The organism is Streptomyces sp. NBC_01471, from assembly GCF_041438865.1.
Lineage (GTDB): Bacteria > Actinomycetota > Actinomycetes > Streptomycetales > Streptomycetaceae > Streptomyces.
The window spans coordinates 6,732,092-6,788,457 of the sequence record NZ_CP109450.1 but is presented as its reverse complement, the minus strand read 5'-3'; the positions used below and the strand labels follow the sequence as shown (position 1 = coordinate 6,788,457).

Genomic DNA, 56,366 nt, shown 5'->3' with positions numbered 1-56,366 from the left:
GAACGGCCGCGACCCGGAGCACGTCCGGGCACCCGGCCGTCATGACCGGACCACCGGCCCTCGTCACTGGCGTCCGTCCGTGCCTTCGCCCGACAGCCGCTCCCGCACCTTCTCGACCACGTCCGCGTAGCGCGCCTCGGCGCCGTACCGGGTGGGCTCGTAGTAGCGCTTGCCCTGCACGGAGTCCGGGGCGTACTGCTGGGCGGCGATGGCGCCCGGGACATCGTGCGGATAGACGTAGCCCTGGGCGTGGCCGAGCTTGGCCGCGCCCTTGTAGTGCCCGTCGCGCAGATGCGCCGGGACCGGCCCGACCAGACCCGCGCGCACATCGGCTCGGGCGGCGGAGATCGCTGTCGTCGCGGCGTTCGACTTGGGGGCCAGCGCGAGCGCGATCGTGGCGTGGCTGAGGGTGAGCGCGGCCTCGGGGAAGCCGATCAGCGCGACCGCCTGGGCGGCGGCGACCGCGGTCGGCAGCGCGGTCGGATCGGCCAGACCGATGTCCTCGCTGGCGGAGATCATCAGCCGTCTGGCGATGAACCTCGGGTCCTCCCCCGCCTCGATCATGCGGGCCAGATAGTGCAGGGCCGCGTCCACGTCCGAGCCACGGATCGACTTGATGAGAGCGCTCGCCACATCGTAGTGCTGGTCGCCGTCGCGGTCGTACGCCACGGCGGCGCGGTCGACCGTCTCCTCCAGCGTCCCGAGCGTGATCTCCGGCTCGGACTTGGCCATCGCCGCGCCGGCCGCCGCTTCGAGTGCGGTGAGGGCACGGCGGGCGTCGCCGCCGGAGATCCGCAGCAGATGCGCCTCGGCCTCGGTCGCCAGCGTGACGGCGCCACCGAGCCCGCGCTCCTCGGTGAGGGCCCGGTGCAGCAGCGACCGCAGGTCGTCGTCGGTGAGTGATTCCAGCGTGAGCAGCAGGGACCTGGAGAGCAGCGGCGAGATGATCGAGAAGTACGGATTCTCGGTGGTCGCGGCGACCAGCGTGACCCAGCGGTTCTCCACCGCGGGGAGCAGTGAGTCCTGCTGGGCCTTGCTGAAGCGGTGGATCTCGTCGAGGAAGAGGACGGTCTCCTTGCCGTATCCCCCCGAGGCCCTGCGCGCGCCGTCGATGACGGCGCGTACTTCCTTGACGCCGGCCGTGATGGCGGAGAGCTCGACGAACCGCTTCTGGGTGGCCTGGCTCACGACGTAGGCGAGGGTCGTCTTGCCGATGCCCGGTGGCCCCCAGAGCAGCACGGACGAGGGACCGGCCGGGCCGCCGCCGGACTCACCGACGAGCCGTCGCAGCGGTGAGCCCTGCTTCAGCAGATGCTGCTGGCCCACCACTTCGTCCAGGGTGCGCGGACGCATCCGTACAGCCAGGGGGCTGCTGGACGGGTCCTTCTCCTGGCGCTCTTCGGCCGCGGCGGTGAACAGATCGGGTTCCACGCACAAAACCCTATGTCACCCCACTGACAACGCCGGCGGACCGCTGCCGCCGGCCGGCACCGGCCGGCCGGCGGCCGGGCTCCGCGGGGTCAGTGCGCCCCGGTCCAGAAGTCCCACCAGCGGGTGAGGATCAGCATGCCGATGATCCCGATGTGCACGACGGGCAGCACCCAGGTGAACTCGCCGAAGAAGCTCCGCAGCCAGCCGGGGGCGGGCAGCAGGCCGTGCCGGACGTTGTGCGAGGTGACGTACCAGAAGAGGGTGATGGTGCCCACCCAGGCCAGGGAGCACCACAGGCAGAGCGAGTTGATGTTGTACAGGGACTGGTACTGGAGCCAGGTGACGAAGCCGACACCGAAGAGGCAGCCCGCGTTGAACGTCAGCCAGTACCAGCGGCCGTAGCGCCCGCCCGCGATCAGGCTCATCCCGACGCCGATCACGACCGCGTAGGTGGCGAGGCCCAGCATCGGATTGGGGAAGCCGAAGACCGAGGCCTGCGCGCTCTTCATCACATTGCCGCAGGACACCACCGGGTTGAGGCTGCAGCCCGGCGTGAAGTTCGGGTTCTTCAGGAGCTTGAACTCGTCGAGGGTGATGACCCATGCCGCGAGTAGCCCGGCGGCGCCGGTGATCACCAGAAGCCAGCCGAAGGCACGGCTCGCGCCGGTCTTCCCGTCCTGCTGCGCGGACACGTCGTCAACCACTGTCGTCGTCATCATGCCGATCCATCGCTCCTGTGGCCTGTGGGCAGGCTCATTGTGCCGCACGGCACGGGGTCCGCACTGTTCGATGGAGATAAGGAGGTGCGGAGACCCGCGCCGGGCAGCCCGCCCCGCGGGAGGCGTCCCGGTCGGGTGGCGTGCACGGCCGATGGTCGCGGGCCGCGCCCGGGATACGTCGGGACAGCCCCGGCCGACCTACTGTGACCTGGGCATTCGGTGCGGGGGCGGCGGCGGGGACCACAGTGGCGGAGGGCCGCCGGAGGATGCACGGAGGCGGGTCCGCCGGGCCTGCGCCGCCGGGGCGTGACCGCAGCCTCCGGTCACGCGGCTCGTCCGGCCACCGTGAACCGTACCCGGCGATCATGTGTCGCAATTGCCCGGCAGGACGAACCGCCGACCGCCGGGTTGACGTTCTCCGTCCTTCTTGTCCCGAAGGAGGAGGATGTCGCACCGGTCTCGCACCTGTGGCCCGGACGGAGATTCTCCGTCCGGGCCACAGGTGCCGATTCAGCAGGGCGGCAGTTTCAGCCGAGCCGTGCACGGACCTCGTCGACGAGTCCGTCGAGCGGCACCGCGCTCTGCTCGCCGGACTCCATGTCCTTGAGCTGGACGACGCCCTCGGCGAGATCCCGCTCACCCGCGACCACGGTGAAGCGGGCCCCGCTGCGGTTGGCGCTCTTCATCGCGCCCTTGAGACCGCGACCGCCGAACGCGAAGTCCGTGGCGACGCCCGCCCTGCGCAGCTCGGTGACGACGCCGAAGAGCACCCGCCGGGCCTCCTCGCCGAGCGGCACCGCGAACACACTGGTCGTGGCGGGCAGTTCGAGGTCGACGCCCTCGGCCTCCAGCGCCAGCACCGTGCGGTCCACGCCGAGGGCCCAGCCCACCGACGGCAGCGCGGGACCGCCGATCATCTCGGAGAGCCCGTCGTAGCGGCCGCCGCCGCCCACCGCGGACTGCGAGCCGAGTCCGTCGTGGACGAACTCGAAGGTGGTACGGGTGTAGTAGTCGAGGCCGCGGACCAGCTTCACATCGTCCTCGTACGCGACACCCGCGGCGGTCAGCAGGGTGCGGACCTCCTCGTGGTACGCCTTGCACGCCTCGCACAGGTAGTCCCGCAGCATCGGCGCACCGGCCAGCTGCTTCTGCACGTCGGCCCGCTTGTCGTCGAGCACCCGCAGCGGGTTGATCTCGGCCCGCCGACGGGTCTCCTCGTCCAGGTCGAGCCCGCGCAGGAAGCCCTGGAGCGCGTCGCGGTACACCGGACGGCACTCCCGGTCCCCGAGTGAGTTGAGCAGGATGCGGAACTGCCGGAGGCCGAGCGAGCGGTAGGCCTGGTCGGCGAGGATGATCATCTCGGCGTCCAGAGCGGGATCCTCGGTGCCGATCGCTTCGGCGCCCACCTGCGAGAAGTGGCGGTAGCGGCCCTTCTGCGGGCGCTCGTAGCGGTAGTACGAGCCGGAGTACCAGAGCTTGACCGGCAGGTTCCCGGCCTTGTGGAGGTTGGCCTCCAGTGCGGCGCGCAGTACGGAGGCGGTGCCCTCGGGGCGCAGGGCGAGCTTGTCGCCGCCACGTGTCTCGAAGACGTACATCTCCTTGGAGACGATGTCGGTGGATTCGCCGACCCCGCGCGAGAAGAGCTCGACGTTCTCGAAGCCGGGCGTCTCGATGTACTCGTAGCCGGAGTTCCGCAGCGGGGCCGCGAGGGCCGCGCGCACCGCGAGGAACTTCGCGGACGAGGGCGGCAGAAGGTCGTACGTGCCCTTGGGGGCCTGGAAAGTACTCACGGAAAAGTCGTCACATTCCTCGTCGGGGAGCGGCCAGGTCCCGCAGATACGGGTTGGTGGCGCGCTCGCGGCCGATGGTCGTCTGCTCGTTGTGACCGGGCAGCACCACGGTCGAGTCGTCGAGCGGCAGGCACACGCGGGCCAGCGACTCAAGGATCTCGGCGTGGTCGCCACCGGGCATGTCGGTGCGGCCGATGGAGCCGGCGAAGAGCAGGTCGCCCGAGAAGAGGATCTGCGGAATGTCCGCGGCCTCGGGCATCCTGAACGTCACCGACCCCTTGGTATGGCCCGGCGCGTGCGAGACGGCGAACTCCAGACCGGCGAGGGTCAGCTCGCTGCCGTCGGCCAGTTCCTTGACGTCGTCCGGTTCACCGACGGTCAGTTCGCCCATCAGCGGCATACCGATGGAGCGGCCGATGCCCTTCTCCGGGTCGCTCATCATGAAGCGGTCGGCAGGGTGGATCCACGCCGGCACGTCGTGCGCTCCGCACACCGGGACGACCGATGCCACATGGTCGATGTGGCCATGGGTGAGAACGACCGCCACGGGCTTGAGCCGATGCTTCCTGAGCGCGTCCTCGACTCCCTGAGTGGCCTGGTGGCCCGGGTCGATGATCACGCACTCCTCACCGGCGGCGGGGGCGACCAGATAACAGTTGGTCCCCCAGGCCCCGGCGGGGAACCCGGCAATGAGCACGATCGTCCTTAAATGTCGGTCCAGCGGGAGAATGCAGCAGATCAGAGCCTACCGGCGCCGCTCATCCCACAGCGAACCCATATACGGTACGGCCTAGCCCGGACAGGTATACGACACGCGCGAATCACGCATGCATACGGACGAGGGAGAACACCCGGTGGTCAACAGCGATCAGCGGCGGCGACAGCTCGCCAGGGAAAAGTTCGAGCGGCAGCAGGAGCGCCGCATCACCGCCCGGCGCACCGCACGCCGCCGCAACGCGGTCATCGCGTCCGCGGTCGCCGTGGTGGTCGTGGCGGGCGGTATCGCCTGGGGAGCCGGAGCGTTCAAGGGCGACGACGGCAAGGCCTCCCCCGCCAAGGCCGCGGATCCGTCGCCGTCGGCGAGCAGCAGCGGTCCCCCCGAGCCCGCGATGAAGATCGACAAGAAGGCGAAGTACACCTTCGCACTCACGACGAGCCAGGGCCCGGTCTCCCTCGTCATGGACGCCGCGAAGACCCCGCACACCGTGAACTCCTTCAAGTCGCTCGCGGACAAGGGTTTCTTCGACAAGACCAAGTGCCACCGCCTCACCACCAAGGGCATTTACGTCCTCCAGTGCGGCGACCCCAAGGGCAACGGCTTGGGCGGGCCCGGCTACACCATCCCGGACGAGAACCTGACCGCGCTCGGCAAGGCCGGCAGCGACGGTACGGTGACCTACCCGGCAGGCACGGTGGCGATGGCCAACACCGGCCAGCCGCACACCGGGGGCAGCCAGTTCTTCCTCGTCTACAAGGACAGCAAACTGCCCCCGACCTACACCCCGTTCGGGACCATGGACGCGGCGGGACTGAAGACGGTGAAGGCGGTGGCCAAGGCCGGGGTGACCGGCGGGAGCCAGGACGGGGCGCCCAAGAAGGCCGTCACCATCTCGAAGGCCACCGTCACCAAGGACTGAACCGGGGCCCCTCGGCCCGGTCCGGTCGGGGATATGGGGATATTCGGATGGGCCGGATGCGGACAGCCGCCCCGCCGTTCGCCTATGTTGGCGGTGTGCGGGGCGCAAGCAGCCCGGCCGAAGAAACTGTGGACGATGTCCGGGGGCCCACAAGTCCCCGCAGGCATCATGTGGATGGAGGCGCTGTGAGCAGCGACCCGTGGGGCCGTGTCGACGAGACCGGCACCGTTTACGTGCGTACGGCCGACGGCGAGAAGGTCGTCGGTTCTTGGCAGGCAGGCTCTCCCGAGGAGGCCCTGGCCTACTTCGAGCGCAAGTACGAGGGCCTGGTCGTCGAGATCGGCCTCCTCGAACGCCGGGTGAAGACCACCGATCTGTCGGCCAAGGACGCCCAGATCGCCATCGACCATCTGCGGGGGCAGGTCGATGAGCACCACGCCGTCGGGGACCTCGACGCACTGCGGGTGCGCCTGGACGGGCTGGTCTCGACGGTCGAGGCGCGCCGCGAGGAGCGCAAGGTCCAGAAGGCCAGGCAGACCGACGAGGCGAAGCACGCCAAGGAAGCCCTGGTCGTGGAGGCCGAGGAGCTCGCGCAGAGCGACCAGTGGCGGTCCGCGGGTGAGCGGCTGCGGGCGCTGGTGGACACCTGGAAGGGCCTTCCCCGGCTCGACCGAAAGTCCGACGACGAGCTGTGGCACCGCTTTTCGCACGCCAGGTCGGCGTTCTCGAAGCGGCGCAAGGCGCACTTCGCGTCGCTGGACGCCCAGCGCGAGGACGCCCGCAAGGCCAAGGAGAAGCTGGTCGCCGAGGCGGAGTCGCTCTCCGGGTCGACCGACTGGGGTGCGACGGCGGCCCGTTACCGCGATCTGATGACGGAGTGGAAGGCCGCGGGCCGCGCCCAGCGCGAGTCCGAGGACGATCTGTGGAACCGCTTCCGCGGCGCCCAGGACGTCTTCTTCGCCGCCCGCGGCGAGGTCTTCGCCGAGCGGGACGCCGAGCAGTCCGAGAACCTCAAGCTGAAGGAGGAGCTCGCGGTCGAGGCCGAGAAGCTGCTCCCGGTCAGGGATCTCAAGTCGGCCAGGTCCGCGTTCCGGGCGCTGAACGAGCGCTGGGAGGCGATCGGCCACGTACCGCGTGACGCCCGGCCGAAGGTCGAGGGCCGGATGCACACCGTGGAGCGGGCCCTCCAGGAGGCCGAGGAGACCGAGTGGCGGCGCACCAACCCGGAGGCGCGTGCGCGTGCCGCGGGTCTGACGGGGCAGTTGCAGGACGCGGTCGACAAGCTGCGCAAGCAGATCGACACCGCGCGCGCGGCGGGCAACAACGCCAGGGCCGACAAGCTCGCCCGTGAGCTGGAGGGCCGGCAGGCGCTGCTGGACCAGGCGTTGAAGGGCCTGGAGGAGTTCGGCGGCTGAGACACACCAGCCGGACCCTGACATGGGTGAGGGCCCTCCGCCGGGCGGAGGGCCCTCACCCATGTCCGGATCCCCGTGTCAGGGTCTGCGGGCCGATGTCACCCGGTAGACGTCGTAGACGCCCTCCACTCCCCGTACCGCCTTCAGGACGTGTCCGAGGTGCTTCGGGTCGCCCATCTCGAAGGTGAAGCGTGAGGTGGCCACCCGGTCGCGGGAGGTCTGGACCGCCGCCGACAGGATGTTGACGTGCTGGTCGGAGAGGACCCGGGTGACGTCCGAGAGCAGCCGGGAGCGGTCCAGGGCCTCGACCTGGATGGCGACCAGGAAGACCGAGGACTGGGTGGGCGCCCACTCGACTTCGAGGATCCGTTCGGGCTGCTGGGACAGCGAGTCCACGTTGACGCAGTCCGCGCGGTGCACGGAGACCCCGCTCCCCCGGGTGACGAACCCGATGATGGGGTCGCCGGGCACGGGTGTGCAGCACCGGGCGAGCTTCACCCAGACGTCGTCCACGCCCTTGACGACCACACCGGGGTCCGCGTTGGCGCGCCGCTTGCTGCGGCCGTGCGACGGCGGTGTGCTCTCCGCGATGTCCTCGTTGGCCGCTTCCTCGCCGCCGAGCGCCTGCACCAGCTTCTGCACGACGCCCTGCGCGGCCACGTGGCCCTCGCCGATCGCCGCGTACAGCGAGGAGATGTCCGGGTAGCGCATCTCGTGCGCCAGCGTGACGAGCGAGTCCCCGGTGAGAATGCGCTGGATCGGCAGGTTCTGCTTGCGCATGGCCCGCGCGATGGCGTCCTTGCCCTGCTCGATCGCCTCGTCGCGGCGCTCCTTGGAGAACCAGGCGCGGATCTTGTTGCGTGCCCGGGGCGACTTGACGAAGCCCAGCCAGTCCCTGGAGGGTCCCGCTCCCGCGGCCTTGGAGGTGAAGACCTCGACCAGGTCACCGTTGTCGAGGGTGGATTCGAGCGGAACGAGCCGCCCGTTGACCCGTGCTCCTATCGTCCGGTGGCCGACCTCCGTGTGGACGGCGTACGCGAAGTCGACCGGGGTGGCACCCGCGGGCAGCGCGATGACGTCGCCCTTCGGGGTGAACACGAAGACCTCGTTGCGCGACAGGTCGAAGCGCAGCGACTCCAGGAACTCACTGGGGTCCTCCGTCTCCTTCTGCCAGTCGAGCAGCTGCCGCAGCCAGGCCATGTCGTTGACGGTGTCCTGGCGGGAGCCCTTGCCGGTGCTCTTCGGCGCGTCCGTGCGCACCTTGGAGGCGCCCGCGACGGCCTCCTGCTTGTACTTCCAGTGCGCCGCGATGCCGTACTCGGCCCGGCGGTGCATGTCGAACGTACGGATCTGGAGCTCGACGGGCTTGCCGCTGGGGCCGATCACCGTGGTGTGCAGCGACTGGTACATGTTGAACTTGGGCATCGCGATGTAGTCCTTGAACCGCCCCGGGACCGGGTTCCACCGGGCGTGGACGGTGCCGAGCGCCGCGTAGCAGTCGCGGACGGTGTCGACAAGGATGCGGATGCCCACCAGGTCGTAGATCTCCGCGAAGTCGCGGCCGCGCACGATCATCTTCTGGTAGACGCTGTAGTAGTGCTTGGGGCGCCCGGTGACGGTGGCCTTGATCCGGGCGGCGCGCAGATCGGACTGGACCTCGTCGGTCACTATGGCGAGGTACTCGTCGCGCTTGGGCGCCCGCTCGGCGACCAGTCGCACGATCTCGTCGTACATCTTGGGGTAGAGGATCGCGAAGGCGAGGTCCTCCAGCTCCCACTTGATGGTGTTCATGCCCAGGCGGTGGGCGAGCGGGGCGTAGATCTCCAGGGTCTCGCGGGCCTTCTTCTCCTGCTTCTCCCGCTTGAGATACCGCATGGTGCGCATGTTGTGCAGCCGGTCGGCGAGCTTGATGACCAGGACGCGCGGGTCCTTGGCCATCGCGACGACCATCTTGCGTACGGTCTCGGCCTGCGCGGCCTCGCCGAACTTGACCTTGTCGAGCTTGGTGACGCCGTCGACGAGGAGGGCGACCTGGTCGCCGAAGTCACGGCGCAGGGTGTCCAGGCCGTACTCGGTGTCCTCGACGGTGTCGTGCAGCAGCCCGGCCATCAGGGTGGCCGGGTCCATGCCCAGCTCGGCGAGGATCGTCGTGACCGCGAGCGGGTGCGTGATGTACGGGTCGCCGCTCTTGCGCTTCTGCCCGCGGTGCCAGCGCTCCGCCACCTGGTAGGCGCGCTCGATCTGCCGCAGCGTCGCGGACTCGATCTTCGGGTCGTTGCCGCGCACGGCCCGCAGCAGCGGTTCGAGCACCGGGTTGTACGGCGAGGAGCGCTGCACGCCCAGCCGGGCGAGCCTGGCCCTGACACGGTTCGACGAACCGCCCGAGCGCGCTGCGGGACTCTGCGGGGCCGGGCGCGCGGTGGCACCCTGCGCGGCCGGTTCGGGCGCCTGCGCGGCGGGCTTGGGCGTCGAGAGCGGCGCCGCGCCGCCGGGGCGCACCACGGGAGCCGAGGGCTTCGGCTGCCCGGCGGGCGGCTTCTCGGGCGTCGCTGGGGCCGCCGCGGCCTTCTGGTCCTGCTTGTCGGGCTGTGCGGCGGCTGCGGGCCGGTCCTCGTCTGGCAAGGGCACTCCTCTGGGGGTCCCCCCGGACAGAGCCTGGGGGGAGGGTCCGGGTCCCCGTGTCAGGTCCGGAAGCCCATGGTAACGATCCCCGGCGATCCGCTCGCCCCGGGCCGGTGCCGGCACCGTACGCGAGAGGCGGGCCGCCCGGTCTCCCGGGGGCCCGCCTCAGCGGTACGGCGTACGGGTCAGACCGTGATCAGGGCGTCCAGCGGGGCGCCGCGCAGCGCGGGCTCCAGCCGGGCACGCCCGTCCAGGAAGCTCAGCTCCATCAGCACGGCCACACCGATGACCTGGGCACCGGCCCGCCGGATGAGGTCCAGCGAGGCCTCGGCGGTGCCGCCGGTGGCGAGCACGTCGTCGATGACCATGACGCGGTCGTCGGCGCAGAGGTCCTCGGCGTGCACCTCGATCTCGGCGCGGCCGTACTCCAGATCGTACGTCTGGGAGAGCGTCGCACCCGGCAGCTTCCCGGCCTTGCGGACCGGGATGAAGCCGATTCCGGCGCGGACCGCGACCGGTGCGGCCAGGATGAAGCCGCGGGCCTCCAAACCGACGATCTTCGTGGCGCCGTGCTTCACGCAGAGCTCCGCGAGGGCGTCGGTCAGTGCCGTGAAGGCCTCCGGGTCCGCGAGGAGCGGTGTGATGTCCTTGAACACCACGCCCGGCTGCGGATAGTCCGGCACGTCCCTGATCCTGCTGAGCAGCAGGTCCTGGGTGCTCCGCGTGCTGGTCATCGGCGCTTCCCCGGGGTACGCCCGCGGCCCCTCGGGGCGGGCGCACGGCGGCTGCCGGCCACGGCACCGGCCGGGGCCGGGGCGCCGGCGGCGTCGTCCTGCTGGAGGGTGTCGTCGGCCTGGTCGGCCGACTCCCCCTTCGCGGCGGCGGCAGCCCGCTTGGCGAGCACCCGCTTCTTGAGAGCCTTCATCGCGGGGTCGCGTTCCTTGAGGTCGGCGACGAGCGGCGTGGCGATGAAGATCGAGGAGTACGCACCGGCCGCGAGGCCGACGAACAGCGCGAGCGAGATGTCGTTCAGCATCCCGGCGCCGAGGAAACCGCCGCCGATGAAGAGCAGGCCCGCCACCGGGAGCAGCGCCACGACCGTGGTGTTGATGGAACGCACCAGGGTGCCGTTGAGGCTGCGGTTGGCGATCTCGCTGTAGGTGAAGCGGGTCTGCTTCTTGAGGTCCTTCGAGGACTCCTTGAGACCGTCGAAGACGACGACGGTGTCGTAGAGGGAGTAACCGAGGATCGTCAGCAGACCGATCACGGTGCCCTCGGTGACCTCGAAGCCGACGAGCGCGTAGATCCCGACCGTGATCGTGAGGTCGTGGATCAGGGCCACCAGGGCGGCGAGGGCCATCCGCCACTCGAAGGCGATGCCCAGATAGACCACCACCAGGATCATGAAGATCGCCAGGCCCTCCCAGGCCTTGTTGGCGATCGTCTCTCCCCAGCTGGGACCGACCACGTCGGCGGCGATCTTGTCGATCGGGAGGTTGAGGTCCTTGGCGAGCGAGCCGTGGATCTTGTCGGCCGTGTCGGTGTCGATCCCCGAGACCTGGATCCGCATCCCGCCGTTGCCGAGCTTCTGGACCGACGCGTCGTGCCCGGAGAGCTGCTGCGCCACTTCCTGGGCGCGCGTCACGGAGACGGTGCTGCTCTGGGTGGTGGTGAAGACCGCTCCGCCCTGGAACTCGATGCCCAGGTTCAGACCGCGCACCGCCAGGCCGACGATGGCCGTGATGGTGATCAGGATCGAGATGCCGTACCAGATCTTGCGCTTGGCCACGAAGTCGTAGCCGACCTCGCCGCGGTACAGCCGGGCGCCCATGCTGCCGAGTCGCGACATCTCACGCCTCCTTCGGGTCGGTGGGGACGGAGGAGGCGGCGGTGGCGCCACCGCGCGAGCGGCGGAGCGGGGGTTTGGCGCCGAGCCGCTTCGGGTCGAGGCCGGACCACGGGTGGCCGCTGTAGAAGAACTTCTTGCGGGCCAGCAGCGTCATCACCGGCTTGGTGAAGAGGAAGACCACGACGACGTCGAGCAGCGTGGTCAGGCCCAGCGTGAACGCGAAGCCCTGCACCTTGCCGACCGTCACGATGTACAGGACGGCCGCGGCGAGGAACGAGACGAAGTCCGAGACCAGGATGGTGCGCCGGGCGCGCGGCCAGGCACGCTCGACGGCGGGCCGCAGCGTGCGGCCCTCGCGGATCTCGTCACGGATGCGTTCGAAGTAGACGATGAACGAGTCCGCGGTGATACCGATCGCAACGATCGCACCACACACCGCGGGCAGGTTGAGTGCGAAGCCGATGCCCTTGCCGAGCAGCGACATCAGTGTGTACGTGAGGATCGCGGAGACCAGGAGGCTGAGGATCGCGATGAACGACAGGCCGCGGTAGTAGGCCACCAGGTAGATGATGACCAGCACGAGGCCGATGGCGCCGGCGATGATGCCCGCCTGGAGCTGCTCGCCGCCGAGCGCCGCGGTCACCGTGGTGACGGTCTCCTCCTTGAAGGAGAGCGGGAGCGCGCCGTAGGACAGCACGTTGCCGAGGTCCTCGGCCGACTGCTGGGTGAAGCTGCCGGAGATCTGGGCGCTGCCGCTGAGCGTCTGGCTCACGCTGGGGGCCGAGACGACGGCGCCGTCCAGCGCGATGGCGAACTGATTCTGCGGGGACTGCTGCTTCGAGAGCTTGCTGGTGATCGCCTGGAACTTCTTCGAGCCCTTGCCCGTGAAGTCCATCTGGACGATCCACTGGCCCTGCTGCTGGTCGATGACGGCCTTGGCGCCGGAGACGTCGGTGCCGTCCACGGCGGCGGCGTCGAGGATGTACTTCGCGTCACCGGACTGGCTGCACGCCACAGTCGGGTCAGTGGGCTTGACGTTGTCGCCGCCGGCCTTGGCACGGCCGGCCTTGGTGGAGCAGTCGAGCGCGGCGAACTTCTTCTCCAGCTTGGCGGCGGCCGCGCTCTGGGCGGGCGTCGGGGTGGGGCTGGACTGGGGAGGGGTCGACGGGCCGGGCGTGGGGCCGGCCTTCAGCGCGTCGGTGACCGCACGACCCTGGGGGGACGAGGGGGGGGAGGCAGTGCCCTTCGGCGACCCCGAGGACGACGACTTGTCCTTGGCCTTCGACGAGGCGCTCGGGGAGGGCGTGGCGGAGGGCTTGCCGGCAGGCGTGGGCTTCCCGGCCGCGACCGTCACCACAGGGCGGAAGTACAGCTGAGCGGTGGTCCCGACCTGCTGCCTGGCCTGCTTCTCGTTCGTCCCCTTGGGGATGTTGACGAGAATCTGGTCCTTGCCCTGGGTCTGAACCTCGGCCTCGGACACTCCGAGCCCGTTGACACGGCGCTCGATGATACTGACCGCGGTGTCCATGTTCTTCTGGTTGATCGCGTTGGGCTTGCCCGGCTGGGGCTTGGCCTGGAGCGTGATGCTCGTACCGCCCGCGAGGTCGATGCCGAGACGCGGCGTGACCTGCTTCGCCCAGAACATCCCGCCGACGAGCGCAACCATGGCGATCAGGATCAGGGCCAGGGACCGCCCGGGCTTGCCCTGGGCTCCCGTCTGCCTTCGGCCCTTGTTCGGTGCTGCCACCTTGTCGATTCTCCCTGTCCTACCGCCCGCGCCGGGTATGCGCTGTGAGCGGCCACGAAGTGATGTGGGGGACCTGCTCCGCTGTAGCAGTGCACGGTCTCGGGGACCGTCGGTGCTGCCGGGGCAGCACCGACGGTCCCCGGATGTGGCTACTTCGCTTCGCCCTCGCCGTCGTTCTTCTTCTCGGCCTTGTCGCTCTTGTCGGCCTTGTCCTCGGCGGTGGCCGCGGCCTGGTCGGCGTCCTCGGCGTCGCCGGAGGCGGCGTCGGCGTCCGGGGTCTCGTGCTTGCCCAGGTCGACCTTGGGTTCGTCGAGCTCGGTCAGCGAGGAGGCGTCGTCGGGAACGATGGCGGTGTCGCCGTGGACGATGCGGTTGTACTCCGCGTCGTCCAGGACCGCGCCGATCGCGTTCTTGCCGTAGACGGCGTGGACGCCGGGCGCGATCTCCAGGAGGACCGAGTCTTCGTTGATCTCCTTGACGGTGGCGTACATGCCCCCGATCGTCCGGACGCCGGTGCCGGGCTGCATCTCATTGCGCATCGATGCGGCCGCCTGCTGCTTCCGCTTGGCGGACCGGGTCATCAGGAACATGGCCCCGATGAGCACGATGAAGGGGAGGAGGGTCACGAGACTCACGGGAGGGAACTTCCTTCGCACGACCGCGCTGGATCGCGGCCTGATCTTCGGGGGCGGGGCATGCCGTCCTGGAAGGGCGGCATCGGCGGAGTCTAAGCGAGTCCGCATCAATGGAACAACGCCCAGCATGGCACCGGGGTTCCGCTGCGGGCACCCCCGCGCCTTCTCACGCCCCGAACAGACCCGCTTGTCCCTTTCCCGCAGCGCCTCCCGCGCCCCCCTGCGGGGGTACGAGTCCCAGGTGCGCCCAGGCGGCCGGAGTGGCCACCCGGCCACGCGGGGTGCGGGCCAGCAGACCCTCGCGGACCAGGAACGGCTCGGCGACCTCCTCGACCGTCTCGCGCTCCTCGCCCACGGCTACGGCGAGGGTGGAGAGGCCCACGGGTCCGCCCCCGAAGAGCTTGAGCAGGGCCTGGAGCACCGCACGGTCCAGCCGGTCGAGTCCGCGGGCGTCAACCTCGTACACCGCGAGCGCCGTACGGGCGATTTCCCTGGTGATCACTCCGTCGGCCTCGACCTGGGCGTAGTCGCGGACCCGGCGCAGCAGCCGGTTGGCGATCCGGGGGGTGCCGCGGGAGCGTCCGGCGATCTCCCCGGCGCCGTCCTCACCGATCTCGACGTCCAGCAGCCGGGCCGAGCGGTGGATGACGCGCTCCAGCTCGGCCGGTTCGTAGAACTCCATGTGTCCCGTGAAGCCGAAGCGGTCGCGCAGCGGCGGCGGCAGCAGACCTGCCCTGGTGGTGGCGCCGACCAGGGTGAAGGGCGGCAGCTCCAGCGGGATGGCGGTGGCGCCGGGCCCCTTGCCGACGATGACGTCGACACGGAAGTCCTCCATGGCCATGTAGAGCATTTCCTCGGCGGGCCTGGACATCCGGTGGATCTCGTCGAGGAAGAGCACCTCGCCCTCCTGGAGGGACGAGAGGATGGCGGCCAGATCACCGGCGTGCTGGATCGCGGGGCCGGACGTGATGCGGATGGGAGCGCCCATCTCGGCCGCGATGATCATGGAAAGAGTGGTCTTGCCCAGGCCCGGGGCGCCGGAGAGCAGCACGTGGTCGGCGGTGGCGCCGCGCTGCCTGGCCGCGCGCAGGACCAGGTCGAGCTGGAACCTGACCTTCTCCTGGCCGACGAACTCGTCCAGGTCCTTGGGGCGCAGCGCGGCTTCGACCGCCTGGTCCTCACCGTCGGCGTCGGCTCCCACCAGGCGCTCTTCGGTCTCGGGGGCGGTGTCGTCCCACTCGTTCTGAGGAGGCAGCATGGCGGGTCTCTCGATCAGCGGGCGCGGTTGAGGGTCTGCAGGGCGGCCTTGAGGAGCGCGCCGACGTTGGGCTCGGCGGCGGCCTCGGCCTGCGGGGTGACGGCGGCGACGGCCTCCTCCGCGTCACGCGGCGCGTAGCCGAGGCCGACGAGCGCGGAGTGCAGCTGCTCGCTCCACGGCGCGGGTCCGGATGCGGTGCGCTGCGCGGCGAGGTGTGCGCCGCCGGTGCCGAGCGGGGCTCCGAGCCGGTCCTTGAGCTCCAGAAGGAGTTTCTGGGCGCCCTTCTTGCCGATACCGGGAACAGCGGTCAGCGATTTCTCGTCCCCGGTGGAGACAGCGAGCCGCAGGGCGTCGGGCGAGTGCACGGCGAGCATGGCCTGCGCGAGCCGGGGGCCGACACCGCTCGCGGTCTGGAGGAGCTCGAAGGTCTGGCGTTCGTCGTCGTCGGCGAAGCCGTAGAGCGTGAGGGAGTCCTCCCGCACCACGAGGGAGGTGGCGAGCTTCGCCTCCTGGCCGATGCGCAGGGCGGACAGTGTGTTCGGGGCGCACTGGACCGACATGCCGATCCCGCCGACCTCGATGACGGCGGTGGTCGGGGCCAGGGCGGCCACCGGTCCGGAGACGAAGGCGATCATGCGGTACGGCCTTTCAGCGTGCGGTGGGCGGCGACGGCCTGCTGGAGTCTGTTCTGCGCGGGGGCCCGCCAGATGTGGCAGATGGCGAGTGCCAGCGCGTCGGCGGCGTCGGCCGGCCGGGGCGGTGCGTCCAGCCGCAGCAGCCGGGTCACCATCGCCCCGACCTGGGCCTTGTCCGCCCGGCCGCTGCCGGAGACGGCGGCCTTGACCTCACTGGGGGTGTGCAGGGCGACCGGGATACCCCGGCGGGACGCGCAGAGCATGGCGACCGCGCTGGCCTGCGCGGTACCCATCACCGTGCTGACGTTGTGCTGGCTGAACACCCGCTCCACGGCGACGACTTCGGGCCGGTGCTCGTCCAGCCACGCCTCGATGCCGCGCTCGATGGCGACCAGCCGCAGCCCCAGCTCCGCGTCGGCGGGCGTCCGGACGACTCCCACGCCGAGCATGGTCAGCCGGCGTCCGGCCACGCCCTCGACGACACCGACGCCGCAGCGCGTCAGCCCCGGGTCCACGCCGAGTACCCGCACGGTGCCCCTCCCTCATGCTGCTGTCCGGCCCTCATGCCTGCTGTCCGGCAGAACGGGCAGTGCCGTTCGACCGTGTGTTCCTGCGTTGTCGCAGGCTATCGGGTGGCACCGACAACACGGAGAACACGGACGGGCCGGCGGGGTGTGTCCCCGCCGGCCCGTCCGTACGTACCCGTGGTGCTGAGCGCCCGTCAGGCGTCGATCTTCTCCATGACCTCGTCCGAGACGTCGAAGTTGGCGAAGACGTTCTGCACGTCGTCGCTGTCCTCCAGCGCGTCGATCAGCTTGAAGATCTTGCGTGCGCCCTCTTCGTCCAGCTCGACCTGCATGGTCGGCATGAAGTTGGCCTCGGCCGAGTCGTAGTCGATGCCCGCCTCCTGGAGCGCGGTGCGGACCGCGACCATGTCGGTGGCCTCGGAGAGCACCTCGAAGGCCTCGCCCAGGTCGTTGACCTCCTCGGCGCCGGCGTCGAGCACCGCGCCCAGGACATCGTCCTCGGTGAGCCCGGCCTTGGGCACGACCACGACGCCCTTGCGGTTGAACAGGTACGACACGGAGCCCGGGTCGGCCATGTTGCCGCCGTTGCGGGTCATCGCGACGCGCACGTCGGAGGCGGCGCGGTTGCGGTTGTCGGTGAGGCACTCGATGAGCACCGCGACACCGTTCGGTCCGTAGCCCTCGTACATGATCGTCTCGTAGTCGGCGCCACCGGCTTCGAGACCGGCACCGCGCTTGACCGCGGAGTCGATGTTCTTGTTCGGCACCGAGCTCTTCTTGGCCTTCTGGATGGCGTCGAAGAGGGTCGGGTTGCCGGACACGTCGGCGCCGCCCGTGCGGGCCGCGACCTCGATGTTCTTGATCATCTTCGCGAAGAGCTTGCCGCGCTTGGCGTCAACCACGGCCTTCTTGTGCTTCGTCGTAGCCCATTTAGAGTGGCCGGACATCTGCCTGTCTCCTTCGCGTAACCATTTCCTGGACGAACGCCAGAGATCCTACCGGGCGCCGGTCACTGGGCGTCGCGCACCATGTCCGCGAAGTACCGGTGCACGCGGTGGTCCCCCGTCAGCTCCGGGTGGAACGACGTGGCCAGGACGCGGCCCTGGCGCACCGCGACGATGTGGCCGCCGTGCTCCGCGAGGACCTGGACCCTGGCACCCACCGACTCGACCCAGGGGGCCCGGATGAAGACGCCCTCGACGGGGCCGCCGTCGATCTCGGGGATCTCGACGGCCGCCTCGAAGGACTCGTTCTGACGCCCGAAGGCGTTGCGCCGGACGATCATGTCGATGCCGCCGAAGGTCTCCTGGCCCGACCGGGGGTCCAGGATCTTGTCGGCGAGCATGATCATCCCGGCGCACGTCCCGTACACCGGAAGGCCGGATCCGATGCGCTCGCGCAGCGGTTCCAGCATGCCGAACAGGGTGGCCAGCTTGGACATGGTGGTGGACTCGCCGCCCGGGAGGACCAGGCCGTCGAGCTCGTCCAGCTCCTCGGGGCGCCGGACCGGCCTGGCCGCCGCGCCCGCGGCGGCCAGCGCGGTCAGATGCTCCCGTACGTCGCCCTGAAGAGCGAGGACGCCGATGACGGGAGTACCCATCACCAGCCCCGGTTCGCGTAACGCTCGTTCTCGGGGAGGGTGTCGCAGTTGATGCCGACCATGGCCTCGCCCAGGTTCCGGGAGGCGTCCGCGATGACCTTCGGGTCGTCGAAGAAGGTGGTGGCCCTGACGATGGCGGCGGCACGCTTGGCCGGGTCGCCGGACTTGAAGATGCCGGAGCCGACGAAGACGCCCTCGGCACCGAGCTGGCGCATCAGCGCCGCGTCGGCGGGGGTGGCGACGCCGCCTGCCGAGAAGAGGACGACGGGCAGCCTGCCGAGCCCGGCGACCTCCTTGACCAGCTCGTACGGGGCGCGCAGGTCCTTGGCCGCCGCGTACAGCTCGTTGTTGTCGTAGCCGCGCAGCCGGGCGATCTCGTTCTTGATCTGGCGCAGGTGGCGGACGGCCTCGACGACGTTGCCGGTGCCGGCCTCCCCCTTGGAGCGGATCATGGCCGCACCCTCGGCGATCCGGCGCAGGGCCTCGCCCAGGTTGGTGGCGCCGCAGACGAACGGCGTCGTGAAGGCGAACTTGTCGCTGTGGTTGACCTCGTCGGCCGGGGTCAGCACCTCGGACTCGTCGATGTAGTCGACGCCGAGCGACTGCAGCACCTGGGCCTCGACGAAGTGGCCGATACGCGACTTGGCCATGACCGGGATGGAGACCGCCGAGATGATCTCCTCGATCATGTTCGGGTCGGACATCCGGGCCACTCCGCCGTCCTTGCGGATGTCGGCGGGGACCCGCTCCAGGGCCATGACGGCGACGGCGCCGGCGTCCTCGGCTATCTTCGCCTGCTCGGCGTCGACCACATCCATGATCACGCCGCCCTTGAGCTGCTCGGCCATACCGCGCTTGACGCGCGCGGTGCCGGTCGCCGGGGTCTCGGCGGAGGATGTGGTGGGGTGCGTACTGCTGGACACGGGCTACCTCGCTCGGGGGAAGAGAGTTGTTGCTCCACCGAGATAACTCCTGTGAACCAGTCCACTGCAAGGGCCAATGAACAGCCGGTGGATCGTTCTCGCCGCAGCCCGGTCCGAACGGGAGGCCCTACGTGCCCGGCCGGTCGGCCAGGGCCACCGGCGGCTCGTCGTCCATCTCGAACGCCAGGGGGAACGGCGCATGGCCCGCGAGCCGGAACCAGCGGACCTTGCGGTGGGTGCGCAGGGCGCGGGCGGCCCGTACCGCGTCGTTGTGGAAGCGCCTGGCCATCGGCACCCGCCGTACGGCCGCGGCCAGCTCGTCGGCCGCCTCCTCCCCGCCGGGCGCCGACCGCACGGCCCCGACCTGCGCCGTCTCACCGAAGACGGCCCGCAGCGCCTGACTGAGCTCGCTCTCGGCCACCTCTCGGTGCTCCTCCTCGGACTGCCGGGCCGCGTGCGCCGCCTCGTAGAGGACGATCGAGGCGGCGGGGTCGAGGACGCCGGACGTGGCCAGTTCCTGGGCGACCGAAGCGCGCCGCAGCAGCTGGGCGTCGAGGGCGGCGCGGGCGGCGTCGATCCGTGCGTGCAGCCGGTCGAGCCGCCCGGCGGTCCAGCTCAGGTACAGGCCGACCGCGACGAAGGCGAGGACGATCCAGATGATCAGGGATACGGTCACGGGCCGAAAGGCTACCGGTCCGCCGCGGCCGGACGCCCGCCACCGCGGACGCGGCGGGCCGTTGGACCGCGGCCCGGGGCCACCCAGAGACCTGATGGCCCGTCAAACGACGGCCTGCGGTGCCCTGTCAGTCCCTGGCCAGGCCGAACCGGGCCCGCAGGCTGACCCGTTCGTCGGTGTCGACCGACGCGGCGCCGTCGGTCACCGTCTCGTAGACCGACAGGATGTCCGCACCGACCGTGGACCAGTCGAAGCGGCGCACATGAGCGCTGCCCCGCCGGCGCAGCCCCTCCCTGCGATCGCTGTCGCCCAGCAGCCGCACGGCCGACGCGGCCAGCGCGTCCGCGTCCTCGTTGGCGAAGAGTTCACCCGCCGCCCCCTGGTCCAGGACCTGGGCGAACGCGTCGAGGTCGCTCGCCAGCACCGGCGCACCGGCCGACATCGCCTCGACGAGAATGATCCCGAAGCTCTCCCCGCCGGTGTTCGGCGCGACGTAGACATCGACGCTGCGCAGCAGCCGTGCCTTGTCCTCGTCGCTGACCATGCCGAGGAACTCGACCCGCTGCCGCATCTCCTTCGGCAGCGAGGCGACCGCTTCCTTCTCGTCGCCGCGCCCGGCGACCAGCAGCCGGGCGTCCGGGCACTCGGCGAGGATCTTCGGCAGCGCCCGCATCAGCACGGGCAGCCCCTTGCGCGGCTCGTCGATCCGCCCGATGAAGCCGATGGTCCCTCCCTGCCACTCGGGCCGGGGCTCGGCGCGCTCGAAGAATCCGACGTCGACGCCGTTGGGGATGACGACCGCGTCGCCGCCCAGGTGCTCGACCAGGGTCCTGCGCGCGTACTCACTCACCGCGATCCGGGCCGAGATCTTCTCCAGCGCGGGCTGCAGGATCGGGTACGCGGCGATCATCGCCCGGGAGCGCGGGTTGGAGGTGTGGAAGGTCGCCACGATCGGCCCCTGCGCGGCCCAGCAGGTGAGCAGCCCCAGCGACGGCGAGGTGGGCTCATGGATGTGGATCACGTCGAAGGTGCCGTCGTGCAGCCAGCGCCGGACCCGGGCCGCGGACAGGAAGCCGAAGTTGAGCCGGGCGACCGATCCGTTGTACGGGACGGGGACGGCCCGGCCCGCGGAGACCACGTACGGCGGCAGCGGGGTCTCGTCGTCGGACGGGGCCAGCACCGAGACCTGGTGGCCCAGGCCGTTGAGGTGTTCGGCGAGGTCCCTGATGTGGAACTGGACCCCGCCCGGGACGTCCCAGGAGTACGGGCAGACGATGCCGATCTTCACGAAGGCTCCTGACGGCACTCCAGGTCGGCGAGCCAGAGGCGCTGGAGCATGTGCCAGTCCTCCGGGTGCTCGGCGATTCCGGTGGCGAAGGCGTCGGCGAGGGCCTGTGCCATCACCGAGGTCTTCTCGGGGCGCGTACCCGAAGCGGGTACGTCCACGGGCGGATGGACACGGCCGCGCATGACCGGCGAACCGTCGTACCAGAGGGTGACCGGCAGCAGCAGCGCTCCGGTCTGCTGGGCGAGCAGCGCGGGGCCTGCGGGCATCCGGGTCGCCTCGCCGAAGAACTGGACCTCGACACCCGATGCGGAGAGGTCACGGTCGGCGACCAGACAGACCAGGCCCCCGTCCCGCAGCCGCCTGGCCAGCGTGCCGAAGGCGGAACCGCCGGTGTGCGGCAGGACCTCCATGCCCAGGCCCTCGCGGTAGGCCACGAACCGGTCGTAGAGCGTCTCGGGCTTGAGCCGCTCGGCGACCGTGGTGAACGGCACGCCCAGCCTGGTGGTGACCCAGGCGCCCGCGAGGTCGTAGTTGCCCATGTGCGGCAGCGCGAGTATGACGCCCTTACCGGCGGCAAGACCGTCCGTCAGATGGTGGACGTCGTCGACGTCGAAGCCGTCGCGGACCCGGTCGGCGCTCCACGCCGGCAGCCGGAAGGACTCCATCCAGTACCGCATGTACGAGCGCATGCCGGCCCGGGACAGCTCGGCGAGCCGGGCGGGACCGGCGTCCGGCACGACCCGGGCCAGGTTGGATTCCAGCCGCAGCACGCTCTTGCCGCGCCGCTTCCAGACCGTGTCCGCGATGCGCCGGCCGAGCCGTGTGGCGACCGGTTCGGGCAGCTTCTTGACCGCCCCCCAGCCGAGCCCGTACAGGGCGTCCGTCAGCCGCTCCCTCATACCGCCTCGCCGCCGTGCGCGGTGGCTTCGGCAGCCGCCGCGGCGTCGGCCTCCGCGGACTCCCTGCGTACGGTGACGACCCGCTGCACCAGGGTGATCAGGCTGCCCACCGCCACGATCCACAGCGCGATCGGCAGCAGGATCTGGATCCCGGGCACGCCGAACTTGTGCAGCCCGGCCAAACCGGCGGCGACGAGCGAGATGACCAGCCGTTCGGCCCGTTCGATCAGCCCGTTCACGGCGACCGGAAGTCCGATCGACTCGCCCCGGGCCTTGGTGTACGAGACCACCTGGCCGCTCGCGAGGCAGAAGAGGGCCACCGCGCACATCAGGTTGTTGTCGCCGGTGCCCGCGTACCAGAGGGCGAAGCCGGAGAAGATCGCCCCGTCCGCGACCCGGTCGAGGGTCGAGTCGAGGAAGGCCCCCCAGCGGCTCGAAATCCCGGCCTGGCGCGCCATGTTGCCGTCGACGAGGTCGGAGAAGACGAAGAGCGTGATGACGATCGTGCCCCAGAAGAACTCTCCCCTGGGGAAGAAGACCAGCGCACCCGCCATCACCCCGGCCGTACCGATCAGCGTCACCGCGTCGGGGCTGACCCCGATCCGGAGCAGGAATGAGGCGAACGGCGTGAGGACACGCGTAAAGAATGCACGCGCGTACTTGTTCAGCATGGCCTTCCCGGGGGGTCGGTGGGCCGCGCGGCCCCATTGGCCACCCGGCGGGCCCATCGTAGCCAGGACGGCGGACCTCCACCGCCGGGCCCTGTCCGGGCGCGTGCCAGGACGGCGGCCGGCAGACGTCGCGGCCGCACGTATGGACGCGCCGCGGCCCGAGTGGAAAGCTCGAATGACCGCGGGCGTCACCGGTGCCGCCTCGCTCCTGGCCCTGTGCCCGCCCCCCGTTCCTCACCTGCAGCAGCTGCAACGTTTCTCACCGTGCAACGTCCCTCATCACACGGGAGGCACACTCATGGGCGACAAGGCGAGCACACATCCCGGAGCCGCCGGCAGAGTGGCGACGGCCGTCCGGCCCGCCTCCGTACGGAACGTGGTCCTGGTCGGCCACAGCGGATCCGGCAAGACCACCCTGGTCGAGGCCCTGGCACTGACCGCGGGAGCGGTCAGCCGGGCCGGCCGGGTGGAGGACGGCCAGACCGTCTCCGACTACGACGAGATCGAACACCGCAGGCAGCGGTCGGTACAGCTCTCGGTCGTCCCCGTCGAGTGGGACGGCATCAAGATCAATCTGATCGACACACCCGGCTATGCCGATTTCGTCGGCGAACTGCGGGCCGGTCTGCGCGCGGCGGACGCGGCCCTGTTCGTCGTGTCGGCCGCCCAGGAAGCGGACAGCGTCGACGGCGCGACGCGTGCGGTCTGGGAGGAGTGCGCGGCCGTCGGGATGCCGCGGGCCATCGTGGTCACGCATCTGGACACGGCCCGCACCGGATACGCCGAGCTGACCCGGTTGTGCGGCCGGATCTTCGGCGGCGACGACCCCGACGCGGTGCTCCCCCTGTACCTCCCGCTGTACGGAGCGCCAGGGCCGGACGGGCACGCCCCGGTGACGGGTCTCGCGGGGCTGCTCACCCGGCGGCTGTTCGGCTACACGGCCGGGGAGCGCACGGAGAGCGCGCCGGGCGAGGCCGAGCTGCCGCCGATGGAGGAGGCCCGCAACCGGCTGATCGAGGGGATCATCGCGGAGAGCGAGGACGAGACCCTCATGGACCGCTATCTCGGCGGCGAGGAGATCGACACCGGGACGGTCATCACGGATCTGGAGCGGGCGGTCGCCCGCGGTGTCTTCCACCCGGTGCTCGCCGCAGCGCCCGCGGTGTCCGGCGGGCGGCAGGGGCTCGGCACGGTCGAACTGCTCGAACTGATCACCCGGGGTTTCCCCGCGCCGCCGGAGCGCGAGGCTCCGGCGGTCACCACCCCGGATGGCGCCCCGCACGCCGCGGCGAGCTGCGATCCGGGCGGGCCGCTCGTCGCCGAGGTGATCAAGACGGCGTCCGATCCGTATGTGGGCCGGGTCTCCCTGGTGCGGGTCTTCTCCGGGACCCTGCGGCCCGACGAGACGGTGCATGTGTCCGGCCACAGCCAGGCGGGCCACGGCCGCGCCGACCGGGACGGCGGCGCCGGCCGCGACACCGACGAGCGGACCGGCGCGCTCTCGGCACCCTTCGGCCGACGGCAGAGCCCGCTGCACGAGTGCGTCGCGGGGGACATCGCCTGCGTCGCCGGACTGAGCCGGGCGGAGACCGGTGACACGCTGTCCGGCAAGGACGACCCGCTGGTGATGGAGGCGTGGACCCTGCCGGAGCCGCTCCTTCCACTCGCTGTCGCCGCCCATGGCAAGGCGGACGAGGACAAGCTCTCGCAGGGACTCACCCGGCTGGTCACCGAGGACCCGACCATGCGTCTTGAGCAGAACCCGGACACCCGTCAGCTGGTGCTCTGGTGTCTCGGCGAGGCGCAGCGGGACGTCGCGCTGGAGCGGTTGCAGGGCCGCTACGGGGTCCGGGTGGACGCCGAGCCGTACCGGGTCTCGCTGCGCGAGACGTTCGGCGGGCCCGCCGAGGGGCGCGGCAGGCACGTCAAACAGTCGGGCGGCCACGGCCAGTTCGCGATCTGCGCGATCGAGGTGGATCCGCTGCCCTCCGGCTCGGGGATCGAGTTCGTCGACCGGGTCGTGGGCGGTTCGGTGCCCCGGCAGTTCATTCCGTCCGTCGAGAAGGGGGTCCGCGCACAGGCGGCCCGGGGCGTAGCGGCCGGACACCCGCTCGTCGACGTGCGTATCACCCTGCGGGACGGAAAGGCCCACTCCGTGGACTCCTCGGACGCGGCGTTCCAGACGGCGGGGGCGCTGGCCCTGCGGGAGGCGGCGGGCCGGGTCCCGATCCATCTGCTGGAGCCCGTGATCTCGGTCCGGGTCCTGGTGCCGGACGAGTTCGTGGGCCCGGTGATGAGCGATCTCTCCGGGCGGCGCGGACGGGTGGTGGGCACCGAGCAGACGGTGCCGGGCCGCACCCTGGTCCGCGCCGAGGTGCCGGAGATCGAGATCGGCCGGTACGCCGTCGACCTGCGCTCGCTCTCGCACGGCACCGGTCGGTTCACGCGCTCGTACGTACGCCACGAGCCGATGCCCCCGCAGGTGGCCGACCGGGTGCGCGAACAGGCGCGGAGCGGTTCGTGACGGCCGTGGCCACCGGCCCGCGCGCCTGAGCGGTATCCGGCCGCGCACCGCCCTGCGCCGGACAGCCTTCCGCCGTCCCGTGACGCGCGGGGAGCACCACGGATACGCTGAGGTCACGGTCCGGACGGAAGGCGCAGGGCGGCCCGGTCCGGCACAGCAGGTGTGCGGGGCACGGTAGTTGGGAACAGCCGCAGCAGCGGTTGGGTGCGGCGATGGGGGCAGCGGTGGCGAACGACGGATTCGATTTCATTCCCGGGGCACAGGTTCCGCTCCAGGGATCAGCGGGCCAGACCGCCGCGACCCACGCCCTCGCGTCGGCCGCCTACCGGGACAGTCCCGTCGAGGACATTCTCAAGGCCAACGGCGAGTGGCACAAAACAGAGGTGAAGAAGGGCAAGTTCTCGCTCTTCGAGCCGAATCTGGGCGAGTCCTTCTCGCGTGCCGTCCAGGTCCGGATGCTCGGGGGCACCCGGAAGGCACTGATCCAGTCCTTCGGGACGGAGCCCCAGACGGTGGTCGAACACTGCCTGGCGGCCACCCGTATCCGCAAGGAGCGCGACACCAGGCTGACCATCGTGATGGGCGTCTTCGGGCTCGTGTTCCTGCCCGGCCTGCTCATCTGGCTCGGCGTCTTCCAGCTGCGGCGCACCCTGTCCGGATCCCGGAACCGCAGCATGGGGGCCCTGGGCACCGCACTGCTGGTGGCCGTCGGCGGACTGGTGGTGCTCTTCCTCGTCAAGCTGCCGTTCGGCGGCATCGGGGCGCTGTATCTGCGGCTCATGCTGGTCGCGCCGGTCATCGGCTGGGTGTGGGCCAAGCGGATCTGCGAGCGGACGGCGGTGGATCTGCGGTCCCGTTGGGACAGCCTGCTGTCCGGCGGCGGCATCGGCCCGAAGATCCCCGAGGCCGTACCGCGCAACCCCACCGAGACCGCGGCCGAGCAGCTGCGCCAGTCCCTGGCCAAGCTGACCGCCGAGCAGCAGTCCAACTCGGTGTTCTACGCCGGCCCCAAGGGGATACTCGGCATGGGCACCCGCTGGGGCAGCTGGCAGCTCGCCGAGGAGCTGGTCCCCCGCGAGGCGGGCACCGAGATCCACGGCTTCCGCAGCTGGGACGTCATCCGGGCCATCCACGACCGGCTGCGGATGCTGGAGCGCGGCCCGCTGCACACCGGCGGCTTCCCCACCCCGTCCGTGAAGCACTGGATCGTGGCGCCCGTCGGTGAGAACGCGGGCGAGGTGAGCCGGCCCGACGGGGAGGACGTGGAGGCCTTCCAGATCAAGGGCCACGAGATACAGCGGATCTGCAACGAGCAGCAGTTCGGCAGCGGTAACCGCCACTATCTGGGCGTCCAGTTCACACTCTGGGACGGGCAGCTGGTGATCACCATGATGATCACCGTGACGGTGCTCCACGAGACGCTGCGGATCGAGGTCACCGGCCATGCGCTCGGTCCGGTGCACTCGCTGTTCACCACCAAGCCCGCGGCCAAGACCAAGCAGGTCAACAAGGCGGTCAAGTTCTGGGAGACGCGGGAGGTGAACCTGCCGCTGGTGGAGACCCCGGAGGTGGTGCGGCTGGCCGCGCGGGCCCCGCTGACCTGGTTCCCGCCCGTCCTCGACTTCTGCGGCGGGAAGATCACGCTGCCCGAGCCGTTCGGGATGCGGCACGCCTGGGCCGACAAGCCCTGGCGGCACCGCTTCATGGCGGACGACGCGATGCGGGCCGCCACTCCGGTGCTGCGCGCCGTGCACACGGCGGCGATGCGGGTGCTCGACGAACACGGTGTGAACACCGATTCCTTCACCAACCGCTCGATGGTCCTCAGCGGAATGGTGCAGGACCCGACACCGCGCAAGGCCGACGTCTACGACGCCTGACGCCCGGCACCCGCGGCCTCGACACCCGCCCCATGAGAGAGGCAGGGCCCCCGGCACCCGCCGGGACCCTGCCTCTCTGCCTCTTTCACGGGGTCGGGCCACGCCCTCGTACGGGCGCCGCCCGCGCTCAGGCCGGCCAGGCCGCGGCCAGCATCGCCCGGGTGTCGGCCAGCAGCTGCGGAAGCACCTTGGTGTGCCCGACGACCGGCATGAAGTTGGTGTCACCACCCCAGCGCGGCACCACGTGCTGGTGCAGATGCGCGGCGATGCCCGCCCCGGCCGACGCCCCCTGGTTCATGCCGATGTTGAAGCCGTGCGCACCGGACGCCGTCCGCAGCGCCGTCATGGCCCGCTTGGTCAGCTCGGCCAGCTCGGCCGTCTCGGCCGCATCCAGCTCCGTGTAGTCGGCGACATGGCGGAACGGCACGACCATGAGGTGCCCGCCGTTGTACGGGTAGAGGTTGAGCACCGCGTACACGTGCTCACCGCGGGCGACGACCAGGCCGTCCTCGTCGGACTTCGACGGGATCGAGCAGAACGGACAGTCGTCCCCCGAGCCCGGCCCGCTCGGCTTGTTCTCCCCCTGGATGTACGCCATCCGGTGGGGAGTCCACAGGCGCTGGAACGCGTCCTGGGTGCCCACTCCGATCTGCTGCTCCGGCTCACTCGTCATGCTGTGCAGCATATGACTTCCCCCGTTCGCGACGTGTCGCCGGGGCGCGGGCGACGGCAGTCCGACGATGCTGGGCCGATGGACGTCCTGATTCCCGGCGAGCGTCTGCGCCGCTGGGAAGAGCGCACAGAGATTCCGCTCTTCGCGGCCGCACTGCTCTTCCTCGCCTGTTACGCGGTCCGGGTACTGGCGCGGGGCGCCGATCCCCTGCTGCGGGACACCGCACTCGCCGTGGCCCTGGCGGTCTGGCTGGTCTTCGTACTGGACTACGCGGTACGGCTCGTCCTGAGCGGCGAGCGGCTGCGCTTCCCGCCCAGACACCGGATGGACACGCTGGCGGTGCTCCTGCCACTGCTGCGGCTGCTGCGGATCGTGCCGCTCTACAACGCGGTGCAGCAGAAGAGGGAGCAGCCTCGGCTGGATCTGCAGGCCCGGGTGATCGCCTACGCGGGGCTCTCGGCCGTACTGCTCGCTTTCGCCGGATCGCTCGCCGTCTACAGCTGTGAGCGCTCCGCGCCGCACGCCACCATCCGTACCTTCGGCGATGCCGCGTGGTGGGCCGCCGCGACCCTCTCGACGGTCGGCTACGGCGACGTGACCCCCGTGACGCCACTGGGACGGCTGATCGCGGTGGCCATGATGGCGTGCGGGATCGCCCTGCTCGGCGCCGTGACGGGTTCCTTCTCGTCGTGGCTGCTGCAGACCTTCCGGCGGGACGACGAGGAGAAGCCCCCGGACAGTTAGGTCTGCCCGGGGGCTTCATCAGGTCGTACCGCGGCGGATCAGACCTGTACGCGGTCTTCGACGGCCTGCGCGATCTTGGCGATGGCGTCGTCCACCGGGATGCCGTTCTCCTGCGATCCGTCGCGGTACCGGAAGGAGACGGCGCCGTTGGCCATGTCCTCGTCGCCCGCGATGATCATGAAGGGCACCTTGGCGCGCTGCTGGTTGCGGATCTTCTTCTGCATCCGGTCCGACGAGGCGTCCACCTCGACCCGGAGCCCCTGCATGCGGGCCGTGGCGGCGAACTCCTGGAGGTACGGGATGTGCGCGTCGCCGATCGGGATGCCGACCGCCTGGACGGGCGCCAGCCACACCGGGAACGCACCCGCGTAGTGCTCCAGGAGCACCGCGAAGAAGCGCTCGATGGAGCCGAACAGGGCGCGGTGGATCATGACCGGGCGCTGCTTGGTGCCGTCGGGCCCGGTGTACTCCAGGTCGAAGCGCTCCGGCAGGTTGAAGTCGAGCTGGACGGTCGACATCTGCCAGGTGCGCCCGATGGCGTCCTTGCACTGGACGGAGATCTTCGGCCCGTAGAACGCGGCGCCGCCGGGGTCCGGGACCAGCGGCAGGCCCTGCTTCTCGGCGACCTGGCGGAGCGTCTCGGTGGCCTCTTCCCAGACCTCGTCCGAGCCGACGAACTTCTCCGGGTCCTTGGTGGACAGCTCCAGGTAGAAGTCGTTCAGGCCGTAGTCGCGCAGCAGGTTCAGGACGAAGGTGAGCGTCCTGTCCAGCTCGTCCGCCATCTGCTCCTTGGTGCAGTAGATGTGCGCGTCGTCCTGGGTGAAGCCGCGCGAGCGGGTCAGGCCGTGCACGACGCCCGACTTCTCGTACCGGTACACCGTGCCGAACTCGAAGAGGCGCAGCGGCAGTTCACGGTACGAGCGGCCGCGTGCGTCGAAGATCAGGTTGTGCATCGGGCAGTTCATCGGCTTGAGGTAGTAGTCCACCCCGTCGTCGAGCTGCATGGGCGGGTACATGCCGTCCGCGTACCAGTCCAGGTGGCCGGACTTCTCGAAGAGCTTGCCCTTGGTGGCGTGCGGCGAGTAGACGAACTCGTAGCCCTCCTCCTCGTGGCGCTTGCGCGAGTAGTCCTCCATGGCGCGGCGGATGATGCCGCCCTTGGGGTGGAAGACCGCCAGGCCGGGGCCGATCTCGTCCGGGAACGAGAAGAGGTCCAGCTCGTTGCCGAGCTTGCGGTGGTCGCGCTTGGCGGCCTCCTCCAGGAACTCCAGGTGCGCCTTCAGCTCGTCCTTGGTGGGCCAGGCGGTGCCGTAGATGCGCTGGAGCATCGGGTTCTTCTCGCTGCCGCGCCAGTAGGCGGCGGCGTTCCGCATCAGCTTGAAGGCGGGGATGAACCGGGTGGTGGGCAGGTGCGGACCGCGGCAGAGGTCCTTCCAGCAGAGGTCGCCGGTCTTCGGGTCGAGGTTGTCGTAGATGGTCAGCTCGCCGCCGCCCACCTCGACGTCCGCCCCGTCGTCCGCCGACGCGGAGCCCTTGATGCCGATGAGCTCCAGCTTGTACGGCTCGGACGCCAGCTCGGCGCGGGCGTCGTCGTCGGTCACCACACGCCGCGAGAAGCGCTGCCCGCGCTTCTGGATCTCCTGCATCTTCTTCTCGATGGCCTTGAGGTCCTCGGGAGTGAACGGCCGCTCGACGTCGAAGTCGTAGTAGAAGCCGTCCTTGACCGGCGGGCCGATGCCGAGCTTCGCGTCGGGGAAGAGCTCCTGCACGGCCTGTGCCATCACATGCGCGGTGGAGTGGCGCAGGATGTTCAGGCCGTCCTCGGACGAGATCACGACGGGCTCGACCTCGTCGCCGTCGGCCAGGGCGTAGGCCAGGTCCTTCAGCTCACCGGCCACCCGGGCCGCGACGACGGTGCGCTCGCCGGGGAAGAGCTCGGCTGCCGTGGTGCCCGTCGTCACCACGCGCTCTTCCCGCTCGGAATCGCGATGGATGACCACACGGACGTCTGACACCGGTCTCTCCTGACTCAGGGGTGCGCCGGCGAAGCCCGGCGCGCCTGAATCGTACCGAGACCGGGGTGTGGTTTGCGAAACGGTCAGGGAGTCCCCGCGGTATGCCCGTCCGGGTGCTGCGGCCGCTCCCCCGCGCAGGCCTCCTCGAAGAAGTCCAGGTTCTCCTGGAGCGCCTTCAGCAGCCGGTCCCGTTCCGCCTCGTCCACCTGGACGGGAACCACCCCTTCGGCGCCGGTCAGCCGGCGGAAGCCGCTGCGGCTCTCCAGCCTGCCCTGCACCCTGACCGGCAGCCCCACCAGATGGGCGTGGCCCGCGATCCGGTACGCCTCCTCGTCGAGCACCATCCGGACGTACGGGACCTCCGCCCCGGCCAGCACCCGCAGCCGCACCGTGCCGGGGCCGCCCGGCGCCGAGCGGCGCATCCGTACCACCGTGCCCGTGACCCGGACCGGCAGTGACGGTTCGGACCGCAGATAGCGTGCGCCGGCCGCCCGCAGCGCGGGCAGGTCGCCCGGTGAGAACCCGACCGGTTCGGGCCTGGCCGCGCACCCCTCGGGCACTCCGGCGGCCGGCGCCCAGGCCAGCGCGACGGACACCCCTTCGGTACCCCGTACGAGCGCGACGACCGCCTCGGTGAGCTCGCGGCTCACGCCGGCGCGGACCGCGGCGTCGAAGGCGTCCGTCCTGCCGGTCGCCCGCTGGTAGTCCACCGCCTCCCTGGCGGCGTGGAGCGCGTGGTGGAGCCGGACCACGGCGGGGCGGCCCGGCTCCACCGGGACGAACGCGGTGAGCCCGCGCCCGTCCGGGGCCGGCCCCGCCAGCACGCCGTCCAGCGCGGCGCCGGCCTGCCTGCGGTGGCGGGCGCCGTGGTAGCCGGCGCTGCGGGCCGCCGCCAGCGCGCCCGCCGTGAGCATCTGGTGTGCGGCCGAGCGCAGTTGCTCCTGGACCGTCCAGGGGGCCACCCCCGCGAGGCCGTCGGCGGTCTCCCGCGACCAGCGGATCTCGTCGCTCGGCACGGCCAGCGCGACCAGTACCTCGCGGGCCGACGCCGCGGCACAGCGGGTGAGTGCGGTGAGCGCCTCGGCCAGCAGGTCCTCACTGTCCGGGAAGGCCCGGCTCTCGGGGACGAGGACGCTCGTACCCCGGCCCGCGGGGCCCGGCGGCGTCCAGCGGGCATAGCGGCCGGCGGCTCCGCCGCGGCGGAGCCAGCCGTGCCGGCCGAGGAGTGCGCCGAGGACCGCGGGGTCGACCCGGGCGGGGTCGGGACCGTCGCCGCCGTCCCGGACCCCGGGGCCGTCGACCGGGTGCGGGCGTACGGGTTCGTCGAGCGGGCGGTGCTGCATCAGGGTCTCCCTCCGGACCCCACACGGGCCATGATCTCGCAGAGTGCTCGGTCGTCGAATATCCGCGAGGTCGGGATCCGCACGGTGGTCCTGTGCCGGCCCGTCACCGGGTGGCCCGCCAGGTTGGTCCAGTAACAGCAGTGCCGCAGATCGAGCCGGTCGTGACCGGCCCGCAGCCAGTCGTCCCGGGTCCGCGGCACCAGCATCACGACGAGGATCTTGTGGACCGAGACCGGCGTACGGGCGAGCTTCACGAGATGGGCGTTGTCGAGCGTGAACGAGAAGGCCGCACCCGGCGGGTCCGGGGCGATCTGGTAGGTGCATTTCAGCTGCACCTTGATCGTCACTTCGTCGTCCACGGTGTGGGCCGGAGCTCCGTGGCTCACATGCCAGTCGATGCCGTTGTCCGGGAAGGGCTGGGACAGCGAACATCCCGAAGCGGCCGCGACCGCGTGCAGATATCCCACCTGAAAGGTCTCCATACAGGCGGTGGTGGCGAGCGAACCGCGCAGCAGCGCGAGCCGCTCGGGCACCAGGGGGCCCCGTTCGGGCTGCGTGAGCGCCATGGCTGTGGTGTGCCTTCCGGAATATGCCGATACCGTGCCGATTCGTTTCCGGTGACGGGCCGTCAATGTCCTCGCCCGTCACCTGTGTTGTCTCCGGTCGGCGTATGTCGCAAACAGCCGGGTATCACCGAATCGGGCGGATGTCGCACGCCATCTGCCAAGTGAGTGCGAGGAGTTGGGACATGCCGTGCTGGTTCGAAGGACCCCTGGCCGCTTTTGACACCGAGACGACCGGCGTGGACGTCGAGGACGACCGCATCGTGTCCGCGGCGCTGGTCGTGCAGGACGCCGCGGGCGGGCGCCCGCGCACCACCCGCTGGCTGGTGAATCCGGGCATCCCGGTTCCCGCGGGCGCCACCGAGATCCACGGCCTGACCGATCTTTATCTGCAGCGCAACGGCCGCTGGCCGTCCCCCGTGGTGGCGGAGGTGGCCAAGGCACTGGCGGAGCAGTGCGCGGCGGGCCGTCCCCTGGTGGTCATGAACGCGCCCTTCGATCTGACCCTGCTCGACCGGGAGTTGAAGCGCCACCGCGCCTCGTCGCTCGGCCGGTACCTCGGGGATTCCCCACTGCGGGTGCTGGACCCGCGCGTCCTGGACAAACACCTGGACCGCTACCGCAAGGGCCACCGCACCCTGACGGACCTCTGCGAGCAGTACGAGGTGCGGCTGGAAGGCGCCCACGACGCGGCCGCGGACGCGCTGGCCTCACTGGAGCTCGTACGGGCGATAGGGCGCCGGTTCGCGGGCCGGCTGGAGCGGCTGACACCCGGTGAGCTGCACACGCTGCAGACGACCTGGCACGCGGCGCAGGCCCGCGGGCTGCAGGCCTGGTTCACCCGGCAGGGCACACCGGAGGCAGTGGATCCGTCGTGGCCGCTGCGGCCCGAACTGTCCGTGGTGGCCTGACCGTACGGCAGGACAAGGCCGGCGCACGGCATGAGAAAGGCCGGTCCGCGGTGACGGACCGGCCTGCACCCGGTGGGCGATACTGGGTTCGAACCAGTGACCTCTTCGGTGTGAACGAAGCGCTCTCCCACTGAGCTAATCGCCCGGGAACGGACTGAACCATACAGGTCCCGCCGGTCCTGGTTCAAACCCTTACGGAGGGCACGGCGGAGGAGGGCCGGCCCACGGCGTCGCCGCGGAACGCCGATGGCCCGGAGGCTGGAAAGCCTCCGGGCCATCGGAACCGGACGGTGGGCGATACTGGGTTCGAACCAGTGACCTCTTCGGTGTGAACGAAGCGCTCTCCCACTGAGCTAATCGCCCGGGCGCAGGGAAAACATTACCGCATGCCCCGGGCCGTTCCGGACCACCCCGGAGCCGCTCGTGGATCTTCAGTCACTCCGGCTCTCCAGTCACTCGTGGATCTTCCACGGCATCACGATCCCGAACTGCCTGACGTAGATCGCGAGCAGTACGGCGGCGATCACGAGCCCGGCGGTCAGCAGGATCAGGTTCCGGCGCCGGACCCGGGGGTCGAGTGCCTTGCGGGCCGCCCCGGCCACCTTCCGCCTGGTCCAGCGCAGCACCAGCTGCGCCCAGACGAACTCGGTCGCCCAGACCGCCATGCCTCCGAAGATCACCAGCCAGCCGGGCCCCGGGAGCGGCAGCATGACCACGCCCGCGGCGACCACGGCGAGCCCCACCAGGAAGATGCCCGCCCGCCAGCCCAGGCGCAGCGCCCTGGACTTCCGGACGAAGGCCGGGGCCCGGGACCCGGGCACCCGCTCCGGGGGCGCACCGGCGCCGCTCACGCCGGTTTCGCCTCCCCCCGAGTCCACCGCAGCGACCCCACCCCGGCCGTCACTCTCCGCATTCATGCTGTCCAACCTACTGGACCGGCCGGAGCTGGAGCCGCCACGCCGGGCGTCACCCGTTTGCCGTAACCGTACAAACTCACACTCGGCCGTACAGGCGACCTTAAGAGCCACAAATCGGTCAGAGGGGTTTACAACGGCACCGTAGGTGGCATGTCGATTTCGCCGACGTGCGAATCCCCGAGCGCACACTGAGCGAAAGGCCCTGGCGCTTATGAACACCACGGTCAGCTGCGAGCTGCACCTGCGCCTCGTTGTGTCGAGCGAGTCATCACTGCCTGTACCCGCGGGCCTGCGGTATGACACGGCCGATCCGTATGCCGTGCATGCCACCTTCCACACCGGAGCCGAGGAGACCGTGGAGTGGGTCTTCGCCCGCGATCTCCTCGCGGAGGGTCTGCACAGGCCCACCGGCACCGGCGACGTCCGAGTCTGGCCGTCGCGCAGTCACGGTCAGGGCGTGGTCTGCATCGCCCTGAGCTCCCCGGAGGGAGAAGCCCTGCTCGAAGCCCCTGCGAGGGCCCTGGAGTCGTTCCTCAAGCGGACCGACGCCGCCGTGCCACCCGGCACGGAACACCGTCACTTCGACCTCGACACCGAGCTCTCGCACATTCTGGCCGAAAGCTGAGCCAGGCCGCGAGAGGCCCGGCGCCGTCCGACTCGGGGCGACGGCACCGCGCAGACAACGACATACGCCAGAAGCCGGGCGCCGTGCCCGCGGAATCCACCGCGGGTACGGCGCCCCGGTGCGCCCGGGCACCGCACTGGCGTCGGCGGGCGCCGGCCGAACTCACCATCACAGCAGGAACAGATCGTGCACGACCGCCATGAGCAGCAGACAGCAGATCACCCCGAGGAAGATCATCAGGGGCGGCTGGGAGAGCGCGAAGAGACAGCCACGCGGCTCAGGGGCAGGGGTGGGGACGGCGGCATCGTCCCGGGAGGTATCCGGCATCTCGGGCCGATGATGGCGCAGCGGAGCTGTTTCCGTCAGCCAACACGCATATGTCGTTGGGTAGTTCGCTGGATCCCGTGACGGCCTGTCCGGCCGTGCGTCCGCCGGCCGGACGTCAGTGCGGCAGAATGCTCGACGCCCGGACGACGAGCTCGGGCTGGAGCATGACACCGCGGTGCAGATGCTCGCCGTCGCCTGCGTACCCGGCCTCCTCCAGGAGGAGTTCGGCCGCCATCCGTCCCATCAGCACCGCGGGCTGGCGTACCGACGTCAGCGGCACGGCCGCCGCCGCCGCGAACTCGATGTCGTCGTAGCCGACGATGGCCATGTCCTGCGGCACCTTGACGCCCGCCGCGTACAGCGACTGGAGCACGCCGAGCGCCAGCAGGTCGTTCACGCAGAAGACGGCCGTCGGCCGCGGGACCAGCCCGACCAGCCGGGCACCGGCGTCCCGGCCCGCCGCCACGTCGAGCCGCCCCGTGGAGATCTCCACCAGGGTCTCCGGCGGGAGCCCTGCCTCCTGAAGCGCGGCCAGCGCGCCCTTCCTGCGGTCCTGGATCTGGCGCAGCTCCGGCGGACCGGTGACGAAGGCGATCGACCGGTGGCCCGCGGCGACGAGGTGGCGAACGGCCAGGGTGCCGCCGTGGACGTCGTCGACCGAGACCGCGCAGGAGGTGGCGCCCGACGCCACCCGGTCGACCAGTACGGAGGGGATGCCGTGCCGGCCGAAGTCCTCCAGGCTCTTCCCGGTGGGGTCGGCGGGGGTGACCAGCACCCCCAGCACGCGCTGCTCGGCGAAGAGCGAGAGGTAGGCGGCCTCCTCCGTCGCGCTCTGGTCGCTGTTGCAGACCATGACGCCGAGCCCGGCCGCCCGCGCGGCCCGTTCGGCCCCGCGGGCGATGTCCACGAAGAAGGGGTTGCCCATGTCGAGCACGAGCAGCGCCACGATCCTGCTGCTGCCCGCCCTCAGCTGCCTTGCCGACTCGCTCCGTACGTAGCCGAGTTCGGCGATGGCCGCCTGCACACGGCCGCGGGTCTCCGGCGAGACGGAGGCCGGCCGGTTGATGACGTTGGACACGGTGCCGACCGAGACGCCCGCACGCCTGGCCACGTCCTTGATGCCTGCCACGTCTGTCCCACCTGCTGTACCTGGCTGTGTCCGGGCCCGCCCGGGTGATGTCCGGCTGCCCGCACGGAGTGCGCTCATCGTACGGTCGCGCCCCGGCTCGGGCGAGACGGGCGGATCCCCGGGCCCGGCGGGCCCCTCCCATCTCTGCTCCGGGCAGTCGGGCCGCCGCCCCGGTGAATTGATTCAAAGCAGCTGGAAGGCGGCCCTCACCCCGAGGTGCGCCAAGGGTTGACGCCGGTGTGGACCGCTACTAGCTTCACCGCTCAATGAATCGATTCATTGAAGGGGTTGGGCATGTCTGAACTCTCGGCCGTGAAGGCCGCGCTGGCGTCGCAGACAATCGAGACCCCGTCCTGGGGCTACGGGAACTCCGGCACCCGGTTCAAGGTGTTCGCGCAGCCCGGAGTGCCCCGTGATCCGTTCGAGAAGCTGGACGACGCCGCGCAGGTTCATGCCTTCACCGGGGTGGCCCCCCGGGTCTCCCTGCACATCCCCTGGGACCGGGTCGACGACTACGCCGCCCTGGCCGCGTACGCGAAGGAGCGCGGGCTGACGCTGGGCGCGGTCAACTCCAACGTCTTCCAGGACGACGACTTCAAGCTGGGCTCGGTGACGCATCCCGACGCGGCGGTGCGGCGCAAGGCGGTGGCACATCTGCTGGAGTGCGTCGACATCATGGACGCGACCGGCTCGTCCGATCTCAAGCTCTGGTTCTCCGACGGCACCAACTACCCGGGCCAGGACGATGTGGTGGCCCGCCAGGACCGGCTCGCCGAAGCACTGGCGACCGTGTACGCGCGGCTGGGGGACGGCCGGCGGATGCTGCTGGAGTACAAGCTCTTCGAGCCCGCCTTCTACGCCACGGACGTGCCCGACTGGGGCACGGCGTACGCCCACTGCCTGAAGCTCGGCCCCAAGGCGAAAGTGGTCGTGGACACCGGGCACCACGCGCCGGGCACCAACATCGAGTTCATCGTCGCCGTGCTGCTGCGGGAAGGGAAGCTGGGGGCCTTCGACTTCAACTCCCGCTTCTACGCCGACGACGATCTGATGGCGGGAGCCGCCGATCCCTTCCAGCTGTTCCGGATCATGCACGAGGTCGTCAGGAACGGCGGCCTGGATCCGGCTGCCCAGGTCAACTTCATGCTCGACCAGTGCCACAACATCGAGGCCAAGGTCCCGGCCGTCATCCGGTCGGTGATGAACGTCCAGGAGGCCACGGCGAAGGCGCTCCGCGTCGACGCCGGGGCACTCGGCGCCGCGCAGCGCTCCGGGGACGTGCTCGCCGCGAACGCCGTGCTGATGGACGCGTACAACACCGACGTCAGGCCGCTGCTCGCCGGGATCCGGGAGGAGAACGGGCTGCGCCCCGATCCGGTGGCCGCCTATCTCGCCTCCGGCAGGCAGGAGCGGATCGCCGCCGAGCGCGTGGGCGGCACCCAGGCCGGATGGGGGGCCTGACCATGGCGCACTCCGTGCCGGACGTTCCGGACGTACCCGAAGTCCCGGAAGCGCCCGGAGTCCCTCATACCGCAAGGGACGTCCCGGAATCCGCGCGGGAAGCGCAGCCCCCCGAGGTCGCCGCGCTGGTGGCGCGCTCCCGCAGGCTCGGTTCCGATCCGCGCAACACCAACTACGCGGGCGGCAACACGTCGGCCAAGGGCTCCGGCGTCGATCCGGTGACCGGCCGGGACACCGAGCTGCTCTGGGTGAAGGGCTCGGGCGGCGATCTGGGCACGCTCACCGCATCGGGGCTGGCCGTCCTGCGGCTGGACCGGCTGCGTGCGCTCGCCGCCGTCTATCCGGGCGTCGAACGCGAGGACGAGATGGTGGCCGCTTTCGACCACTGCCTGCACGGCAGGGGCGGCGCGGCCCCCTCCATCGACACCGCGATGCACGGCCTGGTCGACGCCCCCCATGTCGACCATCTGCACCCCGACTCGGGGATCGCGCTGGCCTGCGCCGCCGACGGGGAGAAACTCACGGCCGACTGCTTCGGGGACCGGGTGGTGTGGGTGCCGTGGCGGCGGCCGGGCTTCCAGCTGGGGCTCGACATCGCGGCGGTGCGGGCCGCCCACCCGCGGGCGGTCGGCTGTGTGCTCGGCGGCCACGGGATCACCGCCTGGGGCGCGACGGCCGAGGAGTGCGAGGAGCGCTCGCTCTTCATCATCCGCACCGCCGAGGAGTATCTGGCCCGGCACGGCAGGCCCGAGCCGTTCGGTCCCGTACAGGAGGGGTACGCGCCGCTCCCGGCGGCCGAGCGGCGGGCGAGGGCCGCCGCGCTGGCCCCGGTCGTCCGCGGTCTCGCGTCCGCCGACCGGCCGCAGGTCGGGCACTTCAGCGACGCGGACACGGTGCTCGACTTCCTGTCCCGCACCGCCCACCCCCGGCTCGCGGCCCTCGGCACCTCCTGCCCCGACCACTTCCTGCGGACCAAGGTGCGCCCGCTGGTCCTGGATCTGCCGCCCGCCGCCCCGGTGGACGAGGTGATCGCCCGGCTGCGCGAGCTGCACGCCGCGTACCGCGAGGAGTACCGGGCGTACTACGAGCGGCACGCGACACCCGGCTCGCCCGCGATGCGCGGCGCCGATCCGGCGATCGTGCTGGTGCCCGGAGTGGGGATGTTCTCCTTCGGCAAGGACAAGCAGACGGCGCGTGTGGCCGGGGAGTTCTACCTCAACGCGGTCCAGGTGATGCGCGGGGCCGAGGCCGTGTCCACGTACGCGCCCATCGACGAGGCGGAGAAGTTCCGTATCGAGTACTGGGAGCTGGAGGAGGCCAAGCTCCGCCGGATGCCGAAGCCGAAGCCTCTCGCCACCCGGGTCGCGCTGGTGACCGGCGCCGGTTCGGGGATCGGCCGGGCCATCGCGCGGCGGCTGGCCGCCGAAGGGGCCTGTGTGGTCGTCGCCGACCGGGACGGCGCGGGCGCCGCACGGGTCGCCGACGAGCTGGGCGGCCCCGACCGCGCCGTCGCGGTGACCGTCGACGTCACGTCGGAGGCACAGATCACCGCGGCCTTCGCCGAGGCGGTACTGGCCTTCGGGGGCGTCGACCTGGTCGTCAACAACGCCGGGATCTCGCTGTCCAGGCCGCTCCTGGAGACCACCGCCGAGGACTGGGACCGCCAGCACTCGATCATGGCGCGCGGCTCGTTCCTGGTGTCCCGCGAGGCCGCCCGGACGATGACCGCACAGGGGCTCGGCGGCGACATCGTCTACGTCGTGTCCAAGAACGCGGTGTTCGCCGGCCCCCGCAACATCGCGTACTCCGCGGCCAAGGCCGACCAGGCGCACCAGGTGCGGCTGCTCGCGGCCGAGCTGGGCGAGCACTCGATCCGGGTCAACGGGGTCAACCCGGACGGTGTGGTACGCGGTTCGGGAATCTTCGCGGGCGGCTGGGGCGCCGAACGGGCGGCGGTGTACGGGGTCGAGGAGGAGAAGCTCGGTGAGTTCTACGCCCAGCGGACCCTGCTCAAGCGGGAAGTGCTGCCGGAGCACGTCGCGAACGCGGTCTACGCGCTGACCGGCGGGGATCTGTCGCACACCACCGGGCTGCTGGTGCCGGTCGACGCGGGCGTCGCCGCCGCGTTCCTGCGGTGACCGTCTTCGCCGCGGCCGACCTGGGGGCGACCAGCGGCCGGGTGATGGCCGGCCGGGTGGAGACCGGGGGCGGCGCCGGCCGGCTGGACCTCACCGAGCTGCACCGGTTCCCCAACGTGCCGGTACGGCTGCCGGGCGGGCTGCACTGGGATCTGCCGTCGCTCCACCGGGGGGTGCTCGACGGGCTGCGGGAGGCGGCCCGCCGGGGCGGCGTCGCCTCGGTGGGCATCGACAGCTGGGCGGTCGACTACGGGCTGCTCGACGCCGACGGGGCGCTGCTCGGGCTCCCCCACCACTACCGCGATCCGCGCACCGCGGACGTGGCCGAACAGGTCAGACGGGACGTGGGCGCCCGGGAGCTGTACCGGGCGTGCGGGCTCCAGCACCTGCCGTTCAACACGCTGTACCAGCTGGCGGCCGAGCGGGGCGGCGCGCGGCTGGCGGCGGCGCGCCGGCTGCTGCTGATTCCCGATCTGCTGACGTACTGGCTGACCGGATCGGTCGGCGCCGAGCTCACCAACGCCTCGACCACCGGGCTGCTGGAGGCCGGGACCGGCGTCTGGTCGCGGGAGCTCACATCCCGGCTCTCCATCGACCCGGCGCTGCTGCCCCCGCTGCGCGCCCCCGGGGACCCGGCCGGAGTACTGCTCCCGCAGGTGGCCGACTCGACCGGGCTGCGGGCGGACACCGCTGTCACCACCGTGGCCTCGCACGACACGGCTTCCGCGGTCGCCGCCGTGCCGGCGGACGGGCCCGGGTTCGCCTATGTCTCGGCGGGCACCTGGTCACTGGCCGGGCTTGAGCTGGCCGCCCCGGTCCTCACCGAGCGGGCGCGGGCGGCCAATTTCACCAATGAGCGCGGGGTGGACGGCACCTTCCGTTTCCTGCGCAACATCATGGGGCTGTGGCTCCTCGAGGAGTCCCTGCGCACCTGGGAGCGGGCGGGGCAGCCGGCCGGGCTGGGCCGACTGCTGGACGAGGCGGCCGGTGCGCGGCCCTTCGTTTCGCTGATCGACCCGGACGACCCGGTCTTCGTCTCCCCCGGTGACATGCCGTCCAGGATCGCCGCGTTCTGCGCACGGACGGGTCAGCCGCGTCCGGCGGGCCGGGGCGCGGTGGTGCGCTGCATCCTGGAGAGCCTGGCACTGGCCCACCGCAGGGTGCTGCGGCGGGCCAGTGCCCTGGCCGACCGGGAGATCACCCGGATCCATCTGGTGGGCGGCGGGTCGCGCAACGCCCTGCTGTGCCAGTTCACGGCCGATGCCACGGGTCTTCCGGTGATCGCCGGGCCCGCGGAGGCGGCGGCCCTCGGCAATGTGCTGGTGCAGGCGAGAGCACACGGACTGGTCGGAGGGCTGTCGGAGATGCGGGCGCTGATCGCCGCTACGCAGCCGTCGCGCAGATACGAACCGGGCCCGGACGGCAGTGCGTGGGCGGCGGCGGAGGCGCGGCTCACCGGGGCTCCGGCGGGTCCCGGGGATCCGGCCGGTCCTGGCGGGGCGCGGTGGACCTGAGCTGCGCCGTGGGCCGGACGGCCCCGGCCGGCTGCCGGGCCGCCGGGGTCAGATGCCGTGCTTCTTGAGGATCTCCTCGATGTCGGAGAAGTCCTCGGTGGGTGCACCGGTCCTGGAGGCGGCTGTCTTGGGTGCGGCTGTCCCGGCCTGTGGTGCGGGCCGCGCGGCGGTCTGCGGCTGCGCTCCGGTACGGCCCGGCAGCGACGGGGCGGGGGCCGCGGGGGCCACCGCGCCGGGCTCGGCCGCCCGGGCAGCCGCCTTCCGCTGCTTGCGGGTGCCGCCGGAGCGGCGCTCGACAGCCCTGGTGGTGACGAACAGCAGCCAGGCGACGGCAAGCATCCCGAAGCCGAGCCAGACCGACGGCTTGAACACGATGTCGGCCACCCAGCCGACGACGCCCGTCAGCACCAGCCCCACCGGAACCAGCGAGTACGCGAAAATGCGGGTCGCCGACAGGAATCGCTTGCGGTACGCCGTGATCGCGGCGATGCCCAGCCCTGCCGCGGACACCGCGGAACAGACGGTCTCGGCAATCATCCGGTCTCCTCCAGCCATGGGTTCGCTTCCCTCCATCCTGCACCGGAGTGGGGTGCGGAGGCCACGCCCCGGTCCGACCTCAGGGACATATCCGGGGCCGATCCTCCTCAGGTCCCGGTTGGGCCGCACCGCGTACGGCTGGAAGACTGGCGCCATGAGTGACTCCCCCGCCTCCCCCCGCGTCGTCCTGGACGTCTGGTGCGAGCTCCAGTGCCCCGACTGCCACAGCGCCCTGGACGACGTCCGCGCGCTGCGCGCCCGCTACGGCGACCGTCTCGACCTGCGGCTGCGCCACTTCCCCCTGGAGAAGCACAAGCACGCCTACGCGGCGGCCCAGGCGGCTGAGGAGGCCTTCGAGCAGGGGCAGGGCTGGCCGTACACGGAGGCCGTGCTCGCCCGCACCGGGGAGCTGGCCTCCCGGGGCGAGCCGGTGCTGCTGGAGGCCGCCGGGGAACTCGGCCTGGACACGGACGAGTTCGACACCGTACTGATCGACGGCCGCCACATGCTGACCGTCGACGCGGACCAGGCCGAGGGCAAGGCCATCGGCGTGACCGGCACCCCCACCTATGTCATCGGCGGCGAACTGCTGGACGGCGGCAGGAGCCAGGACGGTCTGCGCGAGCGGATCGAGGAGATCGCCGACCGGCTGCTCGCCGCCGAAGGCTGAGGCCCCCGGCCGGGCGCCCCCTGAGAGCCTCAGAGCAGCCGCTTCCCGCAGAAGCGATCGACCTCCCGGTAGCCGAGTGACGCGTAGAGCCGGACCGCCGGGGTGTTGGCCGCGACCACGTTCAGCTTGATCAGCCGCGCCCCGGCCGCCAGCGCCTCGCGCTCGGCGAGCAGCATCAGCGAACGGCCGTGGCCGCGGCCCCGGTGTTCCTCCACGACCTCGACGTCGTAGACGTAGGCGCCGCGGCGGCCGGGGTCCAGTTCGGTCTCGGAGACCCAGACGTACCCGACCACCTGCCCGTCCTCGACCAGGACGTCGATGGCGGCGCCGGGGGTCGCCAGGCCGTCGGGAAGGCTGTCGCGATGGTCGGCCTCGGACTTGGCGCGCGCCCGGGCCTCCGGCATGCCCCGGTCGATCCAGGTCTGCGCGTAACCCGCGACGGACTCGGCCTCCCAGGCCGGGAACTCTTCCTCGCGCATCCGGCGGCCCTCCACCCCGGAGGGCAGTTCCGGCGGCTGCCCGGGCAACTCCTTCAACAGGTGGCTGTTGTGCGGGGTGTAGCCGAGCGTGGCGCCCATCCGCAGCGCGGCCGTGGCATCGGCCGGTATGCCGACCTGGGCCCGGTCGCAGCCCCAGCCGCGCAGCACCTCCTCGGCGGCGAGCGCGGCCACGGTGCCCCGGCCGCGTCCCCGGTCGGGCTCGTCGATCCGCAGTCCCGCGATCACGCCGCAGGTGGGCCCGAACGCGGTGTCGGTACGGAGATCGACCGCGCCCACCGGGCGGCCGTTCACACAGACCTCGTAAGAGCGTGCCTTGGCGCCGTCGGCGCCCTGCTGAAGCGGCCCGGTCGGCCGCAGGGTGGTGGTCATCAGGGGAGTTGTACCCCTCCTGCGGCCCCGCGTCATCCGCGTTGCCGGGATGTGCGGCCGGGTCTGCGGCTCAGGGGTCCAGCCGCTCCGCCGCGCGCTCGTCCCAGATCCGCATGGCCTTGGCGGTCACCGGGCCCGGCGCGTCGGCCAGTTGGCGTCCGTCGACCCGGTGGACGGCCTGTACGTCACGGAGCGTCGACGTCAGGAAGATCTCCTCGGCCCGCTCCAGGACGTCGAGCGGCAGCTCGGTCTCCCGGGCGCCGGTCCACTCGACGGCCAGTGCCCGGGTGATGCCGGCCAGGCAGCCGGAGGAGAGCGGCGGGGTGTGCAGTTCACCGTCCACCACGACGAAGACGTTGGAGCCGGTGCCCTCGCAGAGGGCGCCCGTGGTATTGGCGAACAGTGCCTCGGTGGCGCCCTGTTCACGGGCCCGTGCGAGTGCCACGACGTTCTCCGCGTACGAGGTCGTCTTCAGCCCGGCCAGCGCGCTGCGTTCGTTGCGCGTCCACGGGACGGTGACCGCTGCGGTGGTGTCGGGGCGGCGCTTCGACTCGCCGAGTGCGACGACCAGGGTGGGGCCCGCGTCGCCGCGGTCGGAGCCGAGCGGAGAGAGCCCGCCGGTGTAGGTGATCCGCAGCCGGCCCAGCGGCGTCGGGTTGGCGTCGAGCACGGCCGCACAGGCGCGGCGCACCTCGTCGAGATCGGGATCGGGCAGGCCGAGTCCGCGGGCCGAGCGGGTCAGCCGGTCCAAGTGCCGGGTGAGCGCGAAGGCACGGCCCCCGGTCGCCTTGACCGTCTCGAAGACACCGTCGCCCACGGTCAGCCCGTGGTCGAGGACCGAGACCAGCGCGGAATCCGCTTCCCGCAGCCCGCCGTTGACCCAGATCTTCATGGAGTGGTCCTTCCTATTGTCTCGTTTGTCCCGGACGCTATCGCGAGCAGCCGGCCGGCCTTCAGTTCCGTCTCGTCCCACTCGCGCTCCGGGTCCGAGCCCCAGGTGATCCCGGCGCCGGTGCCGAAGCGCAGCACCGCGCCGGGGGCACCGGTGCGGTCGATCCAGAACGTCCGGATCCCGACGGCCAGCTCGGCCGTCCCGCGGTCGGCGTCGACCCAGCCGATGCCCCCGCAGTACGGGCCGCGCGGCGCGGTCTCCAGTGCGTCGATGATGCGCAGCGCGCTCGACTTGGGCGCCCCGGTCACCGAGCCCGGCGGGAAGGTGCCGTCGAGGAGGCGGCTCCAGCCGGTCTCCCCGGCCAGTTCCCCGCGCACCGTGGAGACGAGATGAACGAGGCCGGGATGCTGCTCGACCGCGCAGAGCCGCGGCACGCCGACCGAGCCGGTGGCGCAGACCCGGCCGAGATCGTTGCGGACGAGGTCCACGATCATCACGTTCTCCGCGTGGTCCTTCTCCAGGAGGTCGGCGGCGGTCCGTCCCGTCCCCTTGATCGGGCCGGACTCGACGGTCCGTCCCGAGCGGCGCAGATAGAGCTCGGGGGACGCGGTGGCGATCTCCACCCCGTGCGCGGGCAGCCGGATCGTCCCGGCGTACGGCGCCGGGTTGCCCCGGGCCAGCAGGGCGGTCAGGGCATCGATGTCGGCGCCGGCGGGATCGGGCAGCGGCGCGGTGAGCACCCGGCAGAGATTGGCCTGGTACACCTCGCCCGCCGCGATCTCCGCACGGATGTGACGGACCCCCGCCGTGTACGCGTCGTGGTCGAGCGAGGACGTCCAGTCACCGGCCGCGGGCCCCTGCCACCGGCCCGGGACGGCCGCGGGCCCCGGCTCCGTACGTACGTCTCCGAAGCGGGCGCAGACGAGGCCGCCCTCGAAGTTCGCGGCGACCGCCCAGAAGCCGGTGGAGTCCAGGGCGGCCGGGTCGCTGGTGACATCGCGCAGGTCACAGGCGACGCGACCGCCGAAACGGGCAAGAGCGGGGAGGTGGTGCACACCGGCGAGTCTAGGACGGGCCACCGGAAAGCCGCTCCGGCGCTAACGCACCGCAGCACGCTGCGGAAACGCGTTTTTGTGCTGGACCGGGAATCCGCTAGAGTTCAACATGTCGCCGGGGCGCGCAAGCGCCACGGGAATGACAAGCGGACGTAGCTCAGTTGGTAGAGCGCAACCTTGCCAAGGTTGAGGTCGCCAGTTCGAACCTGGTCGTCCGCTCGCAGGACCGGGGGATCTTCCCGAACCCCCGTACTCCTGGTGGAGTGGCCGAGAGGCGAGGCAACGGCCTGCAAAGCCGTCTACACGGGTTCAAATCCCGTCTCCACCTCCAAGGACGATTAGCTCAGCGGGAGAGCGCTTCCCTGACACGGAAGAGGTCACTGGTTCAATCCCAGTATCGTCCACTGGATCCTTGCTTCGGCCGGGTTTCCGTCCCGCGCGATTAGCTCAGCGGGAGAGCGCTTCCCTGACACGGAAGAGGTCACTGGTTCAATCCCAGTATCGCGCACGCAGTAACGTCCTACCGCACCCGGGATCATCCGTGGTGCGAGCAGCATCAGCAGGCCCCGCGCGATTAGCTCAGCGGGAGAGCGCTTCCCTGACACGGAAGAGGTCACTGGTTCAATCCCAGTATCGCGCACCGGAACAGGAACCCCCGGCCGTCTCCACGGCCGGGGGTTCCTCTGTTGTGCCCGGCTCCTGTCCCCCGTGGTCAGGAGGAGAAGAGCATGTGGCCGAAGCCCCTGTTGTGGTGGCCGTGGTGGCCGCCCTGATGACCGCCGTAGTGACCGCCGCCGTGCTGCTGCGGGGCGCCCCAGACCGGCGCCTGCGGCGGGGCCGGATAGGCCTGCTGCGGCGGCGGCTGCTGGCCCCACTGGGATTCAAGACGGGTCAGCGATTCCAGCTCCCCGTAGTCGAGGAATATCCCCCGGCAGCCGCTGCACTGCTCGATCTGGACGCCATTGCGGTTGTACGTGTGCATCGGGGCATGGCACTTGGGACACTGCATCGGTTCAACTCCTCGCCGTTCGGATCAGGACGGCTCACCCTACGATGCCGCTCCGTGTGCCAACTCCGCCGGGACACCCGCGATTCGGGCACACGAATCGAGCATCATCCGCTCGGCCCCGTCGAGCGGTCTGTTCGCGACGGCCGACTTGGCCAGCGCGAGTGCGGCGGCCTGAACGGTCAGCGCCCTTGCGGGGACGTCCAGTTCGGGCCAGGGGTCGCCCGCCCGGCACACGGCCGGGCCGCCCGCCGTCCGGTACGCGGCGAGGAAGCGGGCCCAGACGTCGGGCGCCAGCAGCCCGGCCGCGTACCAGGCCGCGGGGCGGGCCAGGTCCCATGCGGGGTCTCCCCGGCCGAGGTCGTCCACGTCGATCAACTGCCAGGGCCCGCCGTCCGCGGGGTGCCGGACGAGCTGCCCGAGGTGCAGATCACCGTGGCAGAGGAAGGAGCCCCGTGGTGCGGGCGCCTCGTCGCGGGCCCAGCCGGGCAGGCTGTGCCAGGCGCCGAGTACGGGCTCCGCCACCGGCCCGGGGCCGGCCCGCCGCATCCGGGCGAGGGCGCGGGCCGCCTTGGCCGGGCCCCGCATCGGGGGCAGCGGACCGGGCAGAGCGGCGGGCGGGACCGAGTGCAGCCGGGCGAGCAGGGTGGCCGCCTCCTCCCAGGGCGCCGCGTCGGGGGCCTCCGGGTCGACGGGGGCACCGCGGGGCCACACGGTGACAGTTCCGGCCGCCCCGCCGGCCGGTCCGGTGAGCGGTGGCAGCAGGATGCCGGCCAGGAGGGGGTGCGCGGCGACCGCCACCCGCACCGCGAGGGCTGCCGGGTCCGTGTCGGCGGCGTGCGCCTTGGCCACGACGGTGCCGTGCCGGACGACGGCGCCGTCCGGGCGGTCGGTGAGGACGGTGGCGTCACGCCCGCAGTCGGGGCACGGTGCGTGCGGTGGGTGGGCGGCGCGTGCGGCTGCGGCTCCGAGCACACGTATCCGGGCGGATGCGCTCACGGTCTCCCCGTCGGTGGATCGGTCTGGACCGGAGCCTACGCGGTGCTCCCGGCCGGCCCCGGGTCCCGGACAGCGCGATGTCCGGCCAGCTCCCCAGCTGACCGGACAAACGCTGCCGTCCGCCGCACCCCCGTCCCCACGGGGTTGTTGGCCGGATGTCCCTGGCCCGGACCGCTCTCCCGGACCTGGGGCGCCGCTCAGCGCCCCAGCATCACGCCCACGGACGACGCCTGTGTGACCACTGCCTGCCAGCCTCCGAAGACGAACATCAGCAGTGCGGCGAGGGGAAGGACCATGGCGGTCGCCACCAGCGGGTGGCGGGTCCCGGAGCCGCGGACGCCGAGCGCTGTGTACGCCCTGCGCCCCTGCGTGCGGAGCATCGTCCGCGCTGCGGTCTCGGCCATGGCCCCCGCCCCTCTCCTGTCGGTTCGGCAAGCGGCGAGTACCGACCTCGGGGGACGAGTGCTGCACCCGCCGCTTTGACCTCAAATCTAGGGGCGGGACGGGGCCCGGTCGTCATGCCCGCGTACCGAATACCGGGCCTCCAGGAGGATGAGCCTCCGCGTACCGGTCTACTCCCCTGGGTGGAGATCCCGGCCGTATGCCTGCGGGTCTTCCCCGAGGGAGAGCCGTCCCGGACCCCCTGCGTACCGGCCGCCCCCCCCACCCCCCCCACCGTCCGGCGCCCCGGGCAGCCGGACCGGTGAGGGCGGTCCACCAGGGCCTCCGGAGTGCCCGCGCGGGTGACTTCACTCACTTCCCCGGCCTCTCCGTACGGTGCCTCCGCCACCGGTGACCCGCCCCCGGCGGTCCCTGCGGCCCGGGTACGGACGGTGTCCCGTGTACCCGTGCCCCGTACCTGCCGACCGCCCTGAAGGGGCCCAATATCCTTCCTGTGAAGGACCTTTGAGATGCGGCGCGGACCAAGGCCCCCAGAAGGGCGCCGAGCTGACCGGGCTTCACCACGGCGGGCCGGGCCGGGCAATCGGTACGAGCGAGAGGGCGCGGCCTATGAGCACACCGGGCCGCGGGTACGTAAGCTGTGCCTCGTCAGACGGACCGGGCAGCGGGGATGGACATGACGATGATGCGGCTCCGGCGCGAGGATCCGCGTGTCGTCGGCTCGTTCAGGCTTCACCGGCGGCTGGGTGCGGGCGGCATGGGTGTCGTCTACCTCGGCTCCGACCGGCGCGGGCAGCGGGTGGCGCTCAAGGTGATCCGGCCGGATCTGGCCGAGGACCAGGAGTTCCGGTCGCGGTTCGCCCGTGAGGTGTCGGCGGCGCGGCGGATCAGGGGCGGGTGCACGGCACGGCTCGTCGCCGCCGACCTGGAGGCCGACCGCCCGTGGTTCGCGACGCAGTACGTTCCCGGTCCTTCGCTGCACGACAAGGTGGCCGACGAAGGGCCGCTGTCGGCGGCCGAGGTGGCCTCCATCGGGGCCGCGCTCTCCGAGGGCCTGGTGGCGGTCCACGAGGCCGGGGTGGTGCACCGCGACCTGAAGCCGTCGAACATCCTGCTCTCGCCGAAGGGCCCCCGGATCATCGACTTCGGAATCGCCTGGGCGACGGGAGCGAGCACCCTCACCCACGTCGGTACGGCGGTCGGGTCACCGGGCTTCCTGGCGCCCGAGCAGGTGCGCGGTGCCACAGTCACCCCGGCGACGGACGTCTTCGCGCTGGGCGCCACGCTCGCGTACGCCGCGACGGCCGACTCTCCTTTCGGGCACGGCAGTTCCGAGGTGATGCTCTACCGCGTGGTGCACGAGGAACCGCATCTGTACGACGTGCACGACGCCCTCGCGCCGCTGGTGCGGGCCTGCCTCGCCAAGGACCCCGAGGACCGTCCCTCCACTCTTCAACTGTCCATGCGGCTCAAGGAGATCGCCGCGCGGGAGGCCCAGGGGATCTCCGAGGGCCGCACCCCCGCACAGCGCCGCGCGCAGGAGGCGGACCGGCCGACCGGGCGGATCTCCGCGCCGCCGACCGAGCAGCACGCCCCGCCGCGTCGCGCGGAGGGGGCGCAGACACCCCGGCCGCAGGCGCCGCGCCCGTCGGCTCCGCAGGGTGGCGCCCGGCCGGGGCCGCCGCGCAACACCACGCGCTCGGGAGGCCGTACGAACAGCCGCCCCGGGGCCAGGTCGGGTACCGGACGTCGGACCTCGGCCGGCCGCAGGCCCGGACCGAGCCCGCGGATGATGCGGCAGCGTCTGATCGTCTTCGTCGTGGTGACGCTGATCGTCCTGCTCGGGATCGCCGCCGCGCAGCAGTTCTGAGCGCGGCCGGCCTCACCGGCGCCCCGCGGGCGGTGGGGCCGGGCAGCGGCTCCCGTCAGCTTTGCGGGCGGCCCGTCGCCACCGCGTAGAAGGCGACGGCGGCCGCCGCTCCCACGTTCAGCGAGTCGACGCCGTGCGCCATCGGGATGCGCACCCACTCGTCGGCGGCGACGAGCGCCTGCGTCGTCAGTCCCTCGCCCTCGGCGCCGAGCATCAGCGCGACGCGGTCGATGCGGTGCGGTGCGGCCTCGTCGATGTCCGACGCCTTCGCGTCGGGGGTGAGGGCGAGCAGCTTGAAGCCCGCTTCCCGTACGGTCTCCAGGCCCCTGGGCCAGGATTCGAGACGGGCGTAGGGCACGGCGAACACCGCGCCCATGGAGACCTTGACGGAGCGCCGGTAGAGCGGGTCGGCGCAGTCCGGAGAGAGCAGCACCGCGTCCATGCCGAGCGCCGCGGCGCTGCGGAAGATCGCGCCGATGTTGGTGTGGTCGTTGACCGACTCCATGACCACGATCTTGCGGGTCCTGCCCAGCAGTTCGTCGGAGGTCGGCAGCGGCTTGCGCTGCATGGAGGCGAGGGCGCCACGGTGCACGTGGTAGCCGGTGACCTGCTCGGCGAGCTCGGGGCTGACCGCGTACACCGGGGCCGGGACCTCGTCGATGACGTCGCGCATGACGTCGACCCACTTGGCCGACAGGAGCATCGACCGCATCTCGTACCCGGCGAGCCTGGCCCGGCGGATGACCTTCTCACCCTCGGCGATGAAGAGGCCCTCGACGGGTTCGCGCTTGCGCCGGAGCTCGACATCGGTCAGGCCCGTGTAGTCACGCAGACGCGGGTCGTCGGGGTCATCGACGGTGATGAGATCAGCCACAGGGTGATACTGCCTTGTCCTGGATGGGGTGCCAACGGCTGGGCACGGAATCGGTCATGGGCGGTCGAAGGGCGGTCCGACCCGCACGACGGGGCCGATGACGATGACGGCGGGCGGGCGTACCCCCTCGGACCTGGCCTTCTCCCCCACCGTCGCGAGCGTCGCGTCGACCCGGCGCTGGGTGGCCGTGGTGCCCTCCTGGACGAGCGCCACCGGAGTGTCGGGGCTCTTTCCGTGCGCGATCAGGGCCTCGGCGATGGCGCCGATCTTGTCGACACCCATCAGTACGACGAGGGTGCCGCGCAGTGCGGCGAGGGCGGCCCAGTCGACCAGGGAGCGCTCGTCGTCAGGGGCGACATGGCCGCTGACCACGGTGAATTCATGGGCGACACCGCGGTGGGTGACCGGGATCCCGGCTGCTCCCGGGACGCTGATGGAGCTGGAGATGCCGGGCACCACCGTGCACGCGATGCCGGCGGCGGCGAGGGCCTCGGCCTCCTCCATGCCCCGGCCGAAGACGAACGGGTCGCCGCCCTTGAGCCGTACGACGGCCTTTCCTGCCCTGGCGTGCTCGATGAGCGCGTTGTTGATGGCCTCCTGCGCCATGAACCGGCCGTACGGGATCTTCGCGGCGTCGATGACCTCGACGTGCGGGGGCAGCTCGTCGAGCAGGTCGCGCGGGCCGAGCCGGTCGGCGATGACGACGTCCGCCTCGGCCAGGAGGCGCCGGCCGCGCACCGTGATCAGGTCGGGGTCGCCGGGGCCGCCGCCGACCAGCGCGACGCCCGGGGCCTGGTCGCGGTGGCGCGGGGCGGCGAGCGTGCCGTCCCGCAGGCCCTCCACGACGGCGTCGCGCACGGCGGCCGACCGGCGCGGGTCGTGGCCGGTGAGGACCGCGACGGTCACGCCCTCGCTGCGGCCGGTGGCGGGCGTCCAGGCGGTGGCGGCCGTGGCGTCGTCGCTGCGGACGCACCAGATCCGGTGCCGCTCGGCCTCGGCGGACGCCGCCTCGTTGGCCGCCGTGTCGCCGGTCGCGATCAGCACGTACCAGGCTCCGGCCAGGTCGCCCTCCGCGTAGGCACGCCGTTCCCAGGTGATCTCGCCCGCCGACACCATCGCCTCGACCGAGGGGGTGGCCGACGTGGAGATGAGCAGGACGTCGGCGCCGGCCGCGATGAGCGCGGGGAGGCGGCGCTGTGCGACCTGCCCGCCGCCGATGACGACGACGCGTCGGCCGGAGAGACGGAGTCCTACGGGGTAGGCGGGGTGATCGGCGTGCTCGGCCATGGCGTGGCTGGCTCCTCGCGCGGGGAGTGGGGCTGCGTACACCGCTGCGGCGGCGAAGCGGCTGGTGGGAGAGGGGTCGGCTCCCCGGGACACTGTACGGTCCGGGGCGGTCCGGACGGGGGTGAGGGGCCGGGATCAGCGATCCCGGCCCCTCACCCGCGTTCGCGGCGGCTACTTCTCGGTGACACCCGCGGAGTCGAAGGTGGCCACTTCGTGCATCGCCCTGGCCGCGCTCTGGACGACGGGCAGCGCCAGCAGCGCGCCGGTCCCCTCACCGAGGCGGAGGTCGAGGTCGACCAGCGGGCGCAGGCCCAGCTTGTTGAGCGCGGCGACATGGCCGGGCTCCGCGCTGCGGTGGCCCGCGATGCACGCGGCCAGTGCCTCGGGGGCGATGGCACGGGCGACCAGTGCGGCCGCTCCGGCGCTCACGCCGTCCAGGATCACCGGCGTACGCAGCGAGGCGCCGCCGAGCAGGAATCCGGCCAGCGCGGCGTGTTCGAGCCCGCCGACTGCCGCGAGGACGCCGACCGGGTCGGCCGGGTCGGGCTGGTGGAGCTCAAGGCCGCGCCGGACGACGTCGACCTTGCGGGCGTGCATCTCGTCGTTGATGCCGGTGCCGCGGCCGGTGACCTCGCTGGGGTCCTGGCCGGTGTAGACGCAGATCAGCGCGGCGGAGACCGTGGTGTTCGCGATGCCCATCTCGCCGGTGAGCAGCACCTTGTTGCCCGCTGCCACCAGATCGCGGGCCGTCTCGATGCCGACCTCGATGGCGGAGAGCACTTCTTCGCGGGTGAGCGCGGGGCCCGTGGTGAAGTCACCGGTCCCGGCGCGGACCTTGCGCGGCAGCAGGCCCGGTGTGGCCGGGAGTTCGCCGGCGACACCGACGTCCACGACGCAGACCTCGGCGCCGACCTGGTTGGCGAAGGCGTTGCAGACGGCGCCGCCGCCGAGGAAGTTGGCCACCATCTGGCAGGTCACTTCCTGCGGCCACGCGGTGACGCCCTGGGCGTACACCCCGTGGTCCCCGGCGAAGATGGCGACGGCCGCGGGCTCCGGGATCGGCGGCGGGCACATCCGGGAAAGTCCGCTGAGCTGCGCGGAGATGATCTCCAGCATGCCCAGGGCTCCGGCGGGCTTGGTCATCCGCTTCTGGCGGTCCCACGCCTCACCGAGCGCCTTCGCGTCCAGCGGCCTGATGTTGGTGATGGTGTCCTGGAGCAGGTCGTGCGGTTCCTCGCCGGGCAGCGCGCGGCGGCCGTACGTCTCCTCGTGCACGACCCAGGAGAGCGGGCGGCGCTTGGACCAGCCCGCCTGCAGGAGCTCGGGCTCCTCGGGGAACTCGTCGACGTACCCCACACAGAGGTAGGCCACGACTTCGAGGTGTTCGGGCAGGCCGAGGGCGCGGACCATCTCGCGCTCGTCGAAGAAGCTGACCCAGCCGACGCCGAGGCCCTCGGCGCGGGCCGCGAGCCAGAGGTTCTCGACCGCGAGGGCCGAGGAGTACGGCGCCATCTGCGGCTGGGTGTGCCGGCCGAGGGTGTGCCGGCCGCCCCGGGTCGGGTCGGCGGTGACGACGATGTTGACCGGGGTGTCGAGGATCGCCTCGATCTTCAGTTCCTTGAACTGCTTGGCCCGGCCCTTGGGCAGGGACTTGGCGTACGCCTCACGCTGGCGCTGGGCCAGTTCGTGCATGGAACGGCGGGTCTCGGCGGAGCGGATGACCACGAAGTCCCAGGGCTGGGAGTGGCCGACGCTCGGCGCGGTGTGCGCGGCTTCGAGCACACGCAGCAGCACCTCGTGCGGGATGGGGTCGCTGCGGAATCCGTTGCGGATGTCGCGGCGCTCCCGCATGACCCGCAGGACTGCTTCACGCTCGGCGTCGTCGTACCCGGGGGCGGCGGGCGTGCGGGGCACCTGATCGGCCGGCCGCTGCTCGGCGGCGCCGACGGCTTCGTCACCCTCCACGGAGTGCTGCTCGGCGGACCGGTCGGTCGCCGTCGCCGGGGCCTCTGTGCCGGGGTGTTCCGCCTCGGGCTGTGCGTCGGCGGGCTGTGCGTCGGCGGGCTGCTCCGTGACGGGCTGTACGTCGGCGGGCGCCGCGTCGGGCTGTGCGTCCACAAGGGGTTCCGGGACGGGGTGACCCGGCAGGGGCGCCGATTCCGCTACGGCCTCCGCGTCGGCGGGCTGTTCCGGAACAGGTACTGCTCCGGCCTGCGCGTCGACGGGGAACGGCTGGGCTTCAGGGACCGGTACGGGGTCGGTGACCGCGGCCGGTTCAGCGGCTGCGGGGGCCGCATCGGCCTCGGGAGCGGCTGCGGTTCCGGCTCCTGCTGCCTCCGGGGACGCGGCTGCCGGCGCTGCGGCCTCCGAGGGCTCCGCTGTCGTTCCGGCGGGCGCTGTCGCGGCCGGGGCAACTCCGTTGGCGGGGTGGGCGACGGGCTCGTCGGTGACGGCTCCGGACGACGCCTCGGCCTGTCCTCGCACCTCGGCCGGCACGTCCGGCTCGGCCTGCGCCTGCGGTTCGGCCTGCGCCTGTGGTTCTGCCTGCGCCTGCGGTTCGGCCTCTGCGGGGTCCGTCTGCGGCTCGGCTGCGGGCAGCTGCTCCGCTGCTCCGCCGTGGCGGGGGGCGGGCACCGGGGCCACGGCCGGGGTGCGGGGAAGCTGCTCCCCGGCCTCTATGGGTACGGATTCGGCGGCGGGCAAGGGCGCCACCGCGCTCTCCGGCTCCGCGGCGTCCGTACCGGCTGCTTCCGCCTCCGCCTGCGCCTGCGCGGCAGCCGGCTCCGGCAGGGCCTGCGGAGCCGGATCGGCGGCGGGAGTGGCCGCGGCTTCCGGCGCCGGTTCCGGTGCGGGCTCCGCCACTGGTTCCGCCACCGGACCCGGTACGGGCTCCGCCGCAGGGCCGGGCGTCTGTTCCGCGGCCCGGTCGGCCACCGGGTCCACCGCTGCCGGGGCTTCCGCCTCCGGTGCGGGTGCCGGTACAGCGGACTCGGCCGGAACCGCCTCCGGCTGCGGTTCGGCTGCCTGCCCGGCGCCCGGTGCCGGTTCGGCCACCGGCTGCTCCGCCACGGCAGGGTCCGGTGCGGTCGTGACGGCGGCCGGTGTCGGGGCCAGGTGCGGCGCGGACGGCAGGGAACCCTCGACCGGGACGAAGCGGCCCATCGAGTCCTGCGCGGCGGCGGCCCGGACGGACTCGGCCGGGGCCTCCGGGAGCACCGGCGCCGGAGCGGCCTGGGCCTGCGCCGCGACCGGGCCGGGAGCGACCGTTTCTGCTCCCTCGGCCGGGGCCACGGGAAGTTCATGGGACGGCGGCTCGGGCTGGGGCGTCTGCGCGGCAGCGGCCGGGTCCTGTGCCACCGGCTCGGGCTGTGGCGACCAGGGGGCGGCCTGCGGCGGGATCTCCCCCAGCTGCGGTCCCGGCAGGACCTCGGCCTCGTCACGCGGGAAGTCGAGATACTCGGGCCCGAGCGTCTGCGGGCCACCGTCGGACACCGGAGCGGGCTGCGGCGGCGCCGTGGTCGGGCCGCGGTCGGCCAGCGACCGCACCACGCCACCGGTGGCGTCGGGCACGGGCGGGCCCATGTGCAGCGGCCTGCGCGGCGGCGGGGTCGGCTGGGCCGCGGCCTGGGCGCGCACGGCGCCCACGTCCACGGAACCCGAGTCGCGTCCACCGGTCTCGTGCGCACCCGGTTCGGGCAGCTGGGCGGCGGCCGCGGTCTGCGGGTGGAACTGCGGCTGGCCCTGCGGCTGCTGCGGCTCGCTCCACGCACCCTGCGCGCCGGGCATCAGCAGGAGGTCGTCGTCCTCAGGGGGATTCTCCGAGGGGTCGAGGAAGGTGTAGGCGCCGGGGGCGGGGAGGCCCTGCTGCTCCACCATGCCTGCGTTCCCCGGCTGTCCCTCGCCCGGGACCTGGCCGGTGTCGGTCATGCGTACCCCTTGCCCATCCATAGTGCTCCTTCAGCCCTTTACCGGGTCGCCCGTACTGAGACAACGAGCGGGCACGCCGTGCGGTGCGAAAGGCCTGCGGACACTCAGTATGGTCACGGCCGTTCGACGCCGTGCAGGGGTTCCTGCCACGGTCCGCTGTGGGCTGCGCCACGTTGCGCTTCCCCCCGGTGCCGCCGTACCACACCGGACCCAAAACGGTTCCTTTTTCCGGACATTGGCGAACGAAGCGCCGAACCTCCAGCTGCGGTACAACAGTCGGCCAGCCTACCCCGCGCCGTCCCGGAGCAGGGTCAGGGGCCACTTTCCGGACGGCGGCCGGACACCAGGAACACCACCGAGCGCTCACGCTCCGCCCACGAACGGGTGTCCAGGTCGACGGATTGCAGCAGCGCGCATTCCACCAGGTAACCCCCGTCCGCCAGAGCCGCCCCGAGTGCCTCGGCCTCGTCGCGGGTGGACGCGTGGGTGACGATGCGCCCGGGCCTGCGGTCGGCGCAGCCGGTGACAACTGCCACTCCCCCGCCGCCGATCCGGACCACGTCCGGCTCCGGCAGCCGTTCCAGTACCTGGGGGGCCTGCCCGTGGACGACCTGGAGCTGGACCCCGAAGCGGTGCGCGGCCGCGTCCGTACGGACACAGGCTTCGCGGTCGGCGTCGACGGCGATGACGGCGGCGCCGAACCGGGCCGCCTCGACGGCCAGCGCCCCGCTGCCCGAACCGATGTCCCAGACCAGATCGCCGGTGCGCGGGCCGAGCCTGGCCAGTTGGGCGGCGCGCAGCCCGGCGTGCTCGCCCTCGCTGAGACCTTCGCCGTACTCGGCGGACGGCAGCGCCCAGCCTCGGACCGCGGGGGCGTCCGCGGAACCGCCGC

The 56,366-nt window shown here is 71.7% G+C and carries 49 protein-coding genes and 7 tRNA genes (1 of these 56 cut by a window edge); 17 read left to right on the top strand and 39 right to left on the bottom strand.

What is annotated here, in order from left to right; all coding sequences use genetic code 11:
* Positions 1-63: 63 nt before the first annotated feature.
* The 4 genes from OG285_RS30470 to OG285_RS30455 all read right to left on the bottom strand — a co-directional run bounded on the left by OG285_RS30470 (position 64) and on the right by OG285_RS30455 (position 4,637).
* The gene (locus OG285_RS30470) at positions 64-1,431 is read right to left on the bottom strand and encodes a replication-associated recombination protein A (RefSeq protein WP_356829341.1); all 1,368 of its coding nucleotides are present in this window, start codon (positions 1,429-1,431) and stop codon (positions 64-66) included.
* Positions 1,432-1,520: 89 nt separating this feature from the next.
* Positions 1,521-2,147, bottom strand: a complete 627-nt coding sequence (locus OG285_RS30465) for a vitamin K epoxide reductase family protein (RefSeq protein WP_356829833.1) — start codon at positions 2,145-2,147, stop codon at positions 1,521-1,523.
* Positions 2,148-2,677: 530 nt separating this feature from the next.
* Positions 2,678-3,940 (bottom strand): histidine--tRNA ligase, encoded by a 1,263-nt coding sequence (hisS, locus tag OG285_RS30460; RefSeq protein ID WP_356829343.1) that lies wholly within the window; start codon positions 3,938-3,940, stop codon positions 2,678-2,680.
* A gap of 10 nt (positions 3,941-3,950) precedes the next feature.
* On the bottom strand, positions 3,951-4,637 hold the full coding sequence (locus OG285_RS30455; RefSeq protein WP_371792769.1) for an MBL fold metallo-hydrolase: 687 nt from the start codon (positions 4,635-4,637) through the stop codon (positions 3,951-3,953).
* A gap of 157 nt (positions 4,638-4,794) precedes the next feature.
* Between OG285_RS30455 and OG285_RS30450 the strand changes: the two genes are divergently transcribed.
* Both OG285_RS30450 and OG285_RS30445 read left to right on the top strand, forming a co-directional pair.
* Positions 4,795-5,577 (top strand): peptidylprolyl isomerase, encoded by a 783-nt coding sequence (locus tag OG285_RS30450; RefSeq protein WP_371793654.1) that lies wholly within the window; start codon positions 4,795-4,797, stop codon positions 5,575-5,577.
* A gap of 185 nt (positions 5,578-5,762) precedes the next feature.
* Positions 5,763-6,992 carry a DUF349 domain-containing protein gene (locus tag OG285_RS30445; protein WP_356829347.1) on the top strand — a complete coding sequence of 410 codons (1,230 nt, stop codon included), beginning with the start codon at positions 5,763-5,765 and terminating at the stop codon, positions 6,990-6,992.
* A gap of 78 nt (positions 6,993-7,070) precedes the next feature.
* Here the strand turns inward: OG285_RS30445 and OG285_RS30440 are convergent, their stop codons facing one another.
* The 15 genes from OG285_RS30440 to pgsA all read right to left on the bottom strand — a co-directional run bounded on the left by OG285_RS30440 (position 7,071) and on the right by pgsA (position 22,322).
* Positions 7,071-9,614 carry a RelA/SpoT family protein gene (locus OG285_RS30440; protein WP_356829349.1) on the bottom strand — a complete coding sequence of 848 codons (2,544 nt, stop codon included), beginning with the start codon at positions 9,612-9,614 and terminating at the stop codon, positions 7,071-7,073.
* A gap of 185 nt (positions 9,615-9,799) precedes the next feature.
* Complete coding sequence (locus OG285_RS30435; protein ID WP_356829351.1) at positions 9,800-10,348, bottom strand: adenine phosphoribosyltransferase; 549 nt, start codon at positions 10,346-10,348, stop codon at positions 9,800-9,802.
* Positions 10,345-11,463, bottom strand: coding sequence for a protein translocase subunit SecF (gene secF / locus OG285_RS30430; protein ID WP_356829353.1), 1,119 nt, complete (start codon positions 11,461-11,463; stop codon positions 10,345-10,347). Before secF ends, OG285_RS30435 begins: the two co-directional genes overlap by 4 nt.
* A gap of 1 nt (position 11,464) precedes the next feature.
* Positions 11,465-13,210, bottom strand: a complete 1,746-nt coding sequence (gene secD / locus OG285_RS30425; RefSeq protein ID WP_356829355.1) for a protein translocase subunit SecD — start codon at positions 13,208-13,210, stop codon at positions 11,465-11,467.
* Positions 13,211-13,359: 149 nt separating this feature from the next.
* Positions 13,360-13,845, bottom strand: a complete 486-nt coding sequence (gene yajC, locus OG285_RS30420; RefSeq protein ID WP_356829357.1) for a preprotein translocase subunit YajC — start codon at positions 13,843-13,845, stop codon at positions 13,360-13,362.
* Between the two features lie 166 nt (positions 13,846-14,011).
* Entirely contained in the window at positions 14,012-15,103 is a 1,092-nt protein-coding gene (gene ruvB, locus OG285_RS30415; RefSeq protein ID WP_371792768.1) for a Holliday junction branch migration DNA helicase RuvB, read from the bottom strand.
* 14 nt (positions 15,104-15,117) lie between these two features.
* Positions 15,118-15,738, bottom strand: a complete 621-nt coding sequence (gene ruvA, locus OG285_RS30410) for a Holliday junction branch migration protein RuvA (protein WP_371792767.1) — start codon at positions 15,736-15,738, stop codon at positions 15,118-15,120.
* Entirely contained in the window at positions 15,735-16,268 is a 534-nt protein-coding gene (gene ruvC, locus OG285_RS30405) for a crossover junction endodeoxyribonuclease RuvC (RefSeq protein ID WP_371792766.1), read from the bottom strand. Before ruvC ends, ruvA begins: the two co-directional genes overlap by 4 nt.
* 191 nt (positions 16,269-16,459) lie before the next feature.
* Positions 16,460-17,212, bottom strand: a complete 753-nt coding sequence (locus OG285_RS30400) for a YebC/PmpR family DNA-binding transcriptional regulator (protein ID WP_356829366.1) — start codon at positions 17,210-17,212, stop codon at positions 16,460-16,462.
* A gap of 62 nt (positions 17,213-17,274) precedes the next feature.
* Positions 17,275-17,865, bottom strand: coding sequence for a pyridoxal 5'-phosphate synthase glutaminase subunit PdxT (gene pdxT, locus OG285_RS30395; protein ID WP_371792765.1), 591 nt, complete (start codon positions 17,863-17,865; stop codon positions 17,275-17,277).
* Positions 17,865-18,713: a pyridoxal 5'-phosphate synthase lyase subunit PdxS gene (gene pdxS, locus OG285_RS30390; RefSeq protein ID WP_203599890.1), complete on the bottom strand. Its 849-nt coding sequence runs from the start codon at positions 18,711-18,713 to the stop codon at positions 17,865-17,867. The genes pdxT and pdxS overlap by 1 nt, the downstream gene beginning before the upstream one ends.
* 202 nt (positions 18,714-18,915) lie before the next feature.
* Positions 18,916-19,464, bottom strand: coding sequence for a hypothetical protein (locus OG285_RS30385; protein ID WP_164265394.1), 549 nt, complete (start codon positions 19,462-19,464; stop codon positions 18,916-18,918).
* 127 nt (positions 19,465-19,591) lie between these two features.
* Complete coding sequence (locus tag OG285_RS30380; protein WP_356829370.1) at positions 19,592-20,752, bottom strand: glycosyltransferase family 4 protein; 1,161 nt, start codon at positions 20,750-20,752, stop codon at positions 19,592-19,594.
* A complete protein-coding gene (locus tag OG285_RS30375; RefSeq protein ID WP_371792764.1) occupies positions 20,749-21,651 on the bottom strand; it encodes a phosphatidylinositol mannoside acyltransferase in 903 nt (300 codons plus the stop codon). Before OG285_RS30375 ends, OG285_RS30380 begins: the two co-directional genes overlap by 4 nt.
* On the bottom strand, positions 21,648-22,322 hold the full coding sequence (gene pgsA, locus OG285_RS30370; RefSeq protein WP_356829374.1) for a phosphatidylinositol phosphate synthase: 675 nt from the start codon (positions 22,320-22,322) through the stop codon (positions 21,648-21,650). The genes OG285_RS30375 and pgsA overlap by 4 nt, the downstream gene beginning before the upstream one ends.
* Positions 22,323-22,620: 298 nt before the next feature.
* Here pgsA and OG285_RS30365 point away from each other — a divergent pair, with 298 nt between their 5' ends.
* Both OG285_RS30365 and OG285_RS30360 read left to right on the top strand, forming a co-directional pair.
* Positions 22,621-24,846, top strand: a complete 2,226-nt coding sequence (locus tag OG285_RS30365; RefSeq protein ID WP_371792763.1) for an elongation factor G-like protein EF-G2 — start codon at positions 22,621-22,623, stop codon at positions 24,844-24,846.
* A gap of 224 nt (positions 24,847-25,070) precedes the next feature.
* The gene (locus tag OG285_RS30360; RefSeq protein ID WP_356829378.1) at positions 25,071-26,726 is read left to right on the top strand and encodes a hypothetical protein; all 1,656 of its coding nucleotides are present in this window, start codon (positions 25,071-25,073) and stop codon (positions 26,724-26,726) included.
* A gap of 127 nt (positions 26,727-26,853) precedes the next feature.
* On the opposite strand, the gene OG285_RS30355 is transcribed toward OG285_RS30360, so the two are convergent.
* The gene (locus tag OG285_RS30355; RefSeq protein ID WP_356829380.1) at positions 26,854-27,411 is read right to left on the bottom strand and encodes an HIT domain-containing protein; all 558 of its coding nucleotides are present in this window, start codon (positions 27,409-27,411) and stop codon (positions 26,854-26,856) included.
* Positions 27,412-27,477: 66 nt separating this feature from the next.
* Between OG285_RS30355 and OG285_RS30350 the strand changes: the two genes are divergently transcribed.
* Positions 27,478-28,143 (top strand): potassium channel family protein, encoded by a 666-nt coding sequence (locus tag OG285_RS30350; protein WP_356829382.1) that lies wholly within the window; start codon positions 27,478-27,480, stop codon positions 28,141-28,143.
* Positions 28,144-28,181: 38 nt separating this feature from the next.
* Here the strand turns inward: OG285_RS30350 and thrS are convergent, their stop codons facing one another.
* From thrS to OG285_RS30335, 3 genes are all read right to left on the bottom strand, one after another.
* Entirely contained in the window at positions 28,182-30,158 is a 1,977-nt protein-coding gene (thrS, locus tag OG285_RS30345; protein ID WP_371792762.1) for a threonine--tRNA ligase, read from the bottom strand.
* 83 nt (positions 30,159-30,241) lie between these two features.
* Complete coding sequence (locus tag OG285_RS30340; RefSeq protein WP_356829386.1) at positions 30,242-31,501, bottom strand: hypothetical protein; 1,260 nt, start codon at positions 31,499-31,501, stop codon at positions 30,242-30,244.
* Positions 31,501-32,067 (bottom strand): DUF4365 domain-containing protein, encoded by a 567-nt coding sequence (locus OG285_RS30335; RefSeq protein ID WP_356829388.1) that lies wholly within the window; start codon positions 32,065-32,067, stop codon positions 31,501-31,503. The genes OG285_RS30340 and OG285_RS30335 overlap by 1 nt, the downstream gene beginning before the upstream one ends.
* A gap of 182 nt (positions 32,068-32,249) precedes the next feature.
* Here OG285_RS30335 and OG285_RS30330 point away from each other — a divergent pair, with 182 nt between their 5' ends.
* Positions 32,250-32,975: a 3'-5' exonuclease gene (locus OG285_RS30330; protein WP_371792761.1), complete on the top strand. Its 726-nt coding sequence runs from the start codon at positions 32,250-32,252 to the stop codon at positions 32,973-32,975.
* Between the two features lie 73 nt (positions 32,976-33,048).
* Here OG285_RS30330 and OG285_RS30325 read toward each other — a convergent pair.
* The 3 genes from OG285_RS30325 to OG285_RS30315 all read right to left on the bottom strand — a co-directional run bounded on the left by OG285_RS30325 (position 33,049) and on the right by OG285_RS30315 (position 33,892).
* Positions 33,049-33,120 (bottom strand) — tRNA-Val (locus tag OG285_RS30325).
* Between the two features lie 146 nt (positions 33,121-33,266).
* Positions 33,267-33,338: transfer RNA gene (locus tag OG285_RS30320), tRNA-Val, on the bottom strand.
* Between the two features lie 89 nt (positions 33,339-33,427).
* Positions 33,428-33,892 (bottom strand): TIGR02611 family protein, encoded by a 465-nt coding sequence (locus OG285_RS30315; RefSeq protein ID WP_371792760.1) that lies wholly within the window; start codon positions 33,890-33,892, stop codon positions 33,428-33,430.
* A gap of 211 nt (positions 33,893-34,103) precedes the next feature.
* On the opposite strand from OG285_RS30315, the gene OG285_RS30310 reads away from it, so the two are divergent.
* Positions 34,104-34,517, top strand: coding sequence for an SsgA family sporulation/cell division regulator (locus OG285_RS30310; RefSeq protein WP_003959770.1), 414 nt, complete (start codon positions 34,104-34,106; stop codon positions 34,515-34,517).
* 168 nt (positions 34,518-34,685) lie between these two features.
* On the opposite strand, the gene OG285_RS30305 is transcribed toward OG285_RS30310, so the two are convergent.
* Together OG285_RS30305 and OG285_RS30300 are read right to left on the bottom strand one after the other, a co-directional pair.
* Positions 34,686-34,844, bottom strand: coding sequence for a hypothetical protein (locus OG285_RS30305; RefSeq protein ID WP_356829394.1), 159 nt, complete (start codon positions 34,842-34,844; stop codon positions 34,686-34,688).
* A gap of 115 nt (positions 34,845-34,959) precedes the next feature.
* On the bottom strand, positions 34,960-35,973 hold the full coding sequence (locus OG285_RS30300) for a LacI family DNA-binding transcriptional regulator (protein WP_371792759.1): 1,014 nt from the start codon (positions 35,971-35,973) through the stop codon (positions 34,960-34,962).
* 294 nt (positions 35,974-36,267) lie between these two features.
* Here OG285_RS30300 and rhaI point away from each other — a divergent pair, with 294 nt between their 5' ends.
* The 3 genes from rhaI to OG285_RS30285 are packed head-to-tail and all read left to right on the top strand — an operon-like array spanning position 36,268 to position 41,086.
* Positions 36,268-37,434: an L-rhamnose isomerase gene (rhaI, locus tag OG285_RS30295; protein WP_371792758.1), complete on the top strand. Its 1,167-nt coding sequence runs from the start codon at positions 36,268-36,270 to the stop codon at positions 37,432-37,434.
* Positions 37,422-39,572, top strand: a complete 2,151-nt coding sequence (locus OG285_RS30290) for a bifunctional aldolase/short-chain dehydrogenase (RefSeq protein ID WP_371792757.1) — start codon at positions 37,422-37,424, stop codon at positions 39,570-39,572. The genes rhaI and OG285_RS30290 overlap by 13 nt, the downstream gene beginning before the upstream one ends.
* A gap of 44 nt (positions 39,573-39,616) precedes the next feature.
* Positions 39,617-41,086: a rhamnulokinase family protein gene (locus OG285_RS30285; RefSeq protein ID WP_371793653.1), complete on the top strand. Its 1,470-nt coding sequence runs from the start codon at positions 39,617-39,619 to the stop codon at positions 41,084-41,086.
* A 48-nt stretch (positions 41,087-41,134) separates the two neighbouring features.
* Here the strand turns inward: OG285_RS30285 and OG285_RS30280 are convergent, their stop codons facing one another.
* Positions 41,135-41,623 carry a hypothetical protein gene (locus tag OG285_RS30280; RefSeq protein WP_371792756.1) on the bottom strand — a complete coding sequence of 163 codons (489 nt, stop codon included), beginning with the start codon at positions 41,621-41,623 and terminating at the stop codon, positions 41,135-41,137.
* A gap of 154 nt (positions 41,624-41,777) precedes the next feature.
* On the opposite strand from OG285_RS30280, the gene OG285_RS30275 reads away from it, so the two are divergent.
* Positions 41,778-42,293, top strand: coding sequence for a DsbA family protein (locus tag OG285_RS30275; RefSeq protein ID WP_371792755.1), 516 nt, complete (start codon positions 41,778-41,780; stop codon positions 42,291-42,293).
* Between the two features lie 29 nt (positions 42,294-42,322).
* Here OG285_RS30275 and OG285_RS30270 read toward each other — a convergent pair whose 3' ends face one another.
* The 3 genes from OG285_RS30270 to OG285_RS30260 all read right to left on the bottom strand — a co-directional run bounded on the left by OG285_RS30270 (position 42,323) and on the right by OG285_RS30260 (position 45,109).
* Entirely contained in the window at positions 42,323-43,162 is an 840-nt protein-coding gene (locus OG285_RS30270; RefSeq protein ID WP_371792754.1) for a GNAT family N-acetyltransferase, read from the bottom strand.
* A 70-nt stretch (positions 43,163-43,232) separates the two neighbouring features.
* Positions 43,233-44,054, bottom strand: coding sequence for an aminotransferase class IV (locus OG285_RS30265; protein WP_371792753.1), 822 nt, complete (start codon positions 44,052-44,054; stop codon positions 43,233-43,235).
* On the bottom strand, positions 44,051-45,109 hold the full coding sequence (locus OG285_RS30260; protein ID WP_371792752.1) for a chorismate-binding protein: 1,059 nt from the start codon (positions 45,107-45,109) through the stop codon (positions 44,051-44,053). Before OG285_RS30260 ends, OG285_RS30265 begins: the two co-directional genes overlap by 4 nt.
* 146 nt (positions 45,110-45,255) lie before the next feature.
* Here OG285_RS30260 and OG285_RS30255 point away from each other — a divergent pair.
* The 5 genes from OG285_RS30255 to OG285_RS30235 all read left to right on the top strand — a co-directional run bounded on the left by OG285_RS30255 (position 45,256) and on the right by OG285_RS30235 (position 45,749).
* A tRNA-Gly gene (locus tag OG285_RS30255) sits at positions 45,256-45,328 on the top strand.
* 38 nt (positions 45,329-45,366) lie between these two features.
* Positions 45,367-45,440: transfer RNA gene (locus OG285_RS30250), tRNA-Cys, on the top strand.
* A 1-nt stretch (position 45,441) separates the two neighbouring features.
* Positions 45,442-45,513: transfer RNA gene (locus OG285_RS30245), tRNA-Val, on the top strand.
* Positions 45,514-45,545: 32 nt separating this feature from the next.
* Positions 45,546-45,617 (top strand) — tRNA-Val (locus OG285_RS30240).
* Between the two features lie 60 nt (positions 45,618-45,677).
* Positions 45,678-45,749, top strand: a tRNA-Val gene (locus OG285_RS30235).
* Positions 45,750-45,821: 72 nt separating this feature from the next.
* On the opposite strand, the gene OG285_RS30230 is transcribed toward OG285_RS30235, so the two are convergent.
* The 3 genes from OG285_RS30230 to OG285_RS30220 all read right to left on the bottom strand — a co-directional run bounded on the left by OG285_RS30230 (position 45,822) and on the right by OG285_RS30220 (position 47,518).
* Positions 45,822-46,118, bottom strand: a complete 297-nt coding sequence (locus OG285_RS30230; protein ID WP_371792751.1) for a zf-TFIIB domain-containing protein — start codon at positions 46,116-46,118, stop codon at positions 45,822-45,824.
* Positions 46,119-46,157: 39 nt separating this feature from the next.
* Complete coding sequence (locus tag OG285_RS30225; RefSeq protein ID WP_371792750.1) at positions 46,158-47,114, bottom strand: phosphotransferase family protein; 957 nt, start codon at positions 47,112-47,114, stop codon at positions 46,158-46,160.
* 197 nt (positions 47,115-47,311) lie between these two features.
* Positions 47,312-47,518, bottom strand: coding sequence for a hypothetical protein (locus OG285_RS30220; RefSeq protein ID WP_371792749.1), 207 nt, complete (start codon positions 47,516-47,518; stop codon positions 47,312-47,314).
* A 674-nt stretch (positions 47,519-48,192) separates the two neighbouring features.
* Between OG285_RS30220 and OG285_RS30215 the strand changes: the two genes are divergently transcribed.
* Positions 48,193-49,386, top strand: a complete 1,194-nt coding sequence (locus OG285_RS30215; RefSeq protein ID WP_356829840.1) for a protein kinase — start codon at positions 48,193-48,195, stop codon at positions 49,384-49,386.
* Positions 49,387-49,441: 55 nt separating this feature from the next.
* On the opposite strand, the gene OG285_RS30210 is transcribed toward OG285_RS30215, so the two are convergent.
* From OG285_RS30210 to cbiE, 4 genes are all read right to left on the bottom strand, one after another.
* Complete coding sequence (locus OG285_RS30210; RefSeq protein WP_356829418.1) at positions 49,442-50,260, bottom strand: RNA methyltransferase; 819 nt, start codon at positions 50,258-50,260, stop codon at positions 49,442-49,444.
* A 54-nt stretch (positions 50,261-50,314) separates the two neighbouring features.
* Positions 50,315-51,547, bottom strand: a complete 1,233-nt coding sequence (gene cobA, locus OG285_RS30205) for a uroporphyrinogen-III C-methyltransferase (RefSeq protein WP_356829420.1) — start codon at positions 51,545-51,547, stop codon at positions 50,315-50,317.
* Between the two features lie 171 nt (positions 51,548-51,718).
* Positions 51,719-55,474 (bottom strand): nicotinate-nucleotide--dimethylbenzimidazole phosphoribosyltransferase, encoded by a 3,756-nt coding sequence (gene cobT / locus OG285_RS30200; RefSeq protein WP_371792748.1) that lies wholly within the window; start codon positions 55,472-55,474, stop codon positions 51,719-51,721.
* Between the two features lie 311 nt (positions 55,475-55,785).
* On the bottom strand, positions 55,786-56,366 hold the end of the coding sequence (gene cbiE, locus OG285_RS30195; RefSeq protein WP_356829842.1) for a precorrin-6y C5,15-methyltransferase (decarboxylating) subunit CbiE. It continues 595 nt past the right edge of the window; only the last 581 of its 1,176 coding nucleotides appear in the window; its start codon lies off the right edge, out of view; its stop codon occupies positions 55,786-55,788.

What these genes read in the sequence shown, in the direction of transcription:
- OG285_RS30465 (WP_356829833.1), bottom strand. Translation starts at nt 2,147, where the DNA reads ATGACGACGACAGTGGTTGACGACGTGTCCGCGCAGCAGGACGGGAAG.
- OG285_RS30435 (WP_356829351.1), bottom strand. Translation starts at nt 10,348, where the DNA reads ATGACCAGCACGCGGAGCACCCAGGACCTGCTGCTCAGCAGGATCAGG.
- secF (WP_356829353.1), bottom strand. Translation starts at nt 11,463, where the DNA reads ATGTCGCGACTCGGCAGCATGGGCGCCCGGCTGTACCGCGGCGAGGTC.
- ruvB (WP_371792768.1), bottom strand. Translation starts at nt 15,103, where the DNA reads ATGCTGCCTCCTCAGAACGAGTGGGACGACACCGCCCCCGAGACCGAA.
- ruvA (WP_371792767.1), bottom strand. Translation starts at nt 15,738, where the DNA reads ATGATCGCCTTCGTCTCCGGACCGGTGGCCGCCCTGGCCCCGACCACC.
- OG285_RS30400 (WP_356829366.1), bottom strand. Translation starts at nt 17,212, where the DNA reads ATGTCCGGCCACTCTAAATGGGCTACGACGAAGCACAAGAAGGCCGTG.
- pdxT (WP_371792765.1), bottom strand. Translation starts at nt 17,865, where the DNA reads ATGGGTACTCCCGTCATCGGCGTCCTCGCTCTTCAGGGCGACGTACGG.
- pdxS (WP_203599890.1), bottom strand. Translation starts at nt 18,713, where the DNA reads ATGGCCGAGCAGCTCAAGGGCGGCGTGATCATGGATGTGGTCGACGCC.
- OG285_RS30375 (WP_371792764.1), bottom strand. Translation starts at nt 21,651, where the DNA reads ATGAGGGAGCGGCTGACGGACGCCCTGTACGGGCTCGGCTGGGGGGCG.
- pgsA (WP_356829374.1), bottom strand. Translation starts at nt 22,322, where the DNA reads ATGCTGAACAAGTACGCGCGTGCATTCTTTACGCGTGTCCTCACGCCG.
- OG285_RS30365 (WP_371792763.1), top strand. Translation starts at nt 22,621, where the DNA reads ATGGGCGACAAGGCGAGCACACATCCCGGAGCCGCCGGCAGAGTGGCG.
- OG285_RS30355 (WP_356829380.1), bottom strand. Translation starts at nt 27,411, where the DNA reads ATGCTGCACAGCATGACGAGTGAGCCGGAGCAGCAGATCGGAGTGGGC.
- OG285_RS30350 (WP_356829382.1), top strand. Translation starts at nt 27,478, where the DNA reads ATGGACGTCCTGATTCCCGGCGAGCGTCTGCGCCGCTGGGAAGAGCGC.
- OG285_RS30340 (WP_356829386.1), bottom strand. Translation starts at nt 31,501, where the DNA reads ATGCAGCACCGCCCGCTCGACGAACCCGTACGCCCGCACCCGGTCGAC.
- OG285_RS30335 (WP_356829388.1), bottom strand. Translation starts at nt 32,067, where the DNA reads ATGGCGCTCACGCAGCCCGAACGGGGCCCCCTGGTGCCCGAGCGGCTC.
- OG285_RS30330 (WP_371792761.1), top strand. Translation starts at nt 32,250, where the DNA reads ATGCCGTGCTGGTTCGAAGGACCCCTGGCCGCTTTTGACACCGAGACG.
- OG285_RS30315 (WP_371792760.1), bottom strand. Translation starts at nt 33,892, where the DNA reads ATGAATGCGGAGAGTGACGGCCGGGGTGGGGTCGCTGCGGTGGACTCG.
- OG285_RS30310 (WP_003959770.1), top strand. Translation starts at nt 34,104, where the DNA reads ATGAACACCACGGTCAGCTGCGAGCTGCACCTGCGCCTCGTTGTGTCG.
- OG285_RS30305 (WP_356829394.1), bottom strand. Translation starts at nt 34,844, where the DNA reads ATGCCGGATACCTCCCGGGACGATGCCGCCGTCCCCACCCCTGCCCCT.
- rhaI (WP_371792758.1), top strand. Translation starts at nt 36,268, where the DNA reads ATGTCTGAACTCTCGGCCGTGAAGGCCGCGCTGGCGTCGCAGACAATC.
- OG285_RS30290 (WP_371792757.1), top strand. Translation starts at nt 37,422, where the DNA reads ATGGGGGGCCTGACCATGGCGCACTCCGTGCCGGACGTTCCGGACGTA.
- OG285_RS30285 (WP_371793653.1), top strand. Translation starts at nt 39,617, where the DNA reads ATGGCCGGCCGGGTGGAGACCGGGGGCGGCGCCGGCCGGCTGGACCTC.
- OG285_RS30280 (WP_371792756.1), bottom strand. Translation starts at nt 41,623, where the DNA reads ATGATTGCCGAGACCGTCTGTTCCGCGGTGTCCGCGGCAGGGCTGGGC.
- OG285_RS30275 (WP_371792755.1), top strand. Translation starts at nt 41,778, where the DNA reads ATGAGTGACTCCCCCGCCTCCCCCCGCGTCGTCCTGGACGTCTGGTGC.
- OG285_RS30270 (WP_371792754.1), bottom strand. Translation starts at nt 43,162, where the DNA reads ATGACCACCACCCTGCGGCCGACCGGGCCGCTTCAGCAGGGCGCCGAC.
- OG285_RS30265 (WP_371792753.1), bottom strand. Translation starts at nt 44,054, where the DNA reads ATGAAGATCTGGGTCAACGGCGGGCTGCGGGAAGCGGATTCCGCGCTG.
- OG285_RS30230 (WP_371792751.1), bottom strand. Translation starts at nt 46,118, where the DNA reads ATGCAGTGTCCCAAGTGCCATGCCCCGATGCACACGTACAACCGCAAT.
- OG285_RS30220 (WP_371792749.1), bottom strand. Translation starts at nt 47,518, where the DNA reads ATGGCCGAGACCGCAGCGCGGACGATGCTCCGCACGCAGGGGCGCAGG.
- OG285_RS30215 (WP_356829840.1), top strand. Translation starts at nt 48,193, where the DNA reads ATGACGATGATGCGGCTCCGGCGCGAGGATCCGCGTGTCGTCGGCTCG.
- cobA (WP_356829420.1), bottom strand. Translation starts at nt 51,547, where the DNA reads ATGGCCGAGCACGCCGATCACCCCGCCTACCCCGTAGGACTCCGTCTC.
- cobT (WP_371792748.1), bottom strand. Translation starts at nt 55,474, where the DNA reads ATGACCGACACCGGCCAGGTCCCGGGCGAGGGACAGCCGGGGAACGCA.